Below are 57494 nucleotides of genomic sequence, written 5' to 3' on the forward strand. Positions count from 1 at the left end.
CATGCATGGTCAGTTCATTAGACATTTTCTGCTCCGGTCAGCACCGATCCCATCAAGGCGATTGGCGCGTTACGAGTGACTTGATCGGCCATATGTATGCATAGGCCAGACGATTGCAAACCGGCCATCCACCGGGCCGGATAGTGCTCCGCAGCGGTAACTGGCAATCGCCGGATCATGCTGCTAGAAGGCTTTCGTTTTCAGGCATGTGAACGCCTGAATCGTGCAAATCTGAGACAAGGATGAGGTCATGGTGCCCCGTTCCGCCGAGATAAGCCGCAAGACCAAGGAAACCGACATCTCCGTGTCGGTTCAGGTCGACGGCTCGGGCAAATCCGACATTTCGACGGGCGTCGGCTTCTTCGACCATATGCTGGACCAGTTATCGCGCCATTCGCTGATCGACATGACGGTGAAGGCCAAGGGCGACCTGCACATAGACGACCACCACACGGTCGAGGATACTGGTATCGCGCTTGGGCAGGCGCTGGCCAAGGCATTGGGCGAGCGGCGCGGCATCATGCGCTATGCTTCGATCGATCTCGCCATGGACGAGACGCTGACGCGGGCGGCGATCGACGTCTCCGGCCGGCCTTTTCTGGTCTGGAATGTTTCGTTCTCATCGCCGAAGATCGGTACGTTCGACACCGAGCTGGTGCGCGAATTCTTCCACGCGCTGGCGCAGAATGCCGGCATCACGCTGCATGTCACCAATCATTACGGCGCCAACAACCACCACATTGCCGAGACCTGCTTCAAGGCCGTGGCGCGTGCGCTGCGTTCGGCGCTCGAGCGCGACCCGCGCCAGCCGGACGCGGTTCCCTCCACCAAGGGATCCCTGAAAGGGTAGCGCCATGGCCATCTATGTCGCGATGGAACCGCCAGGCCGCAGCGAAAGGGTGGACACCACCTTTGTCCGTGACGGCTTTGCCTGGCTCGGCTTCCTATTGCCGCCGCTGTGGCTGGCCTGGCACCGGCTGTGGGTCGAGGCGGCATTGGCCTTTGTCGCCATGGGCCTGCTTTCGATGCTGGGCGAAAGCCTGGGCCTGGAAAGCGCAGGCTCGCTTTTGTCCCTCCTTGTCATGCTCTTTGTCGGACTGGAAGGGCAGGCCCTGCGGATCGCAGCACTGCGCCGCCGTGGCTGGCGTGAATGGGGTGTCGTCGAGGCCGACAGGCTCGACGATGCCGACATTCGCTACGCGTTGGAAACCGATGCGGATTCGAATGCACGGTCCCCCGCACAGCGCATCGTCCCGGACGCAGCACTTGCCCGGCCGACGCCGATGGGCATGGCACTGGGGCTGACCCATATTCCGGGAAGGCGCTGAGATGCGGGTCGCGATCATCGATTACGGGTCGGGCAATCTGCGCTCGGCCACCAAGGCCCTCGAGCGTGCCGCTCATGAAGCCGGCATTGCCGCCGCGATTGAACTCACAGCCGATGCCGAGCGGGTCAGGACCGCCGACCGCATCGTCCTGCCCGGCGTTGGCGCCTATGCCGATTGCGCCGCTGGACTGCGCGCTGTGGCCGGCATGTGGGAAGCGGTCGAGGAGGTCGCGATCGTCAAGGGACGGCCGTTCCTAGGCATCTGCGTCGGCATGCAGCTGATGTCGGAGCGAGGCTTGGAGAAAACGGTTACGAAAGGGTTTGGCTGGATCGCCGGCGACGTCAAGGAGATCACGCCGGCCGATCCGACACTGAAGATCCCGCAGATCGGCTGGAACACGATTGACCTGAAGCGCAAGCATCCGCTGTTTTCCGGCATTGCGACGGGCGGGAAGGGGCTGCACGCCTACTTCGTCCACTCCTACCATCTCGATGCACGGAAGGAGGACGAGGTGCTGGCGGTCGCCGACTACGGTGGCCCGGTGACGGCCGCTGTCGCCCGCGGCAATCTCGCCGGAACGCAATTCCACCCCGAGAAGAGCCAGGCGCTCGGCCTCGCTTTGATCACCAACTTCCTGCAATGGAGGCCCTAGGTCATGAGCAAGAAGGGCTATTGGATGGCGATGGTCGATGTCCGCGACCCCGAGGTCTACAAGCAGTACATCGAGGCCAATGCCGCGGCTTTTGCGAAATACGGCGCGAAGTTTCCCGTGCGCGCCGGACAGTATACCAGCCCGGAAGGGCCGACAGGCAATCGCCACGTGCTGGTGGAATTCGAATCCTACGAGACGGCGATCGCCTGCTACGGCTCGCCTGAATACCAGGAGGCCTTGAAGTACAGGCTCGCCGGCTCGACCGGCCACTTTGTCATCGTCGAAGGCGCCTGAAGGTGATCCTGTTTCCGGCGATAGACCTCAAGGACGGCAAATGCGTGCGCCTCAAGCATGGCGACATGGCGACCGCGACGGTCTACAATGACGATCCCGCCGCTCAGGCGCGCGCCTTCGAAGAGCAGGGCTTCGAATGGCTGCACGTCGTCGACCTCAACGGCGCCTTCAAGGGCCAGAGCGTCAACAGCGCGGCAGTCGGCGCCATCCTCAAGGCGACGAACAACCCGGTGCAGCTCGGCGGCGGCATCCGCACTCTGGCGCAGATCGAGGACTGGCTCGACCGTGGGCTGGCCCGCGTCATTCTTGGCACTGTGGCGGTGCGCGATCCGGATCTGGTCAGGCAGGCTTGCAAGGCATTCCCGGGCAAGATCGCCGTCGGCATCGACGCCAAGGGCGGCAAGGTCGCGGTCGAAGGCTGGGCGGAGGCCTCGAGCCTCGGCGTCATCGAACTGGCGAGGAAATTCGAGGGCGCCGGCGTTGCTGCCATCATCTACACCGACATTGATCGAGACGGGGTGCTGACCGGCATCAACTGGGACGCCACCATCGATCTCGCCGAGGCGGTTTCGATCCCGGTCATCGCCTCGGGCGGGCTCGCCTCGATCGCCGACATTGTGCGCATGACCATGCCCGATGCGCGGAAGCTCGAAGGCGCGATCTCCGGCCGCGCGCTCTACGACGGCCGCATCGACCCGGCCGAGGCACTGGCGATCCTGCGTGGCAAACCGATGGCAGGGGCGTCATCATGAAAGTCTCGATTATCCTCGCCCCCTATGACAGCGGGCACCATCATGAAGGGTGCGGCCAGGGGCCGGACGCCATCATCGGCGGTGGGCTCGTCGAAGCTCTGACCGTGGCCGGCCATGACGTCGCCGTCGAAGATATCGGCAAGGTGGGAGACGAGCAGGGGCGCGAAATCGCAACCGGCTTCGCCGTCTGCAACGCCGTCGCGGCCAAGGTCGGCCTCGCCCGCGACGGAGGAGGCTTCCCCATTGTCCTTGCTGGAAATTGCCTGACCGCCGCCGGTGCGGTTGCCGGTGAAGACGCGGATTCGATTATCTGGATCGATCAGCATGGCGATCTCAACACGCCAGAGACGTCCGCCTACGGCTTTCTCGACGGCATGGCGCTGGCGGCGACACTCGGGCTCTGCTGGCGTCCGATGGCGGCAGCAATTCCGGGATTCCGGCCGATGGACCCGGCGCACTGCATGCTGGTCGATGCCCGCGACCTCGATCCCGACGAAAAGCGCCTGCTGGAAACTTTGCCGATCGTGCGCGCCGAATGTGCCGGTGCGCTCGATATGGTGGGAAAGCTCACAGCGGCAGGGGCTGTTCGGGGACATCTGCATCTGGACCTGGATGTCCTCGATCCGGATGTGCTGCAGGTGAACCGCTACACGCATCCGGGCGGTCCGAGTCCGGAACAGCTGCGGCAGCTTGCCTGCGGGCTGGCCAGATCCATCCCGATCGTGGGCGTGACGCTCTCGGCCTACGATCCGGCCTTTGATTCCCAGTCCGAGGTTCCGTCCGTCGTCGGCCAGCTGCTTGTCGACTTTCTTGCGGCGATCGAGAGGATCTGATGCTGAAAGCCCGCGTCATCCCCTGTCTCGACGTCAAGAACGGTCGCGTCGTCAAGGGCGTCAATTTCGTCGACCTGGTCGATGCCGGCGATCCCGTCGAAGCGGCAAAAGCCTATGACGCGGCCGGCGCCGACGAGCTCTGCTTTCTCGACATCACTGCCTCGTCGGAAAACCGCGAGACCATCTTCGATGTCATTACCCGAACGGCCGAACAATGTTTCATGCCGCTGACTGTCGGTGGTGGCGTCCGCCAGGTCGCCGACATCAGGAAGCTGCTTCTGGCCGGCGCCGACAAGGTGTCGATCAATACGGCGGCGGTGAAAACCCCAAATTTTGTCGCCGAGGCTGCCGACAAGTTTGGCAACCAGTGCATCGTCGTCGCCATCGACGCCAAGAAAGTGTCCGCTGCGGGCGAGGCTGATCGCTGGGAGATCTTCACCCATGGCGGCCGCGAGAAGACCGGCATCGATGCCGTCGAGTTCGCTCGGCGGATCGTCGATCTCGGCGCCGGCGAGATCCTGTTGACGTCGATGGACCGCGACGGCACCAAGGCCGGCTACGACATAGCGCTTACCCGCGCGGTCGCCGACGCCGTACGCGTGCCGGTCATCGCTTCCGGTGGCGTCGGCACGCTCGATCACATGGTCGAAGGCATTCGCGACGGCCATGCGGGCGCGGTGCTGGCAGCCTCGATCTTCCATTTCGGCACCTACAGCATCGCCGAAGCCAAGATGCATATGGCTCAGGCCGGACTGCCGATGCGGCTGGACTCGCCGGGTAATCGGTCCTAGAGCCTTTCCGGCTAAAAAGAGGCTGTAAACGCCGTTATGACCGAGTTCTCACTCTCCGATCTGGAGAAGATCATTGGCGAACGCGCACGTTCCGGCGATCCGGATTCGTGGACGGCCAAGCTCTTTCAGCGCGGCATGAGCAAGGCAGCGCAGAAACTCGGCGAAGAGGCGGTCGAAACGGTGATCGCAGCCGTCAGCGCCGACCGGGACGCGCTTGTTTCGGAAAGCGCCGATCTCATCTATCATTGGCTTGTCGTTCTCGGCATAGCGGACATTCCGCTGAGCGATGTGCTCAACGAGCTTGAACGCCGCACCGGTCGTTCGGGCATCGNTCTCGGCATAGCGGACATTCCGCTGAGCGATGTGCTCAACGAGCTTGAACGCCGCACCGGTCGTTCGGGCATCGCCGAAAAGGCGTCTCGGCTGGACCGGGGCTGATCGCTGCGGAGGAACTCGATGGACCAGCTCGCTCCTACCGAGAAGTATTCACCCTATCGGTTCTTCTCGGCGGAGCAATGGTCGCGGTTCCGCGCCGATACGCCGATGACGCTCACCGAGGACGAGGTCCGTCGTCTGCGGTCGCTGAACGATCCGGTCGATCTCCACGAGGTCGAGCGCATCTACCTTTCGATGTCGCGGCTGTTGTCGGCCCATGTCGAAGCCAGTCAACTCCTGTTCAGGCAACGCCAGGTTTTTTTCAACGCGCTGGACGTGGCCAAGACACCGTTCATCATCGGCATTGCCGGTTCCGTGGCGGTTGGCAAATCGACCACGGCGCGCGTGCTAAAGGAGCTGCTGGCGCGCTGGCCGTCGAGTCCCAAGGTCGATCTGGTCACCACCGACGGTTTCCTGCTGCCGAACGAAGTCCTGCGCCGCAACAATCTGATGGAGCGCAAGGGCTTTCCCGACAGCTACGACGTCGGCGCGCTGCTGCGTTTCCTGTCCGGCATCAAATCGGCGCAGCGCAACGTCCGCGCGCCGGTCTATTCGCACCTGACCTATGACGTTATCCCGGGCGAGTTCCAGACCATCGACAGGCCGGACATCCTGATCTTCGAGGGCATCAATGTCCTGCAACCTGGCAAGCTGCCGAAGGACGGCAAGATCGTGCCTTTCCTGTCAGATTTCTTCGACTTCGCCATCTATATCGATGCCGAGGAGGCGCTTATCCATCACTGGTATATCGCCCGCTTCATGCGGCTGCGCGAAACCGCCTTCCGCGACCCAGCCTCCTTCTTCCACCGCTATTCGCAACTTTCCGAGGATGCGGCCCGCGCCATCGCCGAGGGCCTGTGGACCAACATCAACCTGAAGAACTTGCGCGAGAATATATTGCCGACCCGCGCCCGCGCCGATCTCATCCTGCGCAAGGGCGCCAATCATCTGGTCGAGGAAGTGGCGCTCCGAAAACTGTGAAATCCCGATTCATTCCTTAAAGTCATCTTAACCCCGTCTTCCTATTGTCAGGCCTGATCTGCGGGCTCGGCAAACAATGAATGCGCCATTCCTAAATATTGATCGGCCGGCAGCGGACCGCGTCGCACATCCGGGCAGCGGCGCCGCCACGATTGCCCTGATCGTGCCGGTCCACAATGAGGAAGGCGCGATTGCCCCGTTCCTGAAGGCGGTGTGCGAAAGCACCGCTCCGCTGAAGGACAATGGCGTTGCCCTCGAGTTCATCTTCGTCAACGACGGCAGCAGCGATACGACGCTCGAAAAGCTGATCGAAGCCCAACAAGCAGACCCTCGCATCCACATAATCGACCTTTCACGCAATTTCGGCAAGGAAGCCGCGATGACCGCGGGCCTCGACAGCTGCGATGCCGATGCCGCGATCCCGATGGACGTCGATATGCAGGATCCGCCGCATGTCATCCCCTTGCTTGTGGAAAAGTGGCGCGAGGGGTTCGAGGTTGTTCTTGCCAAGCGAGCCAACCGGTCGAGCGACAGCTTTCTCAAGCAGCGCTCCGCCTCGATGTTCTACCGCGTTCACAACTGGATCGCGCAGCAGAAGATCCCGCACGATGTCGGCGACTTCCGTTTGATCGACCGTCAGGTCATCCAGGCGCTGCGGTCTTTGCCCGAACGCCGTCGTTTCATGAAGGGCCTGTTCGCCTGGGTCGGGTTCCGCACCGCAAGCGTCGAATATGTCCGCGATCAGCGGATCGCCGGCCAGTCGAAATTCTCCGGCTGGAAGCTGTGGAACTTCGCGCTCGAAGGCATCACCAGCTTCTCCACCGCTCCGCTTGAAATCTGGACCTATGTCGGCGCGACGATTTCCGCGCTGTCGTTCCTCTACGGCCTGCTGATCGTCGCCAAGACAATGATCTTTGGCGTTGATGTGCCCGGCTACGCCTCGCTGCTGGTCAGCGTTCTTTTTCTTGGCGGCATCCAGTTGCTCGGCATCGGCATCATCGGACAATACCTCGGCAGGGTCTACGCCGAGATCAAGCAGCGTCCGATCTACATTGTGCGCCGCAAATATGAGGGAATGAGCTAATGGAGCTCGACGCCTACCGACAGATGGCCGCCACCGAAGACGAGCATTGGTGGTTCTGCGGGCGTCGCGCCATCGCAGAGGCGGTCATTCGCAGCATCGACCTGCCCGAAAAGGCGCGCATCGTCGAGATCGGCGCCGGCACCGGCGGCAACATCCGGATGCTGGAGCAGTTCGGCACCGTGACGGCAGTCGAGATGAGCGATCTCGCACGCAGGATTGCCTGGGAAAAGACCGGCCGCGACTTCCTTGCCGGACATCTGCCGGACAACATTCCTGTCACGCCGCAAAGCTGCGACCTGGTTTGCCTGTTCGACGTGCTGGAACATGTCGCCGAAGACGAGGCATCGCTTGCCGCGATCCGCCAGATGCTGAAACCAGCCGGCAGCGTCATCCTTACGGTGCCCGCACACCAATGGTTGTGGAGCACGCATGATGTGGGGCTGCATCATATGCGGCGCTATTCACGCAATCTGCTGCGTGAACGAATTGAAAGGGCTGGTTTCAGGATCGACCGGCTGAGCTACACAAATGCCGCACTCTTTCCTGTAGCGGCACTGGCACGGCTGGTGGATAGGTTGCGCAAGCCCGCCTTGCCAGCCGGCCATGCAACGCCGTCGAAACCACTGAATGCGGCGATGAAGGCAGTGTTTTCGGCGGAAGGCCGCATCATACCAAATGCAAGCCTGCCCTTCGGTGTTTCGCTGCTGGCGGTATTCCGCAAGGACGACGCCGTCGAAACCGGTCGCCTCGACGAGAAATTGGCAGCTTGACCGCGCAATGGGCACCGGTTCGTATCGTCGACTATCGCGCTTTGCGCTAATTGGCATTGCGTCGACGCTGATCTATGCCGTTTGTGCTCTCCTGCTGTCGCGTGGGCAGGCGACGGCGGCCCTGCCGGCGGCGCTCACATCGTTTGCGGCCTACGCCGTTGCCGCGCTGTTTTCTTACACCGGGCATAAATATTTCACCTTCACCTCGGGCGGCAGCCACGCGATGGAACTGCCCCGCTTTCTCCTGCTCACCGCTTCCGGCCTCGCTGTCGCAATCGCCCTGCCGGGGCTTTTGACCCAGATGCTCGGCGTCCCTGCCGCAGTCCCGATCCTGCTTACCTGCATTGCCGTGCCGGTCATCAACTATGTCGTCCTCGGACGCTGGGTGTTTCGTGGTCTCTAGCGCGCGATCCCTCAGTGAACTGCTGCCCGGTGCCAACCGTTTCTCGCCGTTTGCGGGCGTGGCGGGCGCCCCGTTGCTGCTGGCCTGCCTGGTCGTCATATACGCCGTCTGGCTGACAACAATTGCGATACCGACCAATGTCGACGTGTCATGGCTTCTGGTCGTCTGTGATCGGCTGCTTGGCGGAGAGCGGCTCAACACCGACATCATGGAGACCAACCCACCTTTCTCGATCTGGCTCTACATGCCGTTCATGCTCCTGGAAAAGCTCACCGGCATACGTGCGGAATTCTGGCTGACGCTTGGTGTCGTTTGCCTGAGCCTGGCCAGTCTTTTCGTTTCTGTCCGCATTCTCGCGCGCGATGAACCGGTTTACCGGCAGCCCCATGCGTTCTGGGCAGCAGCGGCGGCCCTGGGCTGGGTTCTCTGTTTCATGCCGGATCAATTCGGCCAACGCGAGCACTTCGCGTTGATTGCCATTCTGCCTTGGGTGGCGTTGCAATGCACACGTCAGCGGAACCCGGATTTCAGCGCCGGCTCGCGCCTGGAGCACATGGTCGCGGGCTTCGGCGCGGCGATCGTGGTCATGGTCAAGCCGCCCTATTTTGCGCTGGCCTTCATGTTGCCGTCACTCTGTCTTGCGGTTGAAAGGCGGTCGCTGAAACCGCTCTTCGTCGTGGAGAACCTGCTTGGCGCTACGATCGTGGCCGCCTATGTCGCGTCCATCGCGCTCTTCGACCGTGCTTATTTAAGCGAAGTCCTGCCCTTGGTCAGCGAGGTCTATCTTCCGTTGAGGGCCTCTACCGCCGATATGCTGGCGAACTGGCCGAAAGTGGTGCTGCTTCTGGCCGCCGCTACCGTGCTTGCGGCCGGCGGCCTGAGGCAGACGAACTGGGACGTCAGGATTCCGCTTCTGACCGCACTGGGGTTCATTCCGGCCTTCATCGTCATGGGCAAGGGTTGGCCCAATCACGCCCTGGCGATGGTCGTTGTTGCAACACTTGCATTTGGCATCCAGCTTCTGCGGTTCGGCACATTCCGCAGTGCAGGCTTCATTCGCAAGGCCGCCCTGATCTTCGGCTGCGTGCTGGTGCTGCAACTAGCGGTCAGGGCACAGTACGCGGCGCTGACGACGGACAACGGCCCGATCGGGCGCTCTGTCGCCGCGATCCGCGCAACGGTCGAAACCCCGACCATCATGTCGATCGCCGACCGGATGCAGGTTGCCCATCCCCTCGCCAGGCTGGTCGACGGCAGGTTCATATCACGCCATCCGAGCGCCTGGGCGGTCTCCAACGCTGACACGCTCGCCCGCGCCACCGGCGATCTCGAACGGAGACGGGAACTTGAAAGCATCCGCGATCGGGTGATCGGCGAATACGCCGCCGAGATATCAGCGAAGAAGCCCGATGTCGTGCTGTCAGGCTCGCCCGCGCGGACAGCCCTGATGCTGCAGGACAAGCGGATCGGAGCCGCCTTGGCCGACTATCGTCTGCTGCACCACGAGCCGGAAATCACTGTCTATCTGCGTTACACGGCGCCTGCGCCGCTCCAAACCAATTGAGCAGAGGCTCCCGGAAGACCATGGCACGGCTGGATCCAATCGCTCCGCTGGACGACGTATGGCTCGAGCTCGAGAGCCTCGGTGCAACATCATGAGCNGGCACGGCTGGATCCAATCGCTCCGCTGGACGACGTATGGCTCGAGCTCGAGAGCCTCGGTGCAACATCATGAGCGTCTCGAACGACATTGACGGCTTGAGCCGGTGGCGCGGCCGGAATATCGCGGCGGCGCTGCTTCCTAGCCGCAATGTCCTGGCCATTGCCGCAGTCACCGTGTTCTCCATCGTCTGGCAGCGGCGTTGGGGGACTGTTCCCGATACTAGCTGGCTGATCACGGTATGCGAGCGGATGCTCTCCGGTGAGCGGCTTTACTCGCAGATCCACGAGACCAACCCTCCATTCAGCGTATGGCTCTATCTGCCGCCAGTGGCTGTGGCCAGATTGCTGGGCGCCGCCCCGGAAATCCTGGTTGAGGCCTGGACATACCTTGCCGTGCTTATCGGACTTTCGCTCTCGGGCGTGATCGTCAAGCGCGGGGGTTTCACCGAAACTGCATCACTGTTTGCACTGGGGCCAGCGTTTTGCGCAATGCTGGTGATCTTCCCCGGCAACGCCTTCAGCGAGCGAGAGCATATCGGCATGGCGCTTTTCATGCCGCTGCTTGCGCTTCACGCCTGGCGTGCGCGCAGAGATGCAGCCGCCCAACCAGGCCCGGGGATCGCCGTACTCGCCGGCCTGTCGGGCAGCATTTTGCTGCTGGTCAAGCCCTACTATGCGATCATGGTGTTGGCGCCAGCGCTGGTCGTTGCAGTGCGCCGGCGCAGCCTGAAATCGATCTTCGCCCTGGAACACTGGGTCATTGGCGGCATCTGCATTGTCTATCTCGGCGCGGTCACGCTGATCCATCCGGAATTCCTGCGCGACATCTATCCCCTCTTGGCGGATGTTTATGGAAAGCTCGGCATCTTTTGGCCCATCGTGATCGGCCACGGTTTCGCGTGGTGTTTCCTCGTCTTCCTGATTTGGTGGCTGTGGCCGGCCGGGCGGTTTCCAGAGCTGGCGGCGGTAGCGCTGGCTGCATCGATCGCCGGCATGTTTCCCCTGTTCTACCAAGCGAAAGGCTGGTCTTATCATGCCTATCCCGCGATCTTTTGCGCCGTGGCAGCCATTTTGTGCCTGCTGGCAGTGCCCAGGATCGTGCGGCAGCCGTCGAAGCTGTTGGCGTTCGTGACGGCGCCTTCGCGAGCTTGGGCACTGGCGGGGGTGGCAATCGCTTTCTTGCCATACTGGAGCACCCAGAAACCGGGGCCGGCGCTGGTTGCCGCCATTCGCGCCGCGACCGATCGGCCTACTATTGCGTTGATCAGTTCGGATATGTCCTCGGGACATCCGTTGACCCGCATGATCGATGGGCAGTTCGTTTCGACCCATGTCAGCGATTGGCTCGGAGTGTTCGCGCTTTCCCTGTCCCGGCAGGCAGCCCTTTCCGGTGATACCGCTGAAGCCACGCGTTACCAGGCCATCATGGCGCGTTACGTCGAAAGCAAACGCAAAGAATTCGCGCGTCTGCGCCCGGATATCATTGTCTTCAAGAAAAACAACGCGATGTGGACAAGCCAACTGACAGAGCGTTTTGGCTTTGACGCCATCCTGGCGCACTACCGCATTCTCGTCGAGGACGAGACCGAGCGCATCTATCTGCGCGACGATTATGTCCGGTCGGGCGACCGGCCACCCGAATTGAGCAAGGCCTCGGAAAAACCATGACGCGGCTGGATCCAATCGCTCCGCTGGACGACGTATGGCTCGAGCTCGAGAGCCTCGGTGCAACATCATGAGCGTCTCGAACGACATTGACAGCTTGAGCCGGTGGCGCGGCCAGGATGTTGCGGCGTCGCTGCTTCCTAGCCGCAATGTTCTTGTGATTGCTGTGCTCACCGTCGTTTCGGTTGTCTTCCAGCAACGTTGGGGCACCGTTCCGGATACGAGTTGGCTGATCACCGTATGCGAGCGTATGCTCTCCGGTGAGCGGCTTTACTCGCAGATCCACGAGACCAACCCTCCATTCAGCGTATGGCTCTATTTGCCGCCGGTGGCTGCGGCAAGGATGCTGGGATTGCGCCCGAGATCATGGTCCAGGCTTGGACCTACCTGGCCGCACTGATCGGACTTTCATTCTCCGGTGCGATCGTCAAGCGCGCCGGTTTCGCCGAAACGCCGTCGCTGTTTGCGCTAGGCCCCGCCTTCTACGCCATGCTGGTGATCTTCCCGGGTAACGTCTTCAGCGAGCGCGAGCACATCGGTGTCGCGCTGCTCATGCCACTGCTAGCGTTGCATGCCTGGCGAGCGCGAAGAGAGGCAACGACGCAACCAAGCTCAGGTCTCGCAGCGCTGGCCGGCCTTTCTGGCGGGGTGCTCCTGCTGATCAAGCCTTACTATGCGATCATGGTGCTGGCGCCGGCGCTGCTCGTTGCAGCGCATCAGCGCAGTCTAAGACCGGTGTTCGCCCTGGAACACTGGGTGATTGGCGGGGTTTGCATCGCCTACCTTGCAGCGGTCACCCTGATCAGTCCGGAATTCCTGCGCGACGTCTATCCACTGCTGGTGGATGTTTATGCGAAGGGCAGCGCCTCCGTGCCTAGAATGGTGTACTATGGGTCTATCTGGCTTCTCCTCGTGTTCCTAGTATGGTGGTCGTGGCCGGTCGGCCATTTCCCAGAACTGGCTGCCGTAGCGCTGGCAGCATCTATTGCCGGCTTGTTCCCGCTGTTCTACCAGGACAAAGGCTGGACTTATCATGCCTACCCATCGATTTTTTACGCTGTAGCGGCCAGTCTTTGCTTGCTGGCCTTGCCGAGAAGCGAGCGGCAATCGGCAGGGCTGCTCTCCCGCCTGGCGGCTCCCCCGCGAGCCTTGGTGTCGCTGGCGATTGTGGCTGCCTTCTTACCGAACTGGGGCACTCAGAAGCCAGGCGCGGTGTTGGTCGCCGTGATACGCGCCGCGACCGATCGACCAAACGTCGCCTTGATCAGTCCAGATATAGACACTGGACATCCACTAAGCCGCATGATCGGCGGCCAGTTCGTTTCGGCCGATCCCAATGACTGGCTTGGAGCGTTTGCAATGGCTCTGTCCCGGCAAGCCACGCTTTCGCGTGACGTCGCCCGAGCCACGCATTACGAGATGATCATGGAGCGTTACGCTGAAAGCAAACGCCAAGAATTTGAGCGTCTGCGCCCTGATATCATTATCTCTACGAAAGTTATCAGGAAAGATGATGGCCCTTGGACAAGCCAACTGACGGAGCGTTTTGGCTTTGACGGCATCCTGGCGCACTACCGCATTCTCGTCGAGGACGAGACCGAGCGCATCTATCTGCGCGACGATTATGTCCGGCCGGGCGACCGGCCACCCGAACAGCCTATTTCGGCATCGTCACCCGACGCAGCGTCAGATTGATGCGGCCGCCGTTCTTGAGCAATGCCGAGGTCGAGGGGTAGATGCGGTCAACGCCGTGAAAGCAGAGGCGGCCTTCGCCGCCGAGCACGACGACGTCGCCGCTCTTCAATCTGAACGATTTGGTAGCGCCGTCGCGCATCGTCTGGCCGACCCGGAACAGGCAATCGTCGCCGAGCGAGACCGAGACGACAGGCGCGGAGAAATCGCTCTCGTCGCGATCCTGGTGAAGACCCATCTTGGCATCCTGGGCATAGAAATTGACCAGGCAGGCCTCCGGCGGGTGCGCATAGGCAGATACGTCCCGCCACAGTTCGAGCAGCATCTCCGGGATCGGCGGCCATGGCCTTCCGGTCACCGGGTGAGTCGGCTGGTAGCGATAGCCGTGCTCCTTGTCGGTGACCCAGCCCAGCGGGCCGCAATTGGTCATGCGCACGCTCATCTCCTTGCCGGTACGCGGCATCGCCGGCACGAACAGCGGGGCTTCCTGCGCGACCTCCCTGATATCTTCCACCAGCACTTCCTGCATGGCGCGCGACAGGTAACCAGGCATATGGCGGACGCCTTTGGGCAGCACGAGCATCGGGTCGCTTGATCCGTTGGTCTGGAAAATCAGAATGCCACCGTCAAACGAAAACGGCGACCCGAAAGCCGCCTCCGGCAGTGGCTGCGCACTTCACACCGGCGATCTGGGATCCGAAGCCGATTCGGCTGTCAGTCATCCTCGACCCGGCCACGCATTTTCTTGATCGAGCCGCGCCCGGCTTTGCTCTTCAGCCGTCTTTCGACCGCGCCCTTGGACGGCCTTGTCTTCTTGCGCGGCGGTGGCGGCGGTTCGGCGGCCTTGGCGACCAGTGCCGTCAGCCGCGCCCGGGCGTCCGCCCGGTTCTGCTCCTGCGTGCGGAAGCGTCCGGCTTCGATGACGATGACGCCGTCCTTGGTGGCGCGCTGGCCGGCAAGCTTGATGGTCCGTTCGCGCACACGCTCCGACAGGCCCGGTGCATTGGCAGCATCGAAGCGCAATTGCACCGCCGTCGCCACCTTGTTGACGTTCTGGCCGCCCGGGCCGGACGAACGGATGAAGTCCTCGTGCAGGTCGCCCGGATTAATCACCGCATCGTCGGTGATGATGATTTTTTCGTCGGCGTTCATGCCGCAGTCATGGCGCGGCAGGCGAAAAAAGAAAAGGCCCGATCGAAGCCGGGCCTTGAAGCGCGACGGCTATTCAGCCGCTACCTGCATGCGTGGTGCAGCGCCGAGCACGGTTGCGTCGACATGGGCCTCGAACTTTTCGAAATTGTCGACGAACATGCCAACCAGCCTTGCCGCCTGCCGGTCATAGGCGGGCTTGTCGATCCAGGTCGATCTCGGGTCGAGAATGGCGCGGTCGACGCCGGTAACCGTCACCGGCACGTCGAAACCGAAATTGGCGTCGGTCCGGAAGTCGGCCGCTTTCAGCGAGCCGTCGAGTGCTGCCGCAAGCAGCGCCCGCGTTGCCTTGATCGGCATCCGCTTGCCGGTGCCGTAAGCGCCGCCGGTCCAGCCGGTGTTGACCAGCCAGCAATCGACGCCGTGGCGGGCGATGAGCTCGCGCAGCAGATTGCCGTATTCCGACGGATGCCGCGGCATGAACGGTGCGCCGAAGCATGTCGAAAATGTCGCTTCGGGTTCAGTAACGCCTTTCTCGGTCCCCGCCACCTTGGCGGTATAGCCGGAGAGGAAATGGTACATCGCCTGCGCCGGGGTCAGCCGCGCGATCGGCGGCATCACGCCGAACGCGTCGGCGGTCAGCATGATGATATTCTTCGGGTGGTTGGTGCGCCCCGTCTTGCTGGCGTTCGGAATGAAGTGGAGCGGGTAGGCGCAGCGTGTGTTTTCGGTCAGCCCGCCATCGTCGAAATCCGGCACGCGACCGGCGTCGAGCGCGACATTCTCCAGCACCGTGCCGAAGCGCTGGGTGGTGGCGAAGATCTCCGGCTCGGCTTCGGCCGAAAGCTTGATCGTCTTGGCATAGCAGCCGCCTTCGAAATTGAAGATGCCGTGCGGTCCCCAGCCATGCTCGTCATCGCCGACCAGCGTGCGCGACGGGTCGGCCGACAACGTCGTCTTGCCGGTCCCGGAAAGGCCGAAGAAGACGGCCGCGTCGCCGGCGAGTCCTTCATTGGCAGAGCAATGCATCGGCATCACGCCTTTTGCCGGCAGCAGATAGTTGAGCACGGTGAATACCGACTTCTTCATCTCGCCGGCATAGGAGGTACCGCCGATCAACACGATCATGCGCGAAAGATCGACGGCGATCACCGTTTCGCCGCGCGTGCCGTGGCGGGCGGGATCGGCGCGGAACGACGGCAGGTCGATGACCGTCAAATCGGGCACGAAATGCTCGAGTTCGGCGGCTGCCGGCCGGATGAGCAGATTGCGGATGAACAAGGAGTGCCAGGCAAGCTCCGTGATCACCCGGGTCGGCAGCTTCAGCTCCTCGTCGGCGCCGCCGACCAGGTCCTGCACATAAAGGTCCTTTCCAGCCGCATGGGCGCGAAAATCGGCAAGCAGCGTATCGAACTGCCCCGGCGAAATCGCTTTGTTGTTGTCCCACCATACATGCGGCGCGGTGCTTTCGTCGCGCACCACGAATTTGTCCCTGGGCGAGCGGCCGGTGTGCTGCCCGGTTTCGGCGGCAAGCGCGCCATGCGCGGTGAGTCGGGCCTCGCCACGGCGGATTGCCTCCTCGTAGAGCGCGGCCGCGCCGAAATTATAGCGCACCACGCCCGTGGTTCTCAGGCCGATCCGATCGATTGTACATGCAGGATTGCGTTTGCCGGCTTCCGACATGGGTGTCCCTTCTTCGATTTACCGCGTCTTTACCGGCGAATTCCGGAACCCCCGTTGCAGGAGCTAAAAACGTCAAAACCAGAAAAGGCGAATGATATCAAATCATTAATCGATTTAAATATTTTGAAAGTTGTTTAAATCGTTTATATGTGCAAAAACACTGATGGTTGCCCAAAGGATTGGCGATGTTCATTCGTCCAATCCATATCGAGGTACAATTGTGGCCGCCGGCATGCCGCGCGTGACAGCGGATAAAGCCTATGCCACATTTTGTACCTAATTTGTCCTGCAAAAGCCCCTTCTCGACGAAAGAAGGGACAGCTCATGAAGGAGCCGCTTGAAATGGCAACAATCGCGCTTGTCGACGACGATCGCAACATTCTGACTTCGGTTTCGATCGCCCTCGAATCCGAGGGTTATCGGGTTGAAACCTACACGGATGGGGCGTCGGCGCTGGAGGGACTGGCGGCGCGCCCGCCGAACCTCGCCATCCTCGACATCAAGATGCCGCGCATGGACGGCATGGAGCTGCTGCGCCGGATGCGCCAGAAATCCGACCTGCCGGTGATCTTCCTGACCTCCAAGGACGACGAGATCGATGAACTGTTCGGCCTCAAGATGGGCGCCGACGACTTCATTCGCAAACCCTTCTCGCAGCGTCTTCTGGTCGAGCGCGTCCGCGCCGTGCTGCGCCGCGCCAGTACCCGCGAGGCGGCCGCCAAGGCGCCCAACCAGCAGGCTCGGTCGCTTGAGCGCGGCCAGCTTGTCATGGACCAGGAGCGCCACACCTGCACCTGGAAGGGCGAGCCGGTGACGCTTACCGTCACCGAGTTCCTCATCCTGCATTCGCTGGCCCAGCGTCCAGGCGTCGTAAAAAGCCGTGATGCGCTGATGGATTCGGCTTATGATGAGCAGGTCTATGTCGATGACCGCACCATCGACAGTCACATCAAGCGGCTGCGCAAAAAGTTCAAGGCCGTCGATGATGACTTCGAAATGATCGAAACCCTTTACGGAGTCGGATATCGGTTCCGCGAAGCTTGAGTCGAGCGGGAGCTGCTATTCGATGGCAGTGGAAGTAGAGCGAGTGAGACGATCGGGCGCCGCCAGGCGCCCGCCGCGGATTCTGCCCGCCTTCGTGTCGAAAATCACGGTGCCGATGCGCCGGTTTCTCGGCCATCACATCTTTTCCAGCCTGACGCGGCGTATTCTCTTTCTCAATCTTGCCGGCCTGGCCGTCCTGGTCACCGGCATTCTCTACCTCAACACCTTTCGAGACGGGCTGATCGACGCCCGTGTCGAGAGCCTGATGACCCAGGGCGAGATCATTGCCGGCGCGATTGCTGCATCGGCGACGGTCGAGACCGATTCGATCAGCATCGATCCGGAAAAGCTGCTTGAGTTGCAGGCTGGCGAAAGCCTNATCGGCGACGGTCGAGACCGATTCGATCAGCATCGATCCGGAAAAGCTGCTTGAGTTGCAGGCTGGCGAAAGCCTCGGCCCGGGCTCCGATCAGCTCGACAATCTCGATTTCCCGATCAATCCGGAGCGCGTGGCGCCGGTGCTCAGGCGGTTGATCTCGCCGACGCGCACGCGCGCCCGCATTTACGACCGCGACGCCAACCTGCTGCTCGATTCCCGCCATCTCTATTCGCGCGGTCAGATCCTTCGCTACGATCTGCCGCCGGTCGAAGAGGAGCAGCCGGATCTTCTGGAGCGCATCCAGAAATTCGTCTTCGATTTCTTCCGCAATAAGCAGCTGCCCGTCTATCGCGAGCAGCCGGGCGGCAACGGTGCTGCGTTTCCCGAAGTGGTCAAGGCGCTTACCGGCAGTCCGTCGACGATCGTGCGGATCTCGGAGCAGGGCGAGCAGATCGTTTCCGTGGCGGTGCCGATCCAGCGCTTCCGTGCCGTTCTCGGCGTACTGATGCTGTCGACCGAAGGTGGCGACATCGACAAGATCGTCGCGGCCGAGCGCAAGGCGATCCTGCGCGTGTTCGGCATCGCCGCGCTGGTTACCGCTATCCTGTCGATGCTGCTGGCCTCCACCATCGCCAACCCGCTGCGCCGGCTTTCCGCGGCGGCGGTCAGGGTTCGCCGCGGTGTCAAGAACCGCGAGGAAATTCCCGACTTCTCCGACCGCCAGGACGAGATCGGCAATTTGTCGATCGCCGTGCGCGACATGACCAATGCGCTCTACGCCCGCATTGAGGCGATCGAAAGTTTTGCCGCGGATGTCTCGCATGAATTGAAGAACCCACTCACCTCGCTGCGCAGCGCGGTGGAGACATTGCCGCTGGCCAAGAACGACAATTCGCGCAGCCGGCTGATGGATATCATCCAGCACGATGTGAGGCGCCTGGACCGCCTGATCACCGATATTTCCGATGCCTCCCGTCTCGATGCCGAACTGGCGCGGGAAGACGCGGGAACTGTCGACCTGAAGAAGTTCATCACCGATCTGGTCGCCGTCTCGCGCGAGGCCACACGCAACAAGAAGGCGGTCGAGATCGAATTCAAGGTCGCCAAACTGCCGCAGGGCGTGAAAGGCTACTTCGTCGTCGGCCATGATCTGAGGATCGGCCAGGTGATCACCAACCTGATCGAGAATGCCCGCTCGTTCGTTCCCGAAGAACGTGGCCACATCACCATATCGCTGGCGCGCGCCGGCAAGTTCAACATCGTCACCGTCGACGACAATGGCCCCGGCATCCGGGCCGACAACATCGATCGCATTTTCGAGCGGTTCTATACCGACCGGCCGGCCGGCGAGGCGTTCGGCCAGAACTCGGGCCTTGGCCTGTCGATATCCCGGCAGATCGTCGAAGCCCATGGCGGCACGTTGAGCGCCGAGAACATCCCGGGCACCAAGCCTGGCGAGATCAAGGGCGCCCGCTTCGTGGTGACGCTGCCGGCCGAAGGCTGACGGATGAATTCCAATCACGCCTGGTCCTATTGTGCAGCCTGAAAACATTCACGGCACCGCCATCCTGATAGGTGATTGCGGCATTCTCATCACCGGACCGTCCGGCTTGGGCAAAACGACGCTGGCGCTCGCCTTGATCGATCATTGCAGCCAGCGCGGGCTGTTTTCGCGGCTGATCGGCGATGACCAGCTCTATGCTGCCGATTGCGAGGGGCGGCTGGTCTGCCGCGCACCAGTCAGCATAGCCGGCCTCGTCGAGGTGCCGGGATTCGGCCCCAAGCCGATACCATTCGAGCCAAGCTGCGTGATCGACCTCATTATCCGGCTGGTGCCAGCCGGCAAAATGGCCCGCTTCCAAGAAGACTGCAGCGAACTCGTTTTCGGCGTACCAGTGCCGCGCATCGATCTTGCCGGGCGCAATGTCGCGGCGGCCTTGCCGGCAGTGATGTCGCGCCTGTCGATTGCGCCTTTCCTTTGATCCGATTTGGATTTTTTGCTGCAATGCGTCAAATTGGTCTGGGCCGGCGCAATTTTGGGCTTGTCAACGGGCCTTGCGTCGACAAGATAGCGCTCCCGCCACCTGGAACGGTCGGCGAGCATAAAATGCGCCTGTGAAGCGGCGATGACGGGAGCCACCAAAGAATGATCGGACTCGTGCTTGTAACGCACGGTCAACTGGCCGCCGAGTTCCGCAATGCCGTGGAACATGTCGTTGGGCCACAAGACAATTTCGAGACCGTGGCGATCGGTGCCGACGACGATATGGAACAACGCCGTCGCGACATTATCGACGCAGTCGGCCGCGTCGATACCGGATCAGGCGTCATCGTTTTGACCGACATGTTCGGCGGCACGCCCTCCAACCTCGCCATTTCCGTGATGGAATCCGGCCGCATCGAGGTCATTGCCGGCATGAACCTGCCGATGCTGATCAAGCTGTCCAGCGTTCGCAAAGGCGACAACATGGCGGCCGCGCTGGATGAGGCGCAGGCTGCCGGCCGCAAATACATCAACGTCGCCAGTCAGCTCCTGAGCAGCAAATGAGCGCGCTGTTGCCGGAAAAGGACAAGATCGTTCGCGACTTTCCGATCGTCAACCAGCGCGGCCTGCACGCGCGCGCCTCGGCCAAGTTCGTTCAAATTGCCAGCGGCTTCAATGCCACGGTCCAGGTCGAGAAGGACGGCGTCAAGGTCGGCGGCACCTCGATCATGGGCCTGATGATGCTGGCGGCGAGCCCCGGCTATTCGATCCGCGTCACCGCCAGCGGCCCGCAGGCCGAAGAGGTCATCGATGCGCTGGAGCAACTGGTTGCTTCCCGTTTTGGCGAGGAATGCTGACGGCGCTCTCTCGTGTTGGTTGCCGCTGAAGACATGCACGGATAAAGATTTCTTTATATCCCATTGTCGTCCGACTCCCGATCTGCTAGTCAGGCCGGCAACTCGCGCCCTCCCACACGCCTTCGGGGCGGGGCGCGTCCCGCAATCAATTCGCATCGGAGCACTGCCATGATGGGTAGCAAGGATTATGTGGTCGCCGACATCGCGCTTGCCGGCTGGGGCCGCAAGGAGATCGAGATCGCCGAAACCGAAATGCCGGGCCTGATGGCCTGCCGCGAGGAATTCGGCGACAAGAAGCCGCTCAGGGGCGCGCGCATCACCGGCTCGCTGCACATGACCATCCAGACCGCGGTGCTGATCGAAACGCTTAAGGCGCTCGGCGCCGATATCCGCTGGGCTTCCTGCAACATCTTCTCGACCCAGGACCACGCTGCCGCGGCCATTGCCGAGGCCGGAATTCCGGTGTTTGCCGTCAAGGGCGAGACGCTGGAGGATTATTGGGTCTACACCGACAAGATCTTCCAGTGGGCCGATGGCGGCACCTCCAACATGATCCTCGACGACGGTGGCGATGCCACCATGTACATCCTGATCGGCGCCCGCGCCGAGGCCGGCGAGGATGTGCTGTCCAATCCGGGCAGCGAAGAGGAAGAGATCCTGTTTGCCCAGATCAAGAAACGCATGCAGGCATCGCCCGGCTTCTTCACCAAGCAGAAGGAAGCGATCCGCGGCGTCACCGAAGAGACGACGACCGGCGTCAACCGGCTCTATCAGTTGCAGAAAAAAGGCCTGCTGCCGTTCCCGGCGATCAACGTCAATGATTCCGTCACCAAGTCGAAATTCGACAACAAATATGGCTGCAAGGAATCGCTTGTCGACGGCATTCGCCGCGGCACCGACACGATGATGGCCGGCAAGGTCGCGGTCGTCTGCGGCTATGGCGACGTCGGCAAGGGCTCGTCGGCTTCGCTCAAGGGTGCCGGTGCCCGCGTCAAGGTCACCGAGGTCGATCCGATCTGCGCGCTGCAGGCAGCGATGGACGGTTTCGAGGTGGTCACGCTCGAAGACGCGGCACCGACGGCAGACATCGTCATCACCACCACCGGCAACAAGGACGTCGTTACCCTCGACCACATGCGCCTGATGAAGGACATGGTGATCGTCGGCAACATCGGTCACTTCGACAACGAGATCCAGGTGGCGTCGCTGCGCAACCTGAAATGGACCAACATCAAGCCGCAGGTCGATATGATCACCTTCCCGGACGGCAAGCGGATGATCCTTTTGTCGGAAGGCCGTCTGCTCAACCTCGGCAACGCCACCGGCCACCCGAGCTTCGTCATGTCGGCGTCCTTCACCAACCAGGTGTTGGCCCAGATCGAGCTGTACACCAAGCCCGGTCAGTACGAGAACCAGGTCTATGTCCTGCCGAAGCATCTCGACGAAAAGGTCGCGCGCCTGCATCTCGATAAGCTCGGTGCCCGCCTGACCGAACTGTCCGGCGAACAGGCCGCCTATATCGGCGTCACCCCGCAGGGACCGTTCAAGCCGGAACACTACCGCTATTAACCACGGCGAAACTTGCCACTAGATATTGAAGCCGGGCGATTGACTTTTCGCCCGGCTTTATTTTTGCGCTGATTGATTCTTCACGCCGATTCGCGCAAGCGCTATGGTGCTGATTCGCGGTCCGGGGACGAGGCCCGGGCGCACGCATCAGGGCGGTCTTGCATTCAGGCGGCGAAGAGGACCAAGACATGCCGGGGGATAACCCGCCTTGCGCGGGACAGGCCGTTTCCGGCGGCCATAACGATTCGATCACGGGCTCCGCTGCCAGAGGCGGCAGCCTTTTATGCCGTGCCGGCAGCCGTGTCGGGGTGCTGCTTGCTTCTTCCGCGCTGGTTGGTCCGCTGCTTGGCTTTGCCGCACATGCCCAAACCCGCGTGGCGCAAAAGGCCGGGCTGTCGGTCAGCACGGTCGAGGTCATGCAACTCGCCATGTTTGTCGGCGTCATGGGGGCGGCATTGCTGTCGGCCATCTTTCTGATCCGCGAAAGGGCGCGCACCGCGGCGGAAAATGCCGAGCTCAGGACCCGCATCGCCGACGTCAATGCCGCGCTGCAGCGCTCCGAGGCGCTGCTCCATTCCCGCGACCAGCGCGTGGTCGTATGGGCCGCCGAAAACAAGAAACCCGAGCTTGTCGGAACATTGCCGATCGAGAGCGGCGCGCCGGAGGACCGGGCGGCCTTCCTGGCTTTCGGCCGCTGGCTGATGCCGCGTTCGGCGGCCGCGTTGGAACATGCCGTGGCGGCGCTGCGGGACAAGGCAAAGCCCTTCGATCTGGTCATCGAATCGCAGGCCGGCCAGCCGCTCGAGGTTCACGGCCGCAAGAGTGCGGCGCATGTATTGGTTCGCTTCGTCTCGCTTTCGGAGACACAGCGAAGCCAGGCCAGGCTGAAGATCGAGAACCAGCGCTTGGCCGCCGACCATGAGACGCTGATCGGACTTCTCGATGCGCTCAAGATGCCGTCATGGCTACGCACCGTCGACGGGCGGCTGAAATGGGTCAACCGGGCCTATGCCGAAGCGGTCGAGGCCGAGAATGCCGAATCGGCGGTTCGTGACAGCAAGGAATTCCTCGGCGGCCAGGCGCGCGACACGATTGCTGCGCAGCACAAGTCGCACCCCGTCTTCGAACAGACGCTCTCCACTGTGATCGAAGGCGACCGCCGTATGTTTGCCGTGACCGACTTTGCCGGGGCGGATGGTTCGGCTNGGAGTTCAGACGTGTGCTCTTCCGATCTACATCAGCGCCATCGAGGCCATTCGCGCCGAGTATGAGCGGACCGTGCAGAGCCACGCCGATACGCTCGATCAGCTCAACACTGCCGTGGCGATTTTCGATACCGACGAGAAATTGCGGTTTTTCAATCAGGCGTTCCAGAAACTATGGGGCCTCGACAGCGGCTTCCTGCACAGCGCGCCGGACAACGCCTTGCTGCTCGACCGCCTGCGCAGCGAAGGCAAGATTGCCGAGCAGCCCGAATGGCGGCGCTGGAAAGAGAGCTTGCTCGGCGCTTATCGCGCGGTTGAATCGCAGGAGCATTGGTGGCATCTGCCGGACGGCAAGACCATTCGCGTCGTCGCCAACCCGCAGCCCAAGGGCGGCGTCACCTGGGTGTTCGAGAACCTGACCGAGAAGATGGACCTTGAAAGCCGCTACCAGACCGCCGTCCGGGTTCAGGGCGAGACGCTCGACAACCTTGCCGAAGGCGTCGCTGTATTCGGTCCCGACGGCAGGCTGAGATTGTCCAACCCGGCCTTCGCAGCACTGTGGGGGCTGGATGCCGATGCCTCAAAACCCAACGTCCATGTCTCGACGATCCGCGACCTTTGCGACCGCCGTGCCGTCGACAGTCCGTGGGGCGGGTTCGTTGCCGCCATCACCGGCTTCGACGACGAGCGCCGCGACCGCCACGGCCAGACCGAATTGAACAACGGCACCGTTTTGCGCTACGCCGTCATCCCCTTGCCCAACGGCCAGGTGATGATGACCTTCGTCGACGTTACCGACAGCGTCAATGTCGAGCGGGCGCTGAAGGACAAGAATGAGGCGCTGCAAAAGTCCGACCAGATCAAGAACGAATTCGTGCAGCACGTCTCCTATGAGCTGCGCTCGCCACTCACCAATATCATCGGCTTTACCGAGCTTCTTTCACTGCCGTCGACTGGTCCGTTGAACCAGAAGCAACGCGAATATATCGGGCATGTCGGCTCGTCCTCCTCGGTCCTGCTCACCATCGTCAACGACATCCTCGATCTGGCGACGGTGGATGCCGGCATCATGGAACTCGACATTTCCGAAGTTCACATCGATCGAACCATTACAGCCGCCGCCGAACTGGTCGCCGACCGACTGGAGGAACATGCGATCAAGCTTAGGATCGACGCGGCGGCCGCGCCGAAAACCTTCCACGGCGACGAAATCCGGGTCCGCCAGATCCTCTACAATCTGCTCAGCAATGCCGCCAATTACGCGCCGGAGGCGAGCACCATAACGCTCGCCTGCCGCCAACTTGCCGACGGCGTGGAATTTTCCGTTCACGATGACGGCCCTGGCATGCCGCCGGACCTGCTTGACTCGGTGTTCCGGCGCTTCGAGCCGCGCACCAATGGCGGCCGCCGCCGCGGCGCCGGGCTCGGCCTGTCGATCGTCAAGAGCTTTGTCGAACTGCATGGCGGCAGCGTCCGCATCGAGACCGGCAGGGACAAGGGCACTACGGTTGTTTGCGCCTTTCCCGACACGCCGTCCGGCATCCGCGCGGCGGCCGAGTAGCGCGTTCGATGGCGGTATTGGTGCTGGAGCGTTTTCTCGCCGACGAGGCTGCGACGGCAAGGCTTGGTGAGGACCTCGCCATGTCGCTGCGCATTGGCGACGTGCTCGCTCTCAAGGGCGATCTCGGCGCCGGCAAGTCGACCTTGGCGCGGGCGCTGGTCAAGGCACTGGCCGACGATGCCGGCCTCGACGTGCCGAGCCCGACCTTTACGCTGGTCCAGAGTTACGACACGCGTGTGCCGGTCCATCATTTCGATCTCTACCGCTTGTGCGCGGCATCCGAGTTGGACGAGCTGGGTTTCGACGAGGCGCTGACGCAAGGGGCCGCACTGGTCGAATGGCCGGAACGGGCAGAGGCATATTTGCCGAAAACCTCGGTGCTGGTCGAACTTCTCCAGCAGGGCGACGGCCGATTGGCGAGACTATCGGGAGGGGGCGCCGCCTTCGAGCGCGCGGCGCGATCGCTGGCCATGCGCGATTTTCTCGGCCAGGCCGGTTGGGGCGAAGCGCAGCGGCGATATTTCATCGGTGATGCCTCGGCTCGCTCCTACGAGATCGTCACGCTCGCCGGATTTCCGCCGCGCGTGCTGATGAACTCGCCAAGGCTGGTGCTCGGACCGCCAGTCCGCGACGGCAAACCCTATGCCGAGATCGCCCACACCGCGCAATCCGTTTCGGCGTTCGTCGCCATTGACCGTGCCTTGCGGGCCGGCGGCGTCAGCGTCCCGGAAATCCATGCCCAGGATCTCGACCAGGGTTTTCTGCTGCTGGAGCATCTCGGGTCCCAAGGGTTCCTGGACAAGCGCGGCCAGCCGGTGGCCGAGCGCTACGCGGCGGCGGCCGAACTGCTTGCCATGATGCACGGCAAAACATGGCCGGCCAGCATGCAGGCCGGCCCCGGCGTCTTCCACGAGGTGCCGCCTTTCGATCGCGACGCCATGATGATCGAGGCCGAATTGCTGGTCGACTGGTATGTCCCTGCGATATCAGGCGCTCCGCCAAGCGAGGCGTTGCGCGCCGGTTATCGCAGCGAATGGAATGCGGTGCTCGATCGGCTCGAGGGGCGCGAATACACGCTAATGCTGCGCGACTTCCATTCGCCCAACCTGATCTGGCGCGGTGACCGTTCCGGTCACGATCGTCTCGGCGTCGTCGATGTCCAGGATGCGCTCATCGGTCCGTCAGCCTACGACGTCGCCTCGCTCGCCATGGACGCGCGCGTCACCATTTCACCTGAAATCGAAAAGCACACGCTCGCCGCCTATATCGCCGCGCGACGCGACGCCGGCGTCTTCGACGAAGACGAATTCCGCGAAACCTATGCAATCATGGCCGCACAGCGCAATTCCAAGATCCTCGGCATTTTCGTGCGGCTCGAAAAACGCGACAGCAAGCCTTATTATCTGAAGCATCTGCCGCGCATCCGCGATTATCTTCGCCGGGCGCTGGCGCATCCGGCGCTGGCCGGGCTGCAGGATTTCTACATCGCCCACGGCTTGCTGGAGGAACGCTCGATTTGAAGGCTAAGGATTTGGGCCTGAAAGCGTCGGGACCGATGCCGACGACCGCCATGGTGCTTGCCGCCGGGCTCGGCAAGCGCATGCGGCCGATCACCGAGACCATGCCGAAGCCGCTGGTCAAGGTCGCCGGCAAGACATTGCTCGACTGGGGGCTGGACAGCCTAGCCGAAGCCGGTGTCGCCAAGGCCGTCGTCAACGTCCATTACCTGCCGCAACAGATCGTGGACCATGTAGCCCGCCGCAGTGCGCCGAGAATCGTCATCTCGGATGAGAGCAGCGGCCTGCTCGACTCTGCCGGCGGCATCGTCAAGGCATTGCCCAGGTTAGGGGCACCCTTCTATGTGCTCAACGCCGACACCTTCTGGATCGACAGCGGCGTTTCCAATCTCAGGCGACTTGCCCTTGCATGGGAGGGCGCGACAATGGACATTTTGCTGATGCTTGCGGATCTCCAGTCGGCAACCGGACATAGCGGCGGCACCGATTTCCTGATGGCGCCGGACGGCGCGTTGCGGCGTGCGAACAACGATCCGGCCGGCCTGATCTATGCCGGCGCCGCAATCGTCCATCCGCGCATCTTCAAGGACGCGCCGGCCGGCCCGCTGTCGCTCAACGCCTATTTCGATGCGGCAATCGCCGCCGGCCGCCTGTTCGGCATGACGATGCGTGGCCATTGGATCACTGTCGGCACACCCGACGCGATCCCGCGGGCGGAAGCAGTGGTCGCTGCCGCGCTTGCCGGCACGCCCGATGCTCTTGCTGAGGCACCCGGCGCTCTTGCCGAGTCGAAATGAGCGGCTCCCGCCGCGTTTTCTCGATCCCGCCCGGAGCGCCGTTCCTGCCGACGCTAGCCGAGGCGCTGCTTGCAGGGCGCCTGGTTCCCGGCTTTGCCTATGATGGCGATCCGCTGGTGCTGGCCGATCTCACCATCTACGTGCCGACGCGCCGTGCAGCGCGGGCGCTCCGCGGCGTCTTCGTCGATGCTCTCTCGCGCTCGGGAAGCCGTTCGGCGATCCTGCCGGTCATCCGCCCACTTGGTGAGTTTGATGAAGATGAAGCCGCCTTCGAGACGGAAGCTTCGGCCGCCATCGACTTTGCGCCGCCGATCGCCGCGGTCGAGCGTCTTCTGCTGCTTGCGCCGCTGGTGCGGGCGTGGAAACGCCGCCTGCCGGCACATGTCGCGGCATTGTTCGACGAGGAGATCGTCATCCCGGCCTCCGCCGCCGACGCCATCTGGCTGGCGCGCGACCTTGCACGGCTGATGGATGAGATCGAGACGGAAGGCACGGATTGGGCGAGGCTCGCCGACCTTGTAACCGGCAACCTTGCAGGCTGGTGGCAGGTGACGCTCGATTTCCTGACCATCGTGACTGAGAACTGGCCGAAGCTGCTCGAGGAACGCCGTCGCTCCAATCCGGCAGCGCATCGCAATGCCCTGATAAGGCTGGAAGCGGCGCGGCTGAAGCGCAATCCACCCGCCGGGCCGGTGATCGCCGCCGGCTCTACCGGCTCCATCCCCGCCACGGCCGAGCTGCTTGCCGTAATCGCCGGTCTGCCCAATGGCGCTGTTGTGCTGCCCGGCCTCGACCGGACGCTGGACGAGCCGTCCTTTGCCGCCGTCAGTGCACCTGGTGCGCGGCCGGCTTTGCTTGGCCATCCGCAATACGGCCTGGCAAAGTTGATCGGCAAGATCGGGGTGCTTCGGGCCGATGTCGGGGAGCTTGCTGTTGCGCCGCGGCCACTTGCGCTGCGCGCCGCACTTGTCGGCGAGGCGCTGCGGCCGGCGGAGACCACCGAGCTCTGGGCCGAGACGCGCGCGCGCTTCACCGCTGGCGATAGTGCCGAGGCCTTCGCTGGTGTGACGCTTCTCGAGGCCGCCAGCGAACGCGACGAAGCCGTGGCGATCGCCGTTGCGCTCAAACAGGCCGTCGAACGGCCCGGCCAGCGCGCCGCACTGGTCACCGGCGACCGCGCGCTGGCGCGACGCGTCTCGGTCGAGCTGTTGCGCTTCGGCGTCGCCGCCGACGATTCCGGCGGCACGCCGCTCATCAACACGCCAGCCGCCAGCCTGCTCCGGCTGGCGCTTCAGGCGGCGTTCCGCCCGGGCGATCCGGTCGCCCTGCTGTCACTGCTCAAGCATCCCTTGCTTGGCCTCGGCCTGGAGCGGGCAAGCGTCCGCCATGCGGCCGAAATCGTCGAACTCGTGGCGCTGCGCGGCGGCACCGGTCGCCCGGACGTCGCGTCGCTGCCGCAACTCTTCGGTGCCCGGCTTGCCGAATTCGACGACGGCGGCAATCGCCGCCCGCCTTTCTGGCGATCGCGCCTCTCGGTCAGGCGCATCGAACAGGCGCGCGATCTGCTGATCCGGCTAACGGCTGCGCTGGCGCCGCTGGTTGCCTTTCGCGGCGAGGAGAATGCCGATCTTGCCACGCTTGTGCGCGCCAGTGTCGGCGTGCTCGAAAGCCTCGGCCGCGCTGCTGACGGAAGCCTCAGCGAACTCTATGCCGGCGATGCCGGTGAAAAGCTTGCCGAGCTCTTGCGCGGTCTGGTCGCGGCCTCGGTGTCGTTCTCCTTCGCCGCGGACGAATGGCCCGATGTGATGGAGGCGCTGATTGCGCCCGAAATGGTCAAGCCGGCGCAGGGCACCGACAGGAGCATCGCCATCTGGGGCGTGCTGGAAGCGCGGCTTCAGGATATCGACACGCTGGTCGTCGGCGGACTCAACGAAGGCGTGTGGCCGCGCAAGCCGGAGAGTGACCGCTTTATGTCGCGGCTGATGAAGACCGGCATCGATCTTGAACCGCCGGAGCGGCGCATCGGCCTTGCCGCCCATGATTTCCAGATGGCCATGGGCGCCAAAAAAGTGGTGCTGGCTCGCTCCGCCCGTTCCGGCGACGCTCCGTCGGTGCCGTCGCGCTGGCTGCAGCGTATCCTTACCTTCGTCGGCGAGGACCATGCTGTGGCACTTCGCCGGCGCGGCGATGAACTGCTTGCCTGGGCGCGTGCGCTTGATGCCGGCGAAAAGCAGGACTTTGCGCCGCGGCCGCAGCCGAAACCGCCGCTCGCCCTGCGGCCGCACCACTTCTCGGTCACCGAGATCGAGACGCTACGTCGCGACCCATATGCGGTCTATGCCAGAAGGATACTCGGCCTGATGCCACTCGATCCGGTCGTTCGTGATCCGGGCGCTGCCGAGCGCGGCACGCTGTTTCACGCCATTCTGCACCTCTTCTCAGCGAGGGTGGCCGACCCGCGCGCGCCGGAGGCGCTGGACGGGCTCATTGCCGCCGGCCGGTCCTGTTTTGCCGAGGCTGCCCTGCCCGCCGATGTCGAGGCGGTGTGGTGGCCGCGCTTCGAAAAGCTTGCCGCCGGCATTATCGAATGGGAGCGCGGCCGGGCCGCCGCCGTGGTACGGCGGCACGCCGAGGAACGCGCCGAAAAGACCGGCGTCGGCCGATCCGGCGTGACCCTGTCCGGCTATGCCGATCGCATCGATCTGCTGGCCGGCGGCATGGCCGACATCCTCGATTACAAGACCGGCTCCTCGCCATCCAAAGCGCAGGCGCACACGCTGCTCGCGCCGCAACTGGCGCTGGAGGGCGCGCTGCTGCGTCGCGGCGCCTTCAAGGAGCTTGGCGCATGCGAGCCGTCGCAATTGGCCTTCGTGCGGCTGAAGCCGAACGGAGAGGTGTTCGAGGAATCGATCCTCGAATACAACCGCAAGCCGCGAACCGCCGCCGATCTCGCCGAAGAGGCTTGGGCGCGGCTGGAAAAACTGCTGATCCACTACGCCGACCCGGCGACCGGCTATCTGTCGCGGGCGCTGCCGTTCCGCGAAGGTGAGACCGACGGCGACTACGACCATCTCGCCCGCGTGCTGGAATGGTCCGCCGGCGGCGACGCCGACGAGGAGGGAGGGGAGGCGTGAAGAAGGCCTATCCCATCCCGAGCGACACCGCCGCCAGCCAAGCGAGCGCCTCCGACCCGCATAACTCCGCATGGGTGTCGGCAAACGCCGGATCGGGCAAGACCCATGTGCTCGCCCAGCGCGTCATCCGGCTTTTGCTGCGCGGCACCGATCCGTCCAAGATCCTGTGCTTGACCTATACGCGCGCCGCCGCCGCCAACATGTCGAACCGGGTGTTTTCGACCCTGTCGCAATGGACGGCGCTTGGTGATGCCGAGCTCTCGACACGGATAGAGGCGCTGGACAGCCGCCAGCCCGACCGCGAAACCATGCGCCGGGCGCGGCGGCTGTTTGCCGAGGCGCTGGAAACACCGGGCGGGCTGAAGATCCAGACCATTCACGCCTTCTGCGAATCGGTGCTGCATCAGTTCCCGCTGGAAGCCAACATCCCGGCGCATTTCGAAATGCTTGATCCGCAAATGGAGGCTTCGCTGTTCGCCGCCGCCCGCCGCGACATGATCTCCGGCGGCGTTGCAGGCGATGCGGCACTGGCCGAGGCTTTCGCCACCGTGCTGGAGCGCGGCGGCGAACATGGGCTCGACGCGTTGCTAGGCGAGATCGTGCGCAAGCGCGACGGTTTGCGCACCTTCATCGCCGCGGCCGGCGGCGATGGTTTTCAGGCGCTGTTCGACGAGTTCCATTTCCGCGCCGGCCAGACCGCCGAAGGCATCGCCGCCTCGGTCTGGCCGCTGCCCGGCTTCCTGCCGGATTATCTCGTCACCTTTTCACGGGCGGCCGAGGCCGCCGATGCACGCATCGTGCTGAACAATCTGCTGCCATACGCCCGTCTTGCCTTCGCCGAGCAGGATCCGGTCCGACGCCTGAATCTGCTTGCCAAGGCTTTCCTGAGGGCCGATGGCGAGCCTTATGATCCGGCAAAGACGTTCAAGAAGGCGCTGCTCGACCGGCTGCCCGATCTTGCCGAACGTTATCTCGTGGCGGTCGACGCCATTCTCGAAATCTCCGACCGCCTGGCCTTGTTCAGGATGTTGGAAGGCACGCGTGCCGCGCTGACCATCGCCGACTGGCTGATCGCCCGCTACCAGCAATTGAAGCGCGCCCGCGGCTTCCTCGACTTCAACGACCTGATCACCCGCACTGTCAATCTACTGGCGCGGCCCGACGCCGGCCCATGGGTGCAATACAAGCTCGACCAGGGCATCGACCACATCCTCCTCGACGAGGCGCAGGACACCAGTCCCGACCAGTGGGACGTGGTCAAGCGGCTGGCGGAGGAGTTCTTTGCCGGGCTCGGCGCCCGCGACGCCGTCCACCGCACCATCTTTGCCGTCGGTGATGAAAAGCAGTCGATCTATTCCTTTCAGGGGGCCGCCCCGGATTCCTTTGCTGACAGCCGGCTTTTGTTTGCCGGCAAAGTTAGAAGCGCCGCCGCCGCCTTCGCCGATCTCAAGCTGACCTGGTCGTTCCGCTCGACCGACGACGTGCTTGCGGCGGTGGATCGTGTCTTTGCCGACCCGAACGTGCGGCGCGGCATCAGCCACGATCCCGATCCGCTCGACCACAAGGCGATCCGCACCGATGCGCCGGGTTATGTCGAGGTCTGGCCGTCGATCGGCGCCGATGTCGTCGACGAACCAGACGATTGGACGCAAGCGGTCGACCATGCCCATGCGCCGGCAGTACGCGTCGCTGAAAACGTCGCGGCAACCATTGCCGGCTGGATCGGCGGCGGCGAGACTATCGAAGGCCGCGGCAAGAAACTGCGGCCCGGCGATGTGCTGGTGCTGGTGCGCAAGCGCGATCGCTTCGTCCATGCGCTGACGCGGGCGCTGAAGCGCCGCGACATTCCGGTGGCCGGCGCCGACCGGCTCAGCCTGCCCGGCCACATCGCGGTGAAGGACCTGATCGCACTCGGCCATTTTCTCATCCAGCCGCAGGACGATCTGTCGCTGGCCGCCGTGCTGCGCAGCCCGATCTTCGATGTCTCGGAAGAGCAGCTTTTCGCGCTTGCTGCCGAGAGGCCGTCGGGCGTCTCGCTGATCGCCTCGGTGCGTCGGCATGCCGGCGAAAGCGAGGCGTTGGCCGCCGTCGTCAGCCGGCTCGACACATGGTCCAACGAGGCCGCATTCAAGCCGGTGTTCGAATTCTATGCCGCAGCTCTCGCCCGCGACGGCCTGCGCAAGAAGATGATCGCGCGGCTCGGGCCGGAGGCCGGCGACATCCTCGACGAATTCCTGAATTTCTGCCTGGCCGAGGAGCGGACCGGCCTGCCGGGACTGGAATCCTTCCTGTCGACGTTGGAAAACGCCGGCCCCGAGATCAAGCGCGAAATGGACCAGACCCGCGACGAGGTTCGCGTCATGACCGTGCATGCCGCCAAGGGCCTGGAAGCGCCAGTGGTATTCCTTGTCGATGGCGGCTCCGCGCCGTTCAGCGACCAGCACCTGCCGAGATTGATGCCGTTCCAAGGCTCGGGCGACCGCTGGGAAGGCAAGGGCTATCTCTGGCGTTCGGCCAGCGATGTCGCCAATGGATTTTCACGCGCCGCATCGGCCCGCGCCCGCGAGCTCGCCGACGACGAATACTGCCGGCTGCTCTATGTCGGCATGACCCGCGCCGAGGATCGGCTGATCGTCTGCGGCTACCATGGCAAGCGGGCGCCGAATACCGGCACCTGGCATTCGGTCGTCAGCCGCGCGCTGGTCGGCGCCGCCGAAAGCGCGGAACGCCGGCATCCCGCCACTGGCGAGACCGTGCATCGTTTTCAGGTGACGAAGCTGCCGCCCATGCCGCTGGCGGCAGTGGATGAGGCACGACAGGCGGAACGCTTTGCGCCACTGCCGGAAACCCTGTTCCAGCCTTTGCCGCCTTTCGAGGAACTGCCGCGGCCGCTCTCGCCGTCCGGCGCCTCGGTGCTGATCGACGAGGCGCGGCAAGCGGTGGCCGACACGCGTTCGCCGGTATTGGATGCCGACGCCGAGCCCGGCTTTGCCGTGATTCGCGGGTTGGCGCTGCACAAATTGCTGCAGATGCTGCCCGGCATCGCCGAAGGAAAACGCCAGGATGCCGCCGAGCGCTATTTGGCGCGCGCCGGAGCTCAATGGCCTGAAGACGAGCGCGACAAAGCCTTGGCTGGCGTTTCCAGAATTCTTGCCGACAGCCGCTTCGCGCCGCTGTTTGCACCAAACTCGCGCGCTGAAGTCGCCATCATGGGCAGCCTGGAGGTGAGGGGCAAACTGCGCTCGATCTCCGGCAAGATCGACCGGCTGGCGGTAGCGCCGGACAAGGTGTCGATCGTCGACTACAAGACCAACCGGCCTGCGCCGGCGACGCTCGCCGAAGTGCCCCCTGCCTATGTCTTGCAGCTTGCATTGTATCGCGCGCTGCTTCAGCCGCTCTATCGGGGACGCGAGGTCTTGGCGGCGCTGCTGTTCACCGAAGCCCCGCGGCTGATCGAGCTGCCGGCGGCGGCGATGGACGACGCCCTTGCTCGACTCACGGGAGCGTGACACAACACCTGCTTGAAGACGGACGCGATCACCACCACATTTGGTGCGACGAACAAATCGAAAGGATCTCAGCATGGCCACCGTCAAGGTCGACAAGAGCAATTTCCAGGCCGACGTGCTCAACGCCAAGGAGCCGGTCGTGGTCGATTTCTGGGCGGAATGGTGCGGCCCGTGCAAGATGATCGCCCCGGCGCTTGAGGATATCGCCATCGAACTCGGCAGCAAGATAAAGATCGCCAAGCTCAACATCGATGAGAATCCTGAGCTGGCCGCGCAGTTCGGCGTGCGCTCGATCCCGACGCTGATGATCTTCAAGGGCGGCGAAGTCGCCGATATGAAGGTCGGTGCTGCGCCGAAAACGGCATTGTCGCACTGGATCAACGGCAGTCTCGCCTGATCCGATCAAAATTTTGCAGAAAAGCCCGGCCTCGTGCCGGGCTTTCTTTTGCTGGCGTCATTGGTGGGCCGCTCTGGCACTCGCGGCTTGCCGCCCCGTATTCTTCTCTTCTGAATACAAAGGAGAAGCGATATGACCGGATCCGCCAAGGCCACCGTCTTCATCGACAATGAGCGCGTCATCGTCACCGAATACCGCTTCGCCCCGGGCGACAACACCGGCTGGCACCGCCATGGCCACGACTATGTGATCGTGCCGTTGACCGACGGCAAGGTGAAGCTCCTGACCAAGGATGGCGAATCCTTCGCCGAAATGAAGAAGGGCGCGCCGTATTTCCGCAACGAGGGCGTCGAACATGACGTCATCAGCGCGAACGACGGCGAATTCGCCTTTATCGAGGTCGAGCTGAAGTAATCCACCAAGCATCGGCTGCGCCGCCACATTGTCCGTCGACGCGCGATCACCAATCCGCGATACGATCGCCGCCGACGAATTGTGCGCTTTTCTCAGTGTATTCGAACAGTTCGATCTTCACGCCGTTGGGGTCGCGGATCCAAGCCTGGTAGGTGTCATCGCACGCGCGTTTCTTGGAAGTGACATCAACCCCCTCTGACCTCAGATGGGCGATCGCGGCGTCGATGTTTTCCACTTCGAGGCAGAAGTGGTTGATCTGGTTCAAGTCGCTATAGCTCGCGCCGTCTTTCTGGAACACTTCGACATGGCTACGGCTGCCGCAATTGAGATAGAAGCCGAAAATCTTGCCGTCGCGCAGGAAATTGAACTGCGTATCCATGCCGAGGACGTCCCGATAGAAGCTTCGCGTCTTCTCCAGGTCATTCGCGAAAATGCAAACGTGAGCGAGCTGCTTTACCTTGATCATGATTGGCTCCTCGCGGTGATCTGATAGGTGTGGCGTCATCATGGCCCGGGTGGAGGCACGCCTCAAACCGGCGGTGTGCCGTTTTCGGCCAATACCGCACCGGCCAGGTAAAGCGAGCCGCCGATAAGGATGCGCGGCGGCGGTCCGTCCCATGTGTCGCGCAGCAGCATCAGCGCATTGGCGACGGAACTGACGGGTTCGGCCGACAGGCCGGCCTCGATGGCGCGCGTCGCCAGTTCGTCGTTCGGCACGCCGGCGTCGCTCGTGCTCACCGGCACGGTGTAGACATGCCGCACCAGCCCTTTGAAGGCACGGAAATAGCCGCTTTGGTCCTTGGTGTTGATCATGCCCGAGATCAGGAACAGCGGCCGCGGGTTCTTTTCCTCCTGCTCGGCCAGCGCCTCGGCGACGACCACGCCGGCGCCGGGATTATGGCCGCCGTCGAGCCAGATGTCGGCGCCCTTCGGCGCCAGTTCGCCCAGCCGCCCCTGCGGCAGCTTTTGCATGCGGCCCGGCCAGATGACATTGGCCATCGCTTTCTCGGCGGCGCGGTGGCTGATCTCGAAGCCCGCCGCCTTGACCGCCGCGATCGCCGCTGCCGCATTGGCGAATTGGTGGCGCCCCGGCAGGCGCGGCGGCGGGAGGTCCATCAATCCGTCTTCGTCCTGATAGACCATGCGCCCGTTTTCCTCATAGGCAAGGAAATCCTGGCCATAGACGAAGGCGGGGCAGTCGAGCCGTTCGGCGGTTTCGATGAGCACCTGCTGCGCCGTCTCGCTTTCCTGCGCGCCGATGACGACCGGGCATCCACGCTTGATGATGCCGGCCTTTTCGGCGGCGATCAGTTCAACGCGGTCGCCGAGATAGGCTTCGTGGTCGAGCGAGACCGGCATGATCACCGACACGGCCGGCTCGGCGATGACATTGGTGGCGTCGAATCGGCCGCCAAGGCCGACCTCGAGGATGACGGCATCGGCCGGATATTCGGAAAACAGCACGAAGGTGACTGCGGTGAGGATTTCGAACACGGTGATCTTCTGGCCTTGATTGGCCTTGGCGACGCGGGCGATGGCTTCGGCGAAGACCTTGTCGTCCACCAGCCTGCCGCCGCCATCGGCGGCCAGTCGGTAGCGCTCATGCCAGTTCACCAGATGTGGCGATGTGTGGACATGGACGCGGTAGCCGGCGGCTTCGAGCAGCGCCCGTGAAAAGGCGGCACAGGAGCCCTTGCCGTTGGTGCCGGCGATGTGGATGACCGGCGGCAGCTGGTCCTGCGGGTTGCCGAGGCGCTCGAGTAGCCGCGAAATGCGGTCAAGCGAAAGGTCGAAGCCCTTCGGGTGAAGCGCCATCAGGCTTTCGATTTCGCGGTCGGCGGCAAGCGTGGTCATGAAGGAATCCTAAGCGTGCGCACAACGGCACACAACAGCCGCCCGCGCCGCATGATGTCGTGTCAGGCTTGCGGCCTGGCCTCGACCGGGATCACCGACGGCGGCAGGATTTCCGGCTCCTGCGATTTTTGCTCTTCCGGCAGCTTGAGCAGCATTCTCAGCAGCCGCGCAATCGTCTGGCGCATCTCCAGCCGTGACACCACCATGTCGACCATGCCGTGTTCCATCAGATATTCGGCGCGCTGGAAGCCGTCGGGCAGCTTTTCCCTGATGGTCTGCTCGATGACGCGCGGGCCGGCAAAGCCGATCAGGGCGCCGGGCTCCGCAATGTGCACGTCACCCAGCATGGCGTAGGAGGCGGTGACGCCGCCGGTCGTCGGGTTGGTCAGGACGACGATGTAGGGAAGGCCGGCCTCCTTCAGTCTGTCGACGCCGACCGTGGTCCGCGGCAACTGCATCAGCGACAGGATGCCTTCCTGCATACGGGCGCCGCCGGAGGCCGCAAACAGGATCAGCGGCCGCTTGCGCTGCAGGGCGACCTCAAAGCCATGCACGATGGCGTCACCGGCCGCCATGCCGAGCGAGCCGCCCATGAAGGCAAAATCCTGCACCGTCACCACCACCGGCAGGCCTTCGACGGTACCCAGCGCATTGATGATGGCGTCTTCCATGCCGGTCTTGGCCTTGGCATCCTTCAGCCGGTCTACATAGCGCTTCTCGTCGCGGAACTTGAGTGGATCCTGCACCACCTTGGGGTTTTCCAGCGTTTCGTATTTGCCGTCGTCGAGGAAGAACTTCAGCCGTTCCTTGGCCGATATCTTCATATGGTGGCCGGAGGACGGGATGACGAACTGGTTCTGCTCCAGATCCTTGTGGAACACCATTTCGCCGGTCTCGGGATCCTTGATCCACAGGTTTTCCGGCATGTCGGTGCGGCGGCCGAGCATCGAATTGATCTTCGGGCGGACGTAATTGGTGATCCAGTTCATCGCTTCGGCTCCTGTCCTTACGAAGAGTTAGACCATGATCCCGAAAAGTGGAAACCGGTTTTCGGCAAAGATCATGGTCAACCAGATGATCAAGACTATTCGGCGGCAGCAAGGCGAGCCGCGCGAACCCCTTGCGACAGCCCGCTGACCAGCGTGGCGACAGCTTCTGCCGGATCGGCGGTCTTTTCGCCCTTCGGCCCGAGCACGTTGGCGACCGCATTGACGATCGCCGTGCCGACGACGACGCCGTCGGCCGAGGCACCGATGGTGCGCGCCTGCTCGGCGGTCTTGACGCCGAAGCCGACGCAGACGGGCAGGTCGGTATGGCTCTTGATGCGCTTGACCGCTGCCGCCACCTTGCCGGTGTCGGCCAGCGCCGAGCCGGTAATGCCGGTCATCGAGACATAGTAGACGAAGCCCGACGTGTTCTGCAGCACCTTGCGCAGGCGCTTGTCGTCGGTGGTCGGGGTCGCCAGCCGGATGAAGTTGATGCCGGCCTTGAGTGCCGGGATGCAAAGCTCCTCGTCCATCTCCGGTGGCAGGTCGACGACGATCAGCCCGTCTATGCCGCTGGCCAGCGCGTCGCTCAGGAAGCGCTTGACGCCGTAGATGTAGATCGGATTGTAGTAGCCCATCAAGACAATCGGCGTTTCATTGTCGCCGGCGCGGAATTCCGAGGCCATCTTCAGCGTCTTGACCAGTGTCTGGCCGCCCTTCAGCGCCCGCAGGCCGGCCGCCTGGATCGCCGGGCCGTCGGCCATTGGATCAGAAAACGGCATGCCGAGCTCGANCGCCCGCAGGCCGGCCGCCTGGATCGCCGGGCCGTCGGCCATTGGATCAGAAAACGGCATGCCGAGCTCGATGATGTCGCTGCCGGCGCCAGGCAGCGCCTTCATGATCGACAGCGACGTGTCGTAGTCGGGGTCGCCGCCCATGAAATAGGTGACGAGTGCCGGTCGGCCTTCGGCCTTCAGCTTCGCCATGCGGCGGTCGATACGGGTGGTCATGATCAGATCTCCATGCCCAGCATATTGGCCACCGTATGCACGTCCTTGTCGCCGCGGCCGGACAGATTGACGATGACGATCTGGTCCTTGTCCATATCAGGCACGATCTTCACCGCCTGCGCGATAGCGTGGGCGGATTCCAGCGCCGGAATGATGCCCTCGACGCGCGTCGTCAGCTGAAACGCCTCGAGCGCCTCGTCGTCGAGGATCGGCACATAGTCGACGCGGCCGGAATCGCGCAGCCACGAGTGCTCCGGCCCGACGCCGGGATAGTCGAGCCCGGCCGAGATCGAGTGGCCGTCCATGATCTGGCCGTCGGCGTTCTGCAGGAGGTAGGTACGGTTGCCATGCAGCACGCCGGGCGCGCCGGCACTCATCGAAGCGCAATGCTCGATGCCATCGAGGCCGCGGCCGCCGGCTTCGACGCCGATGATGCGAACCTCTTTGTCGTCGAGGAAGGGATGGAACAGGCCGATGGCGTTGGAACCGCCGCCGACACAAGCGATGATGGTGTCCGGCAGCCGGCCTTCCTGCTCGAGGATCTGGGCGCGCGCCTCGGTGCCGATCACCGATTGGAAGTCGCGCACCAGCTCTGGATAGGGGTGGGGGCCGGCGGCGGTGCCGATCAGGTAATAGGTGTCCTCGACATTGGTCACCCAGTCGCGCAACGCCTCGTTCATGGCGTCCTTCAGCGTGCCGTGGCCGGCGGTCACCGGCCGCACTTCCGCGCCCAGAAGCTTCATGCGAAAGACGTTGGGGCTTTGCCGGGCGACATCGGTCGCGCCCATATAGACGATACAGGGAAGCCCAAAGCGCGCCGCCACTGTAGCGGAAGCGACGCCATGCTGGCCGGCTCCGGTCTCGGCGATGATCCTCGTCTTGCCCATGCGCTTGGCGAGCAGGATCTGGCCGAGGCAGTTGTTGATCTTGTGCGAGCCGGTGTGGTTCAGATCCTCGCGCTTGAAATAGACCTTTGCGCCGCCCCCGAGGCCCTTCGCTGCGGAAACCTCGCGAAGATGCCTGGTCAAGCCTTCGGCGAAATAGAGCTTCGACGGCCGCCCGGCGTAATGCGTCGAGAGATCGGTCAGTTCGGCCTTGAAGTCCGGATCGTTCTTGACCTCGTTCCAGTGCCGCTCCAGCTCAAGGATCAGCGGCATCAGCGTTTCGGCAACGAAACGACCGCCAAAAATGCCGAACATGCCCTGCTCGTCGGGGCCGGTGCGGAAGGAATTCGGTATCGCCGGCTTATCCATCGCCGATCTCCTGGTCTGTGGTTTGAAGCGTGGTCAGGCGGCGCGGTTGTCGCGTGCTGCCCCGACGGCCCGGAAAAATTGTTCGATTAGCGCCGGTTCCTTGACCCCCGGCGCGCTTTCCACGCCCGAGGAAAGATCTATTCCGGGCGGGTTCGCCAGCCGAAGGGCGTCGCCGATATTGCCGGCATTGAGCCCACCGGAAAGCATGTAATCGACGCCGGCGTCAAGGCCGGCCAGAATGCGCCAGTCGAAGGCAAGACCGTTGCCGCCCGGCAGTTCCGAACCCTTAGGCGGCTTGGCATCGAACAGGAAACGGTCGGCAATGCCGACGAAGGGTTTAACCCGCTCGAGATCGGCAGCCTCGCTGACCGGCAGTGCCTTCATCACCGGCAAGCCGTAGCGCGCCTTCACCTCAGCCACCCGGTCGGGCGTTTCGGCGCCGTGAAGCTGCAGCATGTCGGGCTGCATTTTTTCGACGATCTCGTCCAGGAACGCGTCGCTGGCGTCGACCGTCACCGCAACCGCCTTGGTCTTGCCGCGCGCCGCTTCGCGCAGGCGGCCGGCTTCCACCGGCTCGACATAGCGCGGGCTTTTGGCAAAGAAATTGAAGCCGACATGGCTGGCGCCGCCGGCCAATGCCGCGGCCAGTGCCTTGTCAGTCTTCAATCCGCATATCTTGATGTCCAGCGCCATGGCGCGGGATTGGCACGAAACGACCAAAGAGTCGAGAAAAAGCATCCTGTTTGCCGCCGGCGCGGAACGCGCTACCTTGCTAATGTAAGAGCGGAACGCGCCACCTTGCTAATATAAGAGCGCAACGCGCCACCTTGCTCAGGCACAAAGGCGGGAGAACAAAGACCATGCCGGAAAAGACCGTCGCGGAACTCAGGCAAAAGCTGGCGCAGGCCCATGAGGTCATCGCTCATTTGATGGACAAGGCAGCCTTCAACGGCGCGGAGGCGCATCGGGCGCTGGCTTATTTCAGCAACGATGGCTTCGAGAAGGATTTTCTGCCTTGGCCGCGCCATGTCGATGAGGGGTTGCGGCCGGAGGAGTTGAACGCGGCGAATGACGATTGATCGGACAACTACTCGAACGTGATCGCCTGCAGCGCGCCGCCATTGCGCTTGAGCCAATCCTTGCAGCGCTCGGTGTCCGGGCACAGCTGCTCGCATAATTTCCAGAATTTCGGGCCGTGGTTCATCTCCTTGAGATGCGCCACCTCGTGCGCCACGAGGTAGTTTATCACCGGCCGCGGCGCCATCATGATGCGCCAGGAAAACGACAGATTGCCGTCCGACGTGCAGGACCCCCAGCGGCTCGACGTATCCTTGAAGCGGATCGCCTTGGCGCGCTTGCCGACCGCAGCACTGTGCTTGGTCACCAGCGCCTCGATCTCGCGCTTGGCTTCGCGCTTGAGGAAATCGGCGATGCGGCGCGGCAGATGCAGGCGCTCACCATGCACGATCATCAGCGGACCGCGCTCGTCGCGCGACAGCGTGACTGTACCGCGTTTCGACGGTTCATGGACGATGCGATGCGGCACACCGCGCACCGGTATCTTGATGCCGGGCCGCACCTGCGGCCGGTTGGGCACCTTGGCCAGCCTTTGCTCCAGCCAGTCCTGATGACGGTCGAGGAATCTTTCCACCTCGCCGCGCCGCAGCCCCGGCGGCACGGTGATGCGCAGGCCGCGGCCGCCGGAATCGATGCGCAGCGTCAGGCGCCGCGCCCTGTCGTTCTCGACGATCTTGAGCGGCAGCGTGCGGCCGGCAACGCAATGCTCGCGCTCCACGACGGGCGTGGGCTTGGGTTTCGTCGGGGTGCGAAAGAAGCCGAAGGACATTCCGGGACGATACGTGATTCGAGGGAAACGACTAGAACAAAAAAGAAACGGCGCCGCTGACGCGGCGCCGTTGGATTATCCATCTGGGCACGGGACCCTTACTCGTCGAGCAGGCCTGGCGTGGACTTGCCGGTGGTTTTGTTCGTCGTCGACCCGGTCGTGGGAGACGTCGACTTGTTGCGGTTGGCCATGAAACGATCGAACTCTTCCTGGTCCTTGGCGCGGCGCAATTCGCGGGCATATTCGTCGAACTCGCTCAGCATCTCGTCGAGCTTGCGGCGTTCCTCGGCAAGCCGCTCGAGTTCCTTTTCGCGCCAGTCGTCGAAAGCGATGTTGCCGGTGCGGGCGGAGCCATGGCCCCAGCGCGCGGCCTTGTCGGAACCGCGGCGGCAGCCGGCGAAGATGCCGTCGGTGGCGCGGTTGACGTCACGCTTGAAGCCGTCGAGCCGGTCGCCCCAGATGATGTAGGCGAGCATGGCGAAGCCGAGCGGCCAGAACACCATGAACCCGATCACCATCAGCGCGATGGTCGCCGGCGTCCAGGCCGGACGGATCAATGCAGATGTGTTCATTTCTCCCAATCCTTCAGTTGGAGACAGCCAAATCCGGCTGCGTGGAATCGAAATGGGATGGAGAAAACGGCGATTCAAGACAGCAACCGCCAAAACCGGACAAGCGGCTGAAAGATTATCGCTTTTTGAGCATTTCAAGGAAAAGCACGACCAATCCGGCGATCAGGCCCCAGAACGCCGCACCGACGCCGAACAGCGTCAGCCCCGATGCGGTGACGGCGAAGGTGACGGTAGCGGCCATCCGCTCGTCCTCGTCTTTCAAGGCGATCGACAGCGCATTGGCGAGCGGTGCCATCAGCGCCAGGCCGGCGACCAGCGCGATCAGGCTCTGCGGCAATACGGCGAAGATCGCCACCAGCGAGGCGCCGAACAGGGCAAAGACAAGATAGGCCAGCGCGTAGAACGGGCCGGTCTTCCAGCGCTCGGCCGGATCGGGATGCACGTCGGGTCCGGTGCAGATCGCCGCCGAGATCGCCGCAAGATTGGTTGTTGAGGCGCCGAACGGCGCCGTCAGCAGCGAAAACAGGCCGGTGACGCCGATCAGCGGCCCGGGTTCGGGATGATAGCCGGCTGCCCTCAGCACGGCGAGGCCGGATAGGTTCTGCGAGGCCATGGTGACCAGATAGAGCGGCAATGCCAGGCCGATGATCGAAGCGGCGGTGAACTGCGGCATTACCAGCGTCAAGCTCGAGAGTTCCGGTGCCGGCAGACCGCCGACCCGGTCGGTAAGAAAGGCCGCGAGACCGCCGCCGATCAGCACCAACAGCACCGACAGCGCCGGGTTGAACAGGCGGATGACGAAGAAGACCGCAACCAGCGGCAGGATCAGCCAGGGGTCGACGGGCACGGTCTTCACCGCATTGACGGCGAAGGTTACGACGATGCCGGCCAGCATTCCGGACGCGACCGAAGCCGGTATTCTGGCGATCAGCTTGGTCAATGGCCCGAACAGGCCGGTGGCGACCAGCAGGACCCCGGTGACGATGAAGGCGCCAACCGCCTCGCCCATCGAAAAGCCGGTCGATGCGGCGATCAGCGCGACGCCCGGCGTCGACCATGCGGTGATGACCGGCATTTTCGTGCGCCAGGACAGCCACAGGCTCTCGATGGCCATCGCCAGGCAGAGTGCCGTCACCCAGCTTGCGGTCTCGACCTGCGTTGCGCCGACCGCCTTGGCGGCGGCAATGACGATGGCCAGCGTACCGCCGAAGCCGACGATCGCCGCCACAAAGGCGGACACCGGAATGGAAATGCGCATGTTTCTATCCCGCCTGCCGCACCATCGCGTCCACCGCCCGCACCAGCATGTCGAGATCCTGAGGTCGCGACAGGCGGTGGTCGCCGTCCGGAATGAGCGACAGCGTGACGTCGTCGGCCGGCAACTGGCCGACCAGCTTCAGCGCATGGCTCGACGGCACGTCGGGATCGGCCAGGCCTTGCAAGATGTGGACCGGGCAGTGCGTGTCGATCGGCCCGGTCATCACCCGGTTGCTGCGGCCGTCCTCGATCAGTGCGCGGGTGTAGATGTACGGTTCGACGGAATAGTCCGACGGCTCTTCGAAGAAACCCTTTTTCCTGAGGTCGCGCTTCTGCGCTCCGGTCAGCACCGGCTCCACCAGTTCGAACGTGAAATCGGGCGCCGGGGCCAGCAGCACAAGGCCGGCGACGCTGTTCTCGCCCGCCTTACGCAATTCCTGCACCATGCGCAGCGCGATCCACGCGCCCATCGACGAACCAACCAGGATTTGCCTGCCCTGGGTGAAGCGGCGGAAAACCGCCAGGCTCTCGCCCAGCCATTTCGAGATGGTGCCGTCGGCAAAGGCGCCACCCGATTCGCCATGGCCGGAATAATCGTGGCGCAGGAAGGCCCGGCCTTCTTTGCGCGTCCATTCCGACAGGGTTTCGGCCTTGGTGCCCAGCATGTCGGATTTGTAGCCGCCAAGCCAGACGATGCCGGGCTCGGCACCTGCCGCATGCCTGACGGCGATGCTCGTCCCGTCGACGTCTAGGAAGATCGGGGTGGTGGTGCTCATGGTGTATTCCCTCGCGCCGGTCTTTTGGCACAAGCGGGGGTTCAACGAAAAGTGCTCTGTTACTTTCTTCGCTTGGTGCAGAGGAGCATTCATCGAGCAGGTGATTTCCTGAGAATGCTGTGCTATTGACTCCGACCGCGCGCTCACCACATTGCGCGTTCGCAATTCTGAACTGAAGAACCCCTTAACGAAACGGCTCAAGGAGACCACGACCATTCGCAGACCTTTCAAAGCAGCGGCGCCCACCAAGGAAGGCCCGCGCTCCAACCGTGATATCCGGGTTCCCCGGGTCCAGCTAATCGACGCCGAAGGCCAGAACCGGGGCGATGTCTCCATCAACGACGCATTGCTGCTCGCCGAAGAGGCTGGGCTCGATCTGGTCGAGATATCGCCCAATGCAGTGCCGCCCGTCGTAAAGATCCTCGATCTCGGGAAGCTGAAATACGCCAACCAGAAGAAGGCGGCCGAGGCGCGCAAGAACCAGAAGGTCATCGAGATCAAGGAGATCAAGATGCGCCCGAACATCGACAGCCACGACTATGAGACCAAGATGAAGGCCGTCCGGCGCTTTTTCGAGGAAGGCGACAAGGTCAAGCTGACATTGCGCTTCCGCGGTCGCGAGATGGCGCACATGGAACTCGGCATGCAGCTTCTGAACAAGGTTCGCGAGGAAGTGGCGCCCATCGCCAAGGTCGAAGCCGAACCGAAGCTCGAAGGCCGCCAGATGATGATGGTGCTGGCGCCCCGCTAAAGCGCGTTGCGCTTTGGTTCTGTTTTGTGCATGTCGTTGTCCCAAAACCGCTGCGCACTTTTGGGCGACATGCATTAAATCCGCCTGAATCATGTTGCAAGGCGTCCCGGCGATCGGCGGGGCGCCTGTTTTCTTGGCCAGACGCTGCGATCGCCGGCGAGAGCAACGACGCTCTGGTTCCCTCGACGATCGGATTCCCGACATGGTCAATGAAGTCAGATACGCGCAAGTTAAGCACGGGCTTGGCAGCTACCAGCATATGCGCAGGATGGTACTTGCCGTTCTCATCATGGTGATGTTCGCGGCGCTGCTGTTCGGCCAGTCGGTTTTCCCGCCCGATACGCCAGTGCATGAAACGATCGAAATGGTCGGCGTCGTGCTGATCTTTCTCGGCATCGTCGGGCGCTTGTGGTCGACGCTTTACATCGGCGGACGCAAATCCTCCGAAGTGGTGACCGGCGGACCCTATTCGATCACGCGCAACCCACTCTACCTTTTCTCCACTTTAGCTGCCGCTGGTGTCGGCGCACAGATCGGCTCCATCGCGGCCACGATCGGCTTTGGAGCGCTCTGCGCGGGTGCCTTTTACATCGTTATCCTGCGCGAGGAGAAATTCCTCAAGGAGGTTCTCGGCGCGCCATACCAGGCCTATCTGGCGAAAGTGCCGCGCTTCTTCCCGAAACTGTCACTGTATCAGGAAGGCGACACCGGCAGCTTCAAGCCGCGCCTGCTGCGAACCACGTTACTGGACGGGCTGGTGTTCCTCCTTGCCTTGCCGGCTTTCGAACTGATCGACGGCGCCCAGCAGTCGGGCATATTACCGGTGCTGTTCCGTTTCCCCTGAGCACTACAAGGTTGCTGAGCGCTGGGTGTTGCGCGCGCCCTCGCTTTGACGTATATGACTGCGTTCCAAAAAAACCGCCCGGCAGGGCATGCCGTGGCGGTTTCATTTGCTTTTCGGGCTTTGGTCGGCCTGAAGCGAACAAAAAGCGCATTGGTGCGCATATAAACGGAGTAGCAAAATGCCCAAGATGAAGACCAAATCGGCCGCCAAGAAGCGGTTCAAGATCACAGGTACGGGTAAAGTTCTGTCGGCTGCGGCCGGCAAGCGTCACGGCATGATCAAGCGTTCCAACAAGTTCATTCGAAATGCCCGCGGCACGATGGTTCTGGCTGAACCGGATGGCAAGAAGGTCATCAAGAATTTTCTGCCGAACGGCCTCTAGGGCATGATGCCAAAAAGTTGCAGACTTTTTGGAAAACATCATGCGCCAAAATAAGGGCATTCGGTCTGGACACGCATTTGTTTTACGCAATTCCGAACGGAAAACCGCTAGGCACTTTTCCTGGAATTGCTTTTAAGGAGATCATGACATGGCACGCGTAAAGAGAGGCGTCACCTCGCACGCCAAGCACAAGAAGGTCCTGAAAGCCGCCAAGGGTTTTTACGGCCGCCGCAAGAACACCATTCGCATCGCCAAGCAGGCGGTGGAAAAGTCGCTGCAGTACGCCTATCGCGACCGCAAGAATCGCAAGCGTTCGTTCCGCGCGCTGTGGATCCAGCGCATCAATGCGGCGACGCATGAGCATGGCTTGACCTATGGCCGCTTCATCGACGGTCTCAACAAGGCCGGCATCGAGATCGACCGCAAGATCCTGTCAGATATGGCCATCCACGAGCCGCAGGCTTTTGCCGCACTCGTGGCCAAGGCCAAGGTCGCGCTCGAATACCTCAAGAACACCACGCCGAATGCTTTTGAAAGCGCTGTCGCTTAAGACCAGCGCTTCCCAAGCTATTCGACACTTGATTTGGGAAACCCGCGCTGGCAGGGCTGGCGCGGGTTTTTCTTTGCTTCCAATCGGGTCTGGAACATGAGTGACATGGAAACTCTCGAAAATTCCCTGATGGCCGAGATCGCCTCTGCCGCCGACGAGCAGGCAATCGAGGCGGTGCGTGTCTCTGCCCTCGGCAAGAAGGGTTCGGTCTCTGAGATACTGAAGACACTCGGCTCGATGAGCGCCGAGGAGCGCCAGGTCAAAGGCCCGGCAATCAACGGCCTCAAGAACCGCGTCACCGAGGCACTTTCGGCGCGCCGCGCCGAGCTGAAAGATGTGGCGATCACGGCACGGCTTGCCGCCGAGAAGGTCGACGTCACCTTGCCGGTGCGACAATCGCCGGCCGAGCGCGGCCGCATCCATCCGATCAGCCAGGTTATCGACGAGATCGCGGCGATCTTCGGCGATCTCGGCTTTGCCATCGCCGAAGGTCCCGACATCGAGACCGACTACTACAATTTCACCTCGCTGAACTTCCCGGAAGGCCACCCGGCGCGCGAGATGCACGACACCTTCTTCTTCCAGCCGGACGAGCAGGGCGAACGCAAGCTTTTGCGCACCCACACCTCGCCGGTGCAGATCCGCACCATGGAGATGCAGAAGCCGCCAATCCGCATTGTCATTCCTGGCAAGACCTACCGGCAGGATTCCGATGCCACCCACTCGCCGATGTTCCATCAGGTCGAGGGGCTGGTGATCGACAAATCGGCCAACGTCGCCAACATGAAGTGGGTACTGGAGGAGTTCTGTAAGGCCTTCTTCGAGGTGCCGAGCGTCAAGATGCGCTTCCGGCCGTCCTTCTTCCCGTTCACCGAGCCCAGCCTCGAGGTCGATATCCAGTGCGACCGTTCGCGGCCTGGCGAGGTGCGCTTCGGTGAAGGCTCAGACTGGCTGGAGATCCTAGGCTGCGGCATGGTCCACCCCAACGTGCTCCGCTACGGCGGCCTCGATCCCGACGAATACCAGGGCTTCGCCTGGGGCATGGGCATCGACCGCATCGCCATGCTGAAATACGGCATGCCCGACCTGCGCGCCTTCTTCGACGCCGATGTGCGCTGGCTGTCGCATTACGGTTTTAGGCCGCTCGACATGCCGACGCTGTTTGGCGGGCTAAGCGCGTGACAACCGGGCCGCAGCAAATCCGCGGGCAGCTAGCCTTCCTGCACATGTCCGACGCGCGGCCGCATAGCTTCAAGCCCAGCGTGCCCAGACCAGACGGAACACAGTCATGAAACTTACCCTCTCCTGGCTCAAGGATCATCTCGAGACCGATGCCTCGCTGGCGGAAATCGTCGAACGTCTCACCTCGATCGGCCTCGAGGTCGAGCATGTCGACGACCGGGCGAGCTTGAAACCTTTCGTCATCGCCAAGGTGCTGACGGCAGTCCAGCATCCCGACGCCGACCGGCTGCGCGTGCTGACCGTCGACACCGGCGACGGCAGGGCGCCGGTGCAGGTTGTCTGCGGCGCGCCGAACGCCCGCGCGGGCCTGATCGGCGCCTTTGCAGCACCCGGCACCTATATTCCCGGCATCGACGTGACGCTGACCGTCGGCAAGATCCGCGGCGTCGAAAGCCACGGCATGATGTGCTCCGAGCGCGAGCTCGAACTGTCCGAGGAGCATGACGGCATCATCGACCTGCCGGCCGATGCGCCGGTCGGCACCAGTTTCGCCGCCTATGCCCATCTCGATGATCCGCTGATCGAGATCAATCTGACGCCGAACCGGCCGGATGCCACCAGCGTCCATGGCATCGCCCGCGATTTGGCGGCAAGCGGGCTCGGCACGCTGAAGAGCGCGCCGATAGAGCCGATCCCCGGCAAGGGCGAGACGCCGGTCAAGGTGACGATCGAAGCGCCGGAGCTCTGTCCCGGCTTTGCGCTGCGCCTGGTGCGCGGCGTCAAGAACGGACCGTCGCCGAAATGGTTGCAGCAAAGGCTTCTCGCCATCGGCTTGAGGCCGATCAGCGCGCTGGTCGATATCACCAATTACGTCACCTTTGACCGCGGCCGGCCGCTGCATGTGTTCGACGCTGCGAAGGTCACCGGCAACCTCACCGTGCGCCGGGCACGCGACGGCGAAAAGGTGCTGGCGCTCGACGGCCGCCAATACACGCTGACGCCGGAGATGTGCGTCATCGCCGACCAGGATGGTATCGAGTCGATCGCCGGTATCATGGGTGGCGAGCATTCCGGCTGCGACGAGAACACCACCGACGTGCTGATCGAGTCCGCACTTTGGGACCCGATCGCCACGGCCCGCACCGGCCGCACGCTCGGCATCATCACCGATGCACGCTACCGCTTCGAGCGCGGCGTCGACCCGGAAATGATGGTTCCCGGCGTGGAACTGGCAACGAGGCTGGTGCTCGATTTCTGCGGTGGCACGCCGGCGCAAACCGAAGCCGTCGGCTATGCCGACCATCGGCCGAAGATCGTCTCGTTCCCTTTGTCGGAAGTGAAGCGGCTGACCGGCATCGAAGTGCCGCGCTCGACAAGCCTCGACATTCTTGCCCGCCTCGGCTTCAAGCCGGAGGGTACCGGCGATGTCGTCAATGTGGCGGTCCCGTCCTGGCGGCCGGATGTCGACGGCAAGGCCGACCTGGTCGAGGAGGTCATGCGCATCCACGGCGTCGACAATATCGCGCCGCAGCCGCTCGGTTCCCATGACGCGGTCAACGCCAAGATCCTGACTGTGCTGCAGATCCGCACCCGCGCCGCCAAGCGGGCACTTGCCGTGCGCGGCATGATGGAGGCCGTCACCTGGTCGTTCATTCCGGCAAAACACGCCGAATTGTTCGGCGGCGGCCAGCAGGCGTTGAAGCTTGTCAACCCGATCGCCGCCGATATGTCGGACATGCGGCCGTCGCTGCTGCCGGGCCTGATCGCAGCCGCGCAGCGCAACGCCGACAAGGGCATCGGCGATGTCGCGCTGTTCGAAGTGTCGGGCACTTACGAGGGCGACGGCGCCGACCAGCAGCGGCGTGTTGCCGCCGGCGTTCGGCGCGGCACCGCCAAGCTCGAGGGCTCCGGCCGTCATTGGGCCGGCAACGCCGGCGCCGTCGGCGTCTTCGACGCCAAAGCCGATGCGATCGCAGCACTCGAAGCCTGCGGCGCGCCGGTCGAGCGGCTGCAGATCGAGGCCGGCAGCCCGGCCTGGTATCACCCCGGCCGCTCCGGCACGATCAAGCTCGGGCCGAAGGTAATCCTTGGCACGTTCGGCGAGTTCCACCCGAAGACGCTGGAGGGGCTTGACGTCTCCGGTCCGCTTTGCGGGTTTGAGGTGTTCATCGATGCCGTGCCCGAGCCGAAGGCCAAGCCGACGCGGACAAAGCCGAGGCTCGATCTGTCCGCCTTCCAGGCGGTCAAGCGCGATTTCGCCTTCGTCGTCGACAAGGCGGTCGAAGCCGGCACACTCGTTCGCGCCGCCCTTGCCGCCGACAGGAAGCTGATTTCCGGCGTCTCGGTGTTCGATGTTTTCGAGGGTGCAGCACTCGGCGCGGCGAAGAAATCGATCGCCATCGAGGTGTCGATCCAGCCGGTCGAAAAGACGCTGACCGACGAGGATTTCGAGGCATTGGCCAAGCGCATCGTCGAGAATGTCGGCAAGCAGACCGGCGGTGTGCTGCGCGGCTGAGCTTGCGGACACATGGCGAATCGCTCTCCAAAGGGCGATGGACCATCTGCGCTATTCCGGGCTCTCCTTCGAAACTCAGCGCACGGCGTTTCTCGACATCGTCTCAGCCGATCCGCTGATTGACGAGACACTGTCGCGAGTGCGCGCGCTAGGCCTGCCGGACTGGCTTGTCGTTTCCGGCGCGCTTTACAACAGTGTCTGGAACCATCTGACGGCGAAGCCTTCGGGATATGGCATTCGTGATGTCGATCTGTTCTATTTCGATGAGAGCGATCTGTCTTACGAGGCCGAGGACACGGTCATCCGCCGGGCGGCGAAGCAGTTCGAAGGACTGACGCTGTCGGTCGAAGTGCGCAACCAGGCGCGGGTGCATCTGTGGTTTGAGGCGCGCTTTGGCGGTTCCTATCCCAGACTGTCGTCGTCCGCCGAGGCGCTGTCCTATTTCGCTTCGAAAACCATCCGGTCGGCGTTAGATTCGGCACCGATGGGCAACTCGCGCTCGTGGCGCCGTTCGGGCTCGACGACATCTTCTCGTTTCGCGTTACCCCGAACCGTGCACTGGATAATCAGCAGACGCACGAGATGAAGGGCGCGCGTGCGAGGGAGAACTGGCCGGAGATCAGTGTCGTGCCTTGGTAGGAAATGTCGGCGGGACAGCACCCCCCTCTGTCCTGCCGGACATCTCCCCCTCAAGGGGGGAGATCGGCAGCTTCGGCGATCCGCTCGCTCCTGCAACGTCCGTGATTGGCGAAAGCCGAGGTGACGTCCAATCTCCCCCCTTGAGGGGGAGATGTCCGGCAGGACAGAGGGGGGTGCCTCGCGCCAATATCTCGCAATTATTTGCATTGCGGTGCGACCGAAAACGGGACGNCGGCAGGACAGAGGGGGGTGCCTCGCGCCAATATCTCGCAATTATTTGCATTGCGGTGCGACCGAAAACGGGACGCCGAAACGCCCCGTTTCGATTACGCCGTCGATCGCCGTTCAACCGTTGACCAGCGCCAGCAGCTCCTCGGTATAGCGCTTACCGACCACCTTCTCCGGCGACAGCGCATCGCCAATGGATGCCACCTCGGCCTGGCTCAGCACGATATCCGCTGCCGCCGTATTCTGCTCCAGATGGCGGATTTTTCGCGCACCCGGGATCGGCACAATGAAGTCGCCCTGATGCAGCACCCAGGCGAGCGCCAGCTGCGCCGGCGTCACGCCCTTCTCGGCGGCCATCTTTTCCAGCACGGCGACGACCGCCGCATTGGCCGCCATGGCGTCGGCCTGGAAGCGCGGCAACCCGCGGCGCCAGTCGTCGGCGCCGAGAACATCGGGCTTGGCGATCGTGCCGGTGAGCAGGCCGCGGCCGAGCGGGCTATAGGGGACAAAGCCGATGCCGAGCTCGCGACAGACGGCAAACACCTCCTCCTCCGGATCGCGGCTCCACAGCGAATATTCGCTCTGCACCGCGGCGATCGGATGCACCGCATGCGCCCGGCGGATGGTCGCCGCACTCGCCTCCGACAGGCCGAGCGCCCGCACCTTGCCCTCGCGCACCAGCTCGGCCATGGCGCCGACCGTATCCTCGATCGGCACGTTGGGATCGACGCGGTGCTGGTAATAGAGGTCGATGACCTCCGTATCCAGCCGCTTCAACGACGCTTCGGCAACCGCCTTGACGTGTTCCGGGCGGCTGTCGACGCCGGCCATGCGCTCCATGCCGCTGCCTTCTTCCAGGATTTTGAAGCCGAATTTCGTCGCAATCGTCACCTTGTCACGCACCGGCTTCAGCGCCTTGCCAACCAGGATTTCGTTCTCGTAGGGGCCATAGACTTCGGCCGTGTCGAAGAAATTGACGCCGATGTCGACAGCGTGGCGCAGCGTGGCGATCGCGTCCGCCTCCGGCTGGCCACCATAGGCAAAGCTCATCCCCATGCAGCCGAGGCCGACCGGGTAGACGTCAAGTTCATTGCCGAGCTTGCGGGTTTGCATCACGTATCTCCTTGTTGTGATGGTTGTGATGCCGCAGAGATAGCGTCTTGCGCTGCGTTCGATAATCGGCTCTCATTTGCACAGGCTGTTCCAAAAAATAGATCAATGAAGCGAACCCATCTTTCACAGCTCGCTGTACTGGCAACGGTCGCCCAATGCGGCAGTTTTCGCGGCGCGGCCAAGGAACTGGCAATCGCGCCATCGGCGGTCAGCCACGCGGTTTCCAGCCTCGAAGCGCGCCTCGGCGTGCGCCTTCTGGCGCGCAGCACGCGCAGCGTCGCTCCGACCGAGGAGGGCGCGCAGCTGCTCGAGCGCCTCAGGCCGGCGCTATCGGAGATCGATCTGGCGCTGGAATCGGCGATCGAGGCGCGCGACCGGCCGGCCGGCAATCTCAGGCTGACCGTGCCGCGCACCGCGGCCCACCTGACGCTGACGCCAAGACTCGGCGCCTTTGCCGCTGCCTATCCCGACATCGTGCTGGAGATCGTCATCGAGGACCGCTTCACCGATGTGGTCGAGGGCGGCTTCGATGCCGGCGTGCGGCTGGGCGAGAGCCTGCAGCGCGACATGATCGCCGTGCGCATCGGGCCGGACCTTCGCGGCGCAGTCGTCGGCGCGCCATCCTATTTCGAGACCATGCCCAAGCCGCAGCATCCGCGCGATCTTGCCGGTCACCGCTGCATCCGCTTCCGCTTCTCCAGCGGCATTCTCTATCGCTGGGAATTCGAGAAGAACGGCGAGGAGATCGAAATCCCGGTCCAAGGGCCGCTGATCCTCGACGAGGACCATTTGATTGCCAACGCCGCAGTCGACGGCGCCGGGCTCGCCTTCGTGTTCGAGGACTATGTCCGCGACGCGCTCGCCGCTGGCAAGCTTGTTCGCGTGCTGGAGGACTGGTGCCCGCCTTTCGACGGCTTCTTCGTCTATTACCCAAGCCGCCGCCAGATGCGGCCGGCGCTCAGGGCCTTTGTTGATTTCTTCAAGGTCGGCGAGTAAGCCAACCCTCCCCACAAGAGAGAGGTGGAAGAAAGCCGACCTGGCATTCGTTCACCGACCATGTCAGCACTGCCCAAAACCAGGCCACCGGCTACGGCTGGACGGCGCTCATCCTTCACTGGCTGATCGCGGCGCTCTTTATCGGCCAGTTCGTGCTCGGCTTCGTCATGGTGAGACTGTCCAGCCAGCGCACCGCCTTCGAGCTGATCCAGCTGCATAAATCCTTCGGCTTCCTGCTGCTTGGGCTGGTCATCCTGCGCATCGCCTGGCGCCTTGCCAGACCGGCCCCATCGCTGCCGCGCTCGGTCGGCCCGTTCGAGCGCCGCATCGCGCCGCTTGTCCATCTTGCGCTTTATGCGTTTCAGCTCGCTCTGCCGCTGTCCGGCTGGGCGCTGGTCTCGGTCTCGGTGCTGGAGATCCCGAGCGTGCCGTTCAATCTGTTCGTCATGCCCAATCTGCCGCTTGGTGAATCGGACATGGCAGAAAGCTTCTGGGCGGCGACGCACTGGTATCTCGCCTATGCCGGCATCGGGCTTGTCGCTTTGCATCTGGCCGCGGCGCTGCGTCATCATTTCTGGCTGAGGGATACCGTGCTGACGCGCATGATCACGGCTTCGTCACATCGCGACACGGAATAGAGCGGGCGGCTCATTCGTTCATGGGGCGAGGACGCAAGAAAGCGTTGCCTCCCAAGAGGACCAGTCCCATGTACGCGCGCATCTTCGGATTTGCGGCAGCCGTCGCTTGTTTTGCCATGCCTGTTTTCGCCGCCGTCGCCCTTGGCGACGCGGCCGGCAGCTACACCATCAGCCCGGGGAGTTCCAGCATCCACTTCTCCATCGCCAAGCTCGGCGGCGGCGGGCTCGACGGTGCCTTTGCCCGCTTCAAGGGCAGTATCCTCATCGACAACAGCGATATCGGCCGGTCCCAGGTCAATTTCACCATCTTCCCCGAAAGCGTCGGTACCGACCAAAGCCGCATCGACGCATTTCTCCGCTCGGACGCGGTTTTCGACGCGGCCAACAATCCGGAGATCCAGTTCCGTTCGACCAGCGTCAAACGCACCGGCGCCACGTCAGCCCTTGTCACCGGCCGGCTGACGGCGCGCGGCAAGACCTTTCAGGAAAAATTCACGGCCGAGCTCCGCGGCCTCAGGGCGGGCACGATAAAATTCCATGTCACCGGCAAGGTGCTGCGGTCGCGCTACGGCATGGATGTCGGCACGCCGATCTATTCCAACGTCGTCGACTTCGACATGACGCTGACCGGCAAGCGGGGATAGCTTGACTTCGCGATTGGCAGAGACACGTCTCGCATCGTCAAGCCCGAGGATGACGAAAGCCCGGTTCGAAGGACCAGTCCAAGTGTCCAATTGGCTTTTCTCTTGAATTAGGGCAAACCTCCAGGCCTGCAATCGAGAGGAGAAATCTGATGTTCCGATGGGGTGTTTTGTCGACGGCCAAGATCGGCCGCGAGCAGCTTTTGCCGGCAATCGTCGAGGCGGAGAACGGCGTGCTGTCGGCGATCGCCAGCCGCGATCTGTCGAAAGCCCGGGCACTGGGCGAACGCTTCGGCGCGCGCCACGCTTTCGGCTCCTATGAGGAGCTGCTCGCCTCCAGCGACATCGACGGCGTCTACATTCCGCTGCCGACCTCGCAGCATGTCGAATGGACGGCCAAGGCGATCGAGGCCGGCAAGCATGTTCTGGTCGAAAAGCCGCTGGCGCTCGATGCCAAGGACATTCCGCCGCTGATCAAGCTGCGCGATGCCAAGAAGGTGCTGGTCTGCGAAGCCTTCATGGTCGTCTACCATCCGCAATGGATCAAGGTGCGCGAGCTGATCGCCAACGGCGCCATCGGCCGGCTGCGCCATGTCCAGGGCGCGTTCTCCTATTACAATGTCGACCCCAACAACATGCGCAACAAGCTCGATCTCGGCGGCGGCGCGCTGCCCGACATCGGTGTCTACCCGACGGTGTCGACACGCTTTTCGACGGGCAAGGAGCCGCTGCGCGTCCAGGCGACGATCGAGCGCGACAAGACGTTCGGCACCGACATCTATTCCTCGATCCGCGCCGATTTCGGCGATTTCGAGCTGTCATTCTACCTGTCGACGCAGATGGCGGCACGCCAGGTGATGGTGTTCCACGGCGAGAAGGGATTCATCGAGGTGTTCTCACCGTTCAACGCCGGGCTCTATGACCATCACCGCGTCGAGCTGCACAACCAGAACCACAGCGAGGCGCAGGTATTCCGCTTTCCCGGCACGCAGCAATACCGGCTGGAAGTCGAGGCCTTCGCGCGGGCGGCACAGGGCGGCAAGGACCGCGTTTTCACCCTGGAAGAATCGGTGCTCAACCAGAAGGTCATCGATGCCATCTTCCGCGCCGGCGAGAAGGAAGGCTGGGAGACAGTCTAGGCCGGCCATGATCCCAAAAAATGAGGGACCGGTTTTTGGACGAGATCATGGCCAAATAGATGCCAAACGACGCGGATGTGATCATTGTCGGCGCCGGCCTTGCCGGTCTTGTCGCGGCGGCCGAACTGACTGAGGCCGGCAAGAAGACAATCATCGTCGAGCAGGAGCCGGAGCAGTCGCTTGGCGGCCAGGCGTTCTGGTCGCTCGGCGGCATCTTCCTTGTCGATTCGCCCGAACAGCGGCGCATGCGCATCCGCGATTCGTATGAGCTGGCGCTCGAGGATTGGCTGGGCACTGCAGCCTTCGACCGCACGGAAGATCTCTGGCCGCGCCGCTGGGCTGAGGCCTATGTCGGCTTCGCCGCCGGCGAGAAGCGCTCCTGGCTCATGCAGCGCGGCCTGAAATTCTTTCCGGTGGTCGGCTGGGCCGAGCGCGGCGGCGGCAATGCCGTCGGCCACGGCAATTCGGTGCCGCGCTTCCATGTCACCTGGGGCACCGGGCCTGGTGTGCTCGAACCGTTCGTGCAGCGCGTGCGCGAGGCCGAGAAGCGCGGGCTGATCAGCTTCAGGTTCCGTCACCGGGTCAACGAATTGAGCCGGACGGGTGCTGCCGTCGACGGCGTGCGCGGCGACATATTGGCGGCGAGTGATGCCGAGCGCGGCCGCAAGAGCTCGCGCGAGATCACAGCCGATTTCGAGTTGAAGGCGCAGGCCGTCATCGTCGCCTCCGGCGGCATCGGCGCCAATCACCAGCTGGTCCGGGAGAATTGGCCGCAGCGGCTGGGTGCGCCGCCGAAACGCATGATCACCGGCGTTCCCGACCATGTCGACGGCCGCATGCTGGCGATCGCCGAGGCTGCCGGCGGCAGGCTCATCAACCGCGACCGCATGTGGCACTATGTTGAGGGCGTCAGGAACTGGGCACCGATCTGGACCGATCATGCGATCCGCATTCTGCCCGGCCCGTCATCGCTGTGGCTCGATGCGCGCGGCAAACGCCTGCCGGTGCCGCTCTATCCCGGCTTCGACACGTTGGCCACGCTCAGCCACATCATGAGCACCGGATACGACTATTCCTGGTTCATCCTGACCAAAAAGATCATCCAGAAGGAGGTCGCGCTGTCCGGCTCCGAGCAGAACCCCGATCTGACGGGGAAAAGCTGGCGCCAGGTGCTTGGCCGTGCCACCAGCGGCGTGCCCGCGCCGGTCAAGGCGTTCATGGAGAAGGGTGAGGATTTCATCGTCGAGCCCGAACTGCCGGCGCTGGTCGCCCGCATGAACGCACTGGCCGGAGGCGAGCCGCTGCTCGAACTGGCGCAGGTCGAGCGCGAAATCCGCGCCCGCGACCGGCAGCTAGACAATCCGTTCTCCAAGGACATGCAGATCACCGCGCTGCGCGGCGCGCGAGCCTATCTCGGAGACCGGCTGATCCGTACCGCAAGACCGCACAAGCTGCTCGATCCCGCCAATGGCCCGCTGATCGCCGTCAGGCTCGGCATCCTGACCCGCAAGACGCTCGGCGGGCTTGAGACGGACCTCGACAGCCGCGTGCTGGGCGCCGGCGGCCAACCGGTCGAAGGGCTGTACGCGGTGGGCGAGGCAGCCGGTTTCGGCGGCGGCGGCATGCACGGCTATGCAGCGCTCGAAGGTACGTTTCTCGGCGGCTGCATCTTTTCCGGCCGCAGTGCCGGACGGGCAGCGGCGCGAGCGGTGGGGTGAAACAAGGCGCTTTAGGCGAAAGGTTGCAAATTGACGTCTTGAAGCTTGGAACCGGCAAGCAAA

Annotated in this window: 53 protein-coding genes and 3 pseudogenes (2 of these 56 cut by a window edge); 40 read left to right on the plus strand and 16 right to left on the minus strand. The window is 63.2% G+C overall.

The window, feature by feature from the left end:
- Positions 1-25, minus strand: partial view of an ATP-dependent protease subunit HslV gene (gene hslV, locus X760_RS49965; RefSeq protein ID WP_023718260.1) — the 5' portion only. Its footprint begins 527 nt before the window's first position; 25 of the gene's 552 nt are visible here — the first part of the coding sequence; it begins with the start codon at positions 23-25; the stop codon falls past the left edge of the window.
- Between the two features lie 225 nt (positions 26-250).
- On the opposite strand from hslV, the gene hisB reads away from it, so the two are divergent.
- The 15 genes from hisB (at position 251) to X760_RS50040 (ending at position 13345) form a co-directional block, all read left to right on the plus strand.
- Entirely contained in the window at positions 251-850 is a 600-nt protein-coding gene (gene hisB, locus X760_RS49970; RefSeq protein WP_023718261.1) for an imidazoleglycerol-phosphate dehydratase HisB, read from the plus strand.
- A gap of 4 nt (positions 851-854) precedes the next feature.
- The gene (locus X760_RS49975) at positions 855-1328 is read left to right on the plus strand and encodes a DUF2628 domain-containing protein (protein WP_023718262.1); all 474 of its coding nucleotides are present in this window, start codon (positions 855-857) and stop codon (positions 1326-1328) included.
- 1 nt (position 1329) lies between these two features.
- Positions 1330-1980, plus strand: coding sequence for an imidazole glycerol phosphate synthase subunit HisH (gene hisH, locus X760_RS49980; RefSeq protein ID WP_023718263.1), 651 nt, complete (start codon positions 1330-1332; stop codon positions 1978-1980).
- Positions 1981-1983: 3 nt separating this feature from the next.
- Positions 1984-2274, plus strand: a complete 291-nt coding sequence (locus tag X760_RS49985; protein ID WP_023718264.1) for a DUF1330 domain-containing protein — start codon at positions 1984-1986, stop codon at positions 2272-2274.
- Positions 2275-2276: 2 nt separating this feature from the next.
- Positions 2277-3026 (plus strand): 1-(5-phosphoribosyl)-5-[(5-phosphoribosylamino)methylideneamino]imidazole-4-carboxamide isomerase, encoded by a 750-nt coding sequence (hisA, locus tag X760_RS49990; RefSeq protein ID WP_023718265.1) that lies wholly within the window; start codon positions 2277-2279, stop codon positions 3024-3026.
- Positions 3023-3859: an arginase family protein gene (locus X760_RS49995; RefSeq protein WP_023718266.1), complete on the plus strand. Its 837-nt coding sequence runs from the start codon at positions 3023-3025 to the stop codon at positions 3857-3859. Before hisA ends, X760_RS49995 begins: the two co-directional genes overlap by 4 nt.
- Positions 3856-4650 (plus strand): imidazole glycerol phosphate synthase subunit HisF, encoded by a 795-nt coding sequence (hisF, locus tag X760_RS50000; protein ID WP_023718267.1) that lies wholly within the window; start codon positions 3856-3858, stop codon positions 4648-4650. The genes X760_RS49995 and hisF overlap by 4 nt, the downstream gene beginning before the upstream one ends.
- 36 nt (positions 4651-4686) lie before the next feature.
- Positions 4687-5088, plus strand: coding sequence for a phosphoribosyl-ATP diphosphatase (locus X760_RS50005; protein ID WP_023718268.1), 402 nt, complete (start codon positions 4687-4689; stop codon positions 5086-5088).
- 18 nt (positions 5089-5106) lie between these two features.
- Complete coding sequence (gene coaA / locus X760_RS50010; protein WP_023718269.1) at positions 5107-6066, plus strand: type I pantothenate kinase; 960 nt, start codon at positions 5107-5109, stop codon at positions 6064-6066.
- A gap of 76 nt (positions 6067-6142) precedes the next feature.
- Positions 6143-7150 carry a glycosyltransferase family 2 protein gene (locus X760_RS50015; protein WP_031193759.1) on the plus strand — a complete coding sequence of 336 codons (1008 nt, stop codon included), beginning with the start codon at positions 6143-6145 and terminating at the stop codon, positions 7148-7150.
- Positions 7150-7920: a class I SAM-dependent methyltransferase gene (locus X760_RS50020; RefSeq protein ID WP_023718271.1), complete on the plus strand. Its 771-nt coding sequence runs from the start codon at positions 7150-7152 to the stop codon at positions 7918-7920. Before X760_RS50015 ends, X760_RS50020 begins: the two co-directional genes overlap by 1 nt.
- A 7-nt stretch (positions 7921-7927) precedes the next feature.
- Positions 7928-8323 carry a GtrA family protein gene (locus X760_RS50025; RefSeq protein WP_023718272.1) on the plus strand — a complete coding sequence of 132 codons (396 nt, stop codon included), beginning with the start codon at positions 7928-7930 and terminating at the stop codon, positions 8321-8323.
- A complete protein-coding gene (locus tag X760_RS50030; RefSeq protein WP_156948044.1) occupies positions 8313-9887 on the plus strand; it encodes a hypothetical protein in 1575 nt (524 codons plus the stop codon). The genes X760_RS50025 and X760_RS50030 overlap by 11 nt, the downstream gene beginning before the upstream one ends.
- 167 nt (positions 9888-10054) lie before the next feature.
- Positions 10055-11653, plus strand: coding sequence for a hypothetical protein (locus X760_RS50035; RefSeq protein WP_023718274.1), 1599 nt, complete (start codon positions 10055-10057; stop codon positions 11651-11653).
- Between the two features lie 306 nt (positions 11654-11959).
- Complete coding sequence (locus X760_RS50040) at positions 11960-13345, plus strand: hypothetical protein (protein ID WP_023718275.1); 1386 nt, start codon at positions 11960-11962, stop codon at positions 13343-13345.
- Here the strand turns inward: X760_RS50040 and X760_RS50045 are convergent.
- The 3 genes from X760_RS50045 to X760_RS50055 all read right to left on the minus strand — a co-directional run bounded on the left by X760_RS50045 (position 13308) and on the right by X760_RS50055 (position 16174).
- The gene (locus X760_RS50045) at positions 13308-13925 is read right to left on the minus strand and encodes an alpha-ketoglutarate-dependent dioxygenase AlkB (protein WP_023718276.1); all 618 of its coding nucleotides are present in this window, start codon (positions 13923-13925) and stop codon (positions 13308-13310) included. The two genes, X760_RS50040 and X760_RS50045, sit on opposite strands and share 38 nt — an antisense overlap.
- A 131-nt stretch (positions 13926-14056) precedes the next feature.
- Positions 14057-14494, minus strand: coding sequence for an alternative ribosome rescue aminoacyl-tRNA hydrolase ArfB (gene arfB / locus X760_RS50050; RefSeq protein WP_023718277.1), 438 nt, complete (start codon positions 14492-14494; stop codon positions 14057-14059).
- A 69-nt stretch (positions 14495-14563) separates the two neighbouring features.
- Positions 14564-16174, minus strand: coding sequence for a phosphoenolpyruvate carboxykinase (locus tag X760_RS50055; RefSeq protein ID WP_023718278.1), 1611 nt, complete (start codon positions 16172-16174; stop codon positions 14564-14566).
- Positions 16175-16516: 342 nt separating this feature from the next.
- Here X760_RS50055 and X760_RS50060 point away from each other — a divergent pair, with 342 nt between their 5' ends.
- From X760_RS50060 to X760_RS50120, 12 genes and pseudogenes are all read left to right on the plus strand, one after another.
- Entirely contained in the window at positions 16517-17218 is a 702-nt protein-coding gene (locus X760_RS50060; protein ID WP_023677547.1) for a response regulator transcription factor, read from the plus strand.
- A 22-nt stretch (positions 17219-17240) separates the two neighbouring features.
- Positions 17241-19101 (plus strand): annotated as a pseudogene (locus X760_RS50065) (sensor histidine kinase).
- A 31-nt stretch (positions 19102-19132) separates the two neighbouring features.
- Positions 19133-19579 carry an HPr kinase gene (locus X760_RS50070; protein ID WP_023718279.1) on the plus strand — a complete coding sequence of 149 codons (447 nt, stop codon included), beginning with the start codon at positions 19133-19135 and terminating at the stop codon, positions 19577-19579.
- A 164-nt stretch (positions 19580-19743) separates the two neighbouring features.
- Entirely contained in the window at positions 19744-20145 is a 402-nt protein-coding gene (locus X760_RS50075; protein WP_023718280.1) for a PTS sugar transporter subunit IIA, read from the plus strand.
- A complete protein-coding gene (locus tag X760_RS50080; protein WP_023718281.1) occupies positions 20142-20438 on the plus strand; it encodes an HPr family phosphocarrier protein in 297 nt (98 codons plus the stop codon). Before X760_RS50075 ends, X760_RS50080 begins: the two co-directional genes overlap by 4 nt.
- 168 nt (positions 20439-20606) lie before the next feature.
- Entirely contained in the window at positions 20607-22007 is a 1401-nt protein-coding gene (gene ahcY / locus X760_RS50085; protein WP_023718282.1) for an adenosylhomocysteinase, read from the plus strand.
- Between the two features lie 2774 nt (positions 22008-24781).
- Positions 24782-26293, plus strand: a complete 1512-nt coding sequence (tsaE, locus tag X760_RS50095) for a tRNA (adenosine(37)-N6)-threonylcarbamoyltransferase complex ATPase subunit type 1 TsaE (protein WP_023718283.1) — start codon at positions 24782-24784, stop codon at positions 26291-26293.
- 35 nt (positions 26294-26328) lie between these two features.
- On the plus strand, positions 26329-27087 hold the full coding sequence (locus X760_RS50100; protein WP_023718284.1) for a nucleotidyltransferase family protein: 759 nt from the start codon (positions 26329-26331) through the stop codon (positions 27085-27087).
- Positions 27084-30221: a double-strand break repair protein AddB gene (addB, locus tag X760_RS50105; RefSeq protein ID WP_023718285.1), complete on the plus strand. Its 3138-nt coding sequence runs from the start codon at positions 27084-27086 to the stop codon at positions 30219-30221. The genes X760_RS50100 and addB overlap by 4 nt, the downstream gene beginning before the upstream one ends.
- Positions 30218-33730 carry a double-strand break repair helicase AddA gene (addA, locus tag X760_RS50110; protein WP_023718286.1) on the plus strand — a complete coding sequence of 1171 codons (3513 nt, stop codon included), beginning with the start codon at positions 30218-30220 and terminating at the stop codon, positions 33728-33730. The genes addB and addA overlap by 4 nt, the downstream gene beginning before the upstream one ends.
- A 73-nt stretch (positions 33731-33803) precedes the next feature.
- A complete protein-coding gene (trxA, locus tag X760_RS50115; RefSeq protein WP_023677558.1) occupies positions 33804-34127 on the plus strand; it encodes a thioredoxin in 324 nt (107 codons plus the stop codon).
- A gap of 132 nt (positions 34128-34259) precedes the next feature.
- On the plus strand, positions 34260-34541 hold the full coding sequence (locus X760_RS50120) for a cupin domain-containing protein (RefSeq protein ID WP_023718287.1): 282 nt from the start codon (positions 34260-34262) through the stop codon (positions 34539-34541).
- A gap of 46 nt (positions 34542-34587) precedes the next feature.
- Here the strand turns inward: X760_RS50120 and X760_RS50125 are convergent, their stop codons facing one another.
- The 6 genes from X760_RS50125 to X760_RS50150 form a co-directional block, all read right to left on the minus strand.
- Positions 34588-35073 carry a VOC family protein gene (locus tag X760_RS50125; protein ID WP_245278550.1) on the minus strand — a complete coding sequence of 162 codons (486 nt, stop codon included), beginning with the start codon at positions 35071-35073 and terminating at the stop codon, positions 34588-34590.
- Positions 35070-36395 carry a folylpolyglutamate synthase/dihydrofolate synthase family protein gene (locus X760_RS50130; protein WP_023718289.1) on the minus strand — a complete coding sequence of 442 codons (1326 nt, stop codon included), beginning with the start codon at positions 36393-36395 and terminating at the stop codon, positions 35070-35072. Before X760_RS50130 ends, X760_RS50125 begins: the two co-directional genes overlap by 4 nt.
- A 62-nt stretch (positions 36396-36457) precedes the next feature.
- The gene (gene accD / locus X760_RS50135; RefSeq protein WP_023718290.1) at positions 36458-37384 is read right to left on the minus strand and encodes an acetyl-CoA carboxylase, carboxyltransferase subunit beta; all 927 of its coding nucleotides are present in this window, start codon (positions 37382-37384) and stop codon (positions 36458-36460) included.
- 95 nt (positions 37385-37479) lie between these two features.
- Positions 37480-38391: a tryptophan synthase subunit alpha gene (trpA, locus tag X760_RS50140; protein WP_023718291.1), complete on the minus strand. Its 912-nt coding sequence runs from the start codon at positions 38389-38391 to the stop codon at positions 37480-37482.
- 2 nt (positions 38392-38393) lie between these two features.
- The gene (trpB, locus tag X760_RS50145; RefSeq protein ID WP_023718292.1) at positions 38394-39644 is read right to left on the minus strand and encodes a tryptophan synthase subunit beta; all 1251 of its coding nucleotides are present in this window, start codon (positions 39642-39644) and stop codon (positions 38394-38396) included.
- 33 nt (positions 39645-39677) lie between these two features.
- On the minus strand, positions 39678-40337 hold the full coding sequence (locus X760_RS50150) for a phosphoribosylanthranilate isomerase (RefSeq protein ID WP_023718293.1): 660 nt from the start codon (positions 40335-40337) through the stop codon (positions 39678-39680).
- A 167-nt stretch (positions 40338-40504) separates the two neighbouring features.
- Between X760_RS50150 and X760_RS50155 the strand changes: the two genes are divergently transcribed.
- Complete coding sequence (locus tag X760_RS50155; RefSeq protein WP_023718294.1) at positions 40505-40723, plus strand: hypothetical protein; 219 nt, start codon at positions 40505-40507, stop codon at positions 40721-40723.
- A gap of 8 nt (positions 40724-40731) precedes the next feature.
- Here the strand turns inward: X760_RS50155 and X760_RS50160 are convergent, their stop codons facing one another.
- From X760_RS50160 to X760_RS50175, 4 genes are all read right to left on the minus strand, one after another.
- Positions 40732-41490, minus strand: a complete 759-nt coding sequence (locus X760_RS50160) for a M48 family metallopeptidase (RefSeq protein ID WP_023718295.1) — start codon at positions 41488-41490, stop codon at positions 40732-40734.
- A 98-nt stretch (positions 41491-41588) separates the two neighbouring features.
- Positions 41589-42062 (minus strand): DUF2852 domain-containing protein, encoded by a 474-nt coding sequence (locus X760_RS50165; protein WP_023718296.1) that lies wholly within the window; start codon positions 42060-42062, stop codon positions 41589-41591.
- Between the two features lie 115 nt (positions 42063-42177).
- Positions 42178-43320 carry a benzoate/H(+) symporter BenE family transporter gene (locus X760_RS50170; protein ID WP_023718297.1) on the minus strand — a complete coding sequence of 381 codons (1143 nt, stop codon included), beginning with the start codon at positions 43318-43320 and terminating at the stop codon, positions 42178-42180.
- Between the two features lie 4 nt (positions 43321-43324).
- Positions 43325-44095: an alpha/beta hydrolase gene (locus X760_RS50175; RefSeq protein WP_023718298.1), complete on the minus strand. Its 771-nt coding sequence runs from the start codon at positions 44093-44095 to the stop codon at positions 43325-43327.
- Positions 44096-44309: 214 nt separating this feature from the next.
- On the opposite strand from X760_RS50175, the gene infC reads away from it, so the two are divergent.
- The 7 genes and pseudogenes from infC (at position 44310) to X760_RS50210 (ending at position 50958) form a co-directional block, all read left to right on the plus strand.
- Entirely contained in the window at positions 44310-44846 is a 537-nt protein-coding gene (gene infC, locus X760_RS50180; RefSeq protein ID WP_023677573.1) for a translation initiation factor IF-3, read from the plus strand.
- 202 nt (positions 44847-45048) lie between these two features.
- Positions 45049-45690 (plus strand): isoprenylcysteine carboxylmethyltransferase family protein, encoded by a 642-nt coding sequence (locus tag X760_RS50185; RefSeq protein WP_023718299.1) that lies wholly within the window; start codon positions 45049-45051, stop codon positions 45688-45690.
- Between the two features lie 178 nt (positions 45691-45868).
- Positions 45869-46072: a 50S ribosomal protein L35 gene (gene rpmI, locus X760_RS50190; RefSeq protein ID WP_006201248.1), complete on the plus strand. Its 204-nt coding sequence runs from the start codon at positions 45869-45871 to the stop codon at positions 46070-46072.
- 148 nt (positions 46073-46220) lie between these two features.
- Positions 46221-46622 carry a 50S ribosomal protein L20 gene (gene rplT, locus X760_RS50195; RefSeq protein ID WP_006201247.1) on the plus strand — a complete coding sequence of 134 codons (402 nt, stop codon included), beginning with the start codon at positions 46221-46223 and terminating at the stop codon, positions 46620-46622.
- A 96-nt stretch (positions 46623-46718) separates the two neighbouring features.
- A complete protein-coding gene (gene pheS / locus X760_RS50200; RefSeq protein ID WP_023718300.1) occupies positions 46719-47804 on the plus strand; it encodes a phenylalanine--tRNA ligase subunit alpha in 1086 nt (361 codons plus the stop codon).
- A gap of 106 nt (positions 47805-47910) precedes the next feature.
- Complete coding sequence (pheT, locus tag X760_RS50205; protein ID WP_023718301.1) at positions 47911-50319, plus strand: phenylalanine--tRNA ligase subunit beta; 2409 nt, start codon at positions 47911-47913, stop codon at positions 50317-50319.
- A 37-nt stretch (positions 50320-50356) separates the two neighbouring features.
- Positions 50357-50958, plus strand: a pseudogene (locus X760_RS50210) (nucleotidyltransferase family protein).
- Positions 50959-51303: 345 nt separating this feature from the next.
- Here the strand turns inward: X760_RS50210 and X760_RS50215 are convergent.
- Positions 51304-52299, minus strand: coding sequence for an aldo/keto reductase (locus X760_RS50215; RefSeq protein ID WP_023718302.1), 996 nt, complete (start codon positions 52297-52299; stop codon positions 51304-51306).
- Between the two features lie 105 nt (positions 52300-52404).
- Here X760_RS50215 and X760_RS50220 point away from each other — a divergent pair, with 105 nt between their 5' ends.
- The 5 genes and pseudogenes from X760_RS50220 to X760_RS50240 all read left to right on the plus strand — a co-directional run bounded on the left by X760_RS50220 (position 52405) and on the right by X760_RS50240 (position 57431).
- A complete protein-coding gene (locus X760_RS50220) occupies positions 52405-53295 on the plus strand; it encodes a LysR family transcriptional regulator (protein WP_023718303.1) in 891 nt (296 codons plus the stop codon).
- 83 nt (positions 53296-53378) lie between these two features.
- A pseudogene (locus X760_RS50225) lies at positions 53379-53933 on the plus strand (cytochrome b); the annotation flags it as partial.
- Positions 53934-54001: 68 nt separating this feature from the next.
- Positions 54002-54577 (plus strand): YceI family protein, encoded by a 576-nt coding sequence (locus X760_RS50230; protein WP_023718305.1) that lies wholly within the window; start codon positions 54002-54004, stop codon positions 54575-54577.
- A gap of 149 nt (positions 54578-54726) precedes the next feature.
- On the plus strand, positions 54727-55713 hold the full coding sequence (locus X760_RS50235; protein WP_023718306.1) for a Gfo/Idh/MocA family oxidoreductase: 987 nt from the start codon (positions 54727-54729) through the stop codon (positions 55711-55713).
- A 59-nt stretch (positions 55714-55772) separates the two neighbouring features.
- On the plus strand, positions 55773-57431 hold the full coding sequence (locus tag X760_RS50240; RefSeq protein WP_023718307.1) for an FAD-binding dehydrogenase: 1659 nt from the start codon (positions 55773-55775) through the stop codon (positions 57429-57431).
- Between the two features lie 11 nt (positions 57432-57442).
- Here X760_RS50240 and X760_RS50245 read toward each other — a convergent pair whose 3' ends face one another.
- Positions 57443-57494 carry the final stretch of a GntR family transcriptional regulator gene (locus tag X760_RS50245; protein WP_023718308.1) on the minus strand. 695 nt of this gene lie beyond the right edge of the window, so only the last 52 of its 747 coding nucleotides appear in the window; its start codon lies off the right edge, out of view; its stop codon occupies positions 57443-57445.

Origin of the sequence: Mesorhizobium sp. LSHC420B00 (assembly GCF_000503055.1) — a bacterium.
GTDB lineage: Bacteria > Pseudomonadota > Alphaproteobacteria > Rhizobiales > Rhizobiaceae > Mesorhizobium.

Excerpts from the sequence above, each read along its gene's own strand:
- ahcY (WP_023718282.1), top strand. The coding sequence starts at position 20,607 with ATGATGGGTAGCAAGGATTATGTGGTCGCCGACATCGCGCTTGCCGGC.
- X760_RS50015 (WP_031193759.1), top strand. The coding sequence starts at position 6,143 with ATGAATGCGCCATTCCTAAATATTGATCGGCCGGCAGCGGACCGCGTC.
- tsaE (WP_023718283.1), top strand. The coding sequence starts at position 24,782 with ATGGCGGTATTGGTGCTGGAGCGTTTTCTCGCCGACGAGGCTGCGACG.
- pheT (WP_023718301.1), top strand. The coding sequence starts at position 47,911 with ATGAAACTTACCCTCTCCTGGCTCAAGGATCATCTCGAGACCGATGCC.
- hisH (WP_023718263.1), top strand. The coding sequence starts at position 1,330 with ATGCGGGTCGCGATCATCGATTACGGGTCGGGCAATCTGCGCTCGGCC.
- coaA (WP_023718269.1), top strand. The coding sequence starts at position 5,107 with ATGGACCAGCTCGCTCCTACCGAGAAGTATTCACCCTATCGGTTCTTC.
- X760_RS50120 (WP_023718287.1), top strand. The coding sequence starts at position 34,260 with ATGACCGGATCCGCCAAGGCCACCGTCTTCATCGACAATGAGCGCGTC.
- X760_RS50170 (WP_023718297.1), bottom strand. The coding sequence starts at position 43,320 with ATGCGCATTTCCATTCCGGTGTCCGCCTTTGTGGCGGCGATCGTCGGC.
- X760_RS50060 (WP_023677547.1), top strand. The coding sequence starts at position 16,517 with ATGGCAACAATCGCGCTTGTCGACGACGATCGCAACATTCTGACTTCG.
- addB (WP_023718285.1), top strand. The coding sequence starts at position 27,084 with ATGAGCGGCTCCCGCCGCGTTTTCTCGATCCCGCCCGGAGCGCCGTTC.
- X760_RS50155 (WP_023718294.1), top strand. The coding sequence starts at position 40,505 with ATGCCGGAAAAGACCGTCGCGGAACTCAGGCAAAAGCTGGCGCAGGCC.
- arfB (WP_023718277.1), bottom strand. The coding sequence starts at position 14,494 with ATGAACGCCGACGAAAAAATCATCATCACCGACGATGCGGTGATTAAT.
- X760_RS50235 (WP_023718306.1), top strand. The coding sequence starts at position 54,727 with ATGTTCCGATGGGGTGTTTTGTCGACGGCCAAGATCGGCCGCGAGCAG.
- hisB (WP_023718261.1), top strand. The coding sequence starts at position 251 with ATGGTGCCCCGTTCCGCCGAGATAAGCCGCAAGACCAAGGAAACCGAC.
- rpmI (WP_006201248.1), top strand. The coding sequence starts at position 45,869 with ATGCCCAAGATGAAGACCAAATCGGCCGCCAAGAAGCGGTTCAAGATC.
- X760_RS50215 (WP_023718302.1), bottom strand. The coding sequence starts at position 52,299 with ATGCAAACCCGCAAGCTCGGCAATGAACTTGACGTCTACCCGGTCGGC.
- X760_RS50240 (WP_023718307.1), top strand. The coding sequence starts at position 55,773 with ATGCCAAACGACGCGGATGTGATCATTGTCGGCGCCGGCCTTGCCGGT.
- X760_RS50160 (WP_023718295.1), bottom strand. The coding sequence starts at position 41,490 with ATGTCCTTCGGCTTCTTTCGCACCCCGACGAAACCCAAGCCCACGCCC.
- accD (WP_023718290.1), bottom strand. The coding sequence starts at position 37,384 with ATGAACTGGATCACCAATTACGTCCGCCCGAAGATCAATTCGATGCTC.
- X760_RS50230 (WP_023718305.1), top strand. The coding sequence starts at position 54,002 with ATGTACGCGCGCATCTTCGGATTTGCGGCAGCCGTCGCTTGTTTTGCC.
- X760_RS50040 (WP_023718275.1), top strand. The coding sequence starts at position 11,960 with ATGGCTCTATTTGCCGCCGGTGGCTGCGGCAAGGATGCTGGGATTGCG.
- X760_RS49985 (WP_023718264.1), top strand. The coding sequence starts at position 1,984 with ATGAGCAAGAAGGGCTATTGGATGGCGATGGTCGATGTCCGCGACCCC.
- X760_RS50055 (WP_023718278.1), bottom strand. The coding sequence starts at position 16,174 with ATGTCGGAAGCCGGCAAACGCAATCCTGCATGTACAATCGATCGGATC.
- trxA (WP_023677558.1), top strand. The coding sequence starts at position 33,804 with ATGGCCACCGTCAAGGTCGACAAGAGCAATTTCCAGGCCGACGTGCTC.
- X760_RS50220 (WP_023718303.1), top strand. The coding sequence starts at position 52,405 with ATGAAGCGAACCCATCTTTCACAGCTCGCTGTACTGGCAACGGTCGCC.
- X760_RS50130 (WP_023718289.1), bottom strand. The coding sequence starts at position 36,395 with ATGACCACGCTTGCCGCCGACCGCGAAATCGAAAGCCTGATGGCGCTT.
- X760_RS50025 (WP_023718272.1), top strand. The coding sequence starts at position 7,928 with ATGGGCACCGGTTCGTATCGTCGACTATCGCGCTTTGCGCTAATTGGC.
- pheS (WP_023718300.1), top strand. The coding sequence starts at position 46,719 with ATGAGTGACATGGAAACTCTCGAAAATTCCCTGATGGCCGAGATCGCC.
- X760_RS50035 (WP_023718274.1), top strand. The coding sequence starts at position 10,055 with ATGAGCGTCTCGAACGACATTGACGGCTTGAGCCGGTGGCGCGGCCGG.
- X760_RS50020 (WP_023718271.1), top strand. The coding sequence starts at position 7,150 with ATGGAGCTCGACGCCTACCGACAGATGGCCGCCACCGAAGACGAGCAT.
- X760_RS50185 (WP_023718299.1), top strand. The coding sequence starts at position 45,049 with ATGGTCAATGAAGTCAGATACGCGCAAGTTAAGCACGGGCTTGGCAGC.
- X760_RS50165 (WP_023718296.1), bottom strand. The coding sequence starts at position 42,062 with ATGAACACATCTGCATTGATCCGTCCGGCCTGGACGCCGGCGACCATC.
- X760_RS49995 (WP_023718266.1), top strand. The coding sequence starts at position 3,023 with ATGAAAGTCTCGATTATCCTCGCCCCCTATGACAGCGGGCACCATCAT.
- X760_RS50175 (WP_023718298.1), bottom strand. The coding sequence starts at position 44,095 with ATGAGCACCACCACCCCGATCTTCCTAGACGTCGACGGGACGAGCATC.
- X760_RS50075 (WP_023718280.1), top strand. The coding sequence starts at position 19,744 with ATGATCGGACTCGTGCTTGTAACGCACGGTCAACTGGCCGCCGAGTTC.
- X760_RS50100 (WP_023718284.1), top strand. The coding sequence starts at position 26,329 with ATGCCGACGACCGCCATGGTGCTTGCCGCCGGGCTCGGCAAGCGCATG.
- trpB (WP_023718292.1), bottom strand. The coding sequence starts at position 39,644 with ATGGATAAGCCGGCGATACCGAATTCCTTCCGCACCGGCCCCGACGAG.
- rplT (WP_006201247.1), top strand. The coding sequence starts at position 46,221 with ATGGCACGCGTAAAGAGAGGCGTCACCTCGCACGCCAAGCACAAGAAG.
- X760_RS50150 (WP_023718293.1), bottom strand. The coding sequence starts at position 40,337 with ATGGCGCTGGACATCAAGATATGCGGATTGAAGACTGACAAGGCACTG.
- X760_RS50045 (WP_023718276.1), bottom strand. The coding sequence starts at position 13,925 with ATGCTCGTGCTGCCCAAAGGCGTCCGCCATATGCCTGGTTACCTGTCG.
- X760_RS50080 (WP_023718281.1), top strand. The coding sequence starts at position 20,142 with ATGAGCGCGCTGTTGCCGGAAAAGGACAAGATCGTTCGCGACTTTCCG.
- X760_RS49975 (WP_023718262.1), top strand. The coding sequence starts at position 855 with ATGGCCATCTATGTCGCGATGGAACCGCCAGGCCGCAGCGAAAGGGTG.